Annotated in this window: 47 protein-coding genes and 3 tRNA genes; 38 read left to right on the top strand and 12 right to left on the bottom strand. The window is 75.0% G+C overall.

Annotated elements, in window-relative coordinates; genetic code table 11:
* Positions 1-365: ACT domain-containing protein (locus ACI79A_RS15155; protein WP_457084553.1), on the bottom strand; the 365-nt coding region annotated here is incomplete at its 3' end.
* On the opposite strand from ACI79A_RS15155, the gene gatC reads away from it, so the two are divergent.
* From gatC to ACI79A_RS15180, 5 genes are read left to right on the top strand one after another with little or no spacing between them, the layout of a single operon-like run.
* Positions 355-654 (top strand): Asp-tRNA(Asn)/Glu-tRNA(Gln) amidotransferase subunit GatC, encoded by a 300-nt coding sequence (gene gatC / locus ACI79A_RS15160; protein WP_457075376.1) that lies wholly within the window; start codon positions 355-357, stop codon positions 652-654. The two genes, ACI79A_RS15155 and gatC, sit on opposite strands and share 11 nt — an antisense overlap.
* Positions 651-2,174 (top strand): Asp-tRNA(Asn)/Glu-tRNA(Gln) amidotransferase subunit GatA, encoded by a 1,524-nt coding sequence (gene gatA, locus ACI79A_RS15165; protein WP_457084555.1) that lies wholly within the window; start codon positions 651-653, stop codon positions 2,172-2,174. Before gatC ends, gatA begins: the two co-directional genes overlap by 4 nt.
* Complete coding sequence (locus tag ACI79A_RS15170) at positions 2,171-2,380, top strand: hypothetical protein (protein WP_457084557.1); 210 nt, start codon at positions 2,171-2,173, stop codon at positions 2,378-2,380. Before gatA ends, ACI79A_RS15170 begins: the two co-directional genes overlap by 4 nt.
* Before the next feature lie 2 nt (positions 2,381-2,382).
* Positions 2,383-3,891 (top strand): Asp-tRNA(Asn)/Glu-tRNA(Gln) amidotransferase subunit GatB, encoded by a 1,509-nt coding sequence (gene gatB, locus ACI79A_RS15175; RefSeq protein ID WP_457084631.1) that lies wholly within the window; start codon positions 2,383-2,385, stop codon positions 3,889-3,891.
* 18 nt (positions 3,892-3,909) lie between these two features.
* Positions 3,910-4,455 carry a GNAT family N-acetyltransferase gene (locus tag ACI79A_RS15180; protein WP_457084559.1) on the top strand — a complete coding sequence of 182 codons (546 nt, stop codon included), beginning with the start codon at positions 3,910-3,912 and terminating at the stop codon, positions 4,453-4,455.
* A 7-nt stretch (positions 4,456-4,462) separates the two neighbouring features.
* On the opposite strand, the gene ACI79A_RS15185 is transcribed toward ACI79A_RS15180, so the two are convergent.
* Entirely contained in the window at positions 4,463-5,626 is a 1,164-nt protein-coding gene (locus ACI79A_RS15185; protein ID WP_457084561.1) for a PQQ-dependent sugar dehydrogenase, read from the bottom strand.
* 83 nt (positions 5,627-5,709) lie between these two features.
* On the opposite strand from ACI79A_RS15185, the gene ACI79A_RS15190 reads away from it, so the two are divergent.
* The 5 genes from ACI79A_RS15190 to ACI79A_RS15210 all read left to right on the top strand — a co-directional run bounded on the left by ACI79A_RS15190 (position 5,710) and on the right by ACI79A_RS15210 (position 12,061).
* The gene (locus tag ACI79A_RS15190) at positions 5,710-6,666 is read left to right on the top strand and encodes a 2-hydroxyacid dehydrogenase (RefSeq protein ID WP_457084563.1); all 957 of its coding nucleotides are present in this window, start codon (positions 5,710-5,712) and stop codon (positions 6,664-6,666) included.
* Between the two features lie 301 nt (positions 6,667-6,967).
* The gene (locus ACI79A_RS15195; protein WP_457084565.1) at positions 6,968-8,227 is read left to right on the top strand and encodes an ABC transporter substrate-binding protein; all 1,260 of its coding nucleotides are present in this window, start codon (positions 6,968-6,970) and stop codon (positions 8,225-8,227) included.
* 156 nt (positions 8,228-8,383) lie between these two features.
* On the top strand, positions 8,384-10,015 hold the full coding sequence (locus ACI79A_RS15200; RefSeq protein ID WP_457084567.1) for an ATP-binding cassette domain-containing protein: 1,632 nt from the start codon (positions 8,384-8,386) through the stop codon (positions 10,013-10,015).
* Complete coding sequence (locus ACI79A_RS15205) at positions 10,012-10,902, top strand: branched-chain amino acid ABC transporter permease (protein WP_457084569.1); 891 nt, start codon at positions 10,012-10,014, stop codon at positions 10,900-10,902. Before ACI79A_RS15200 ends, ACI79A_RS15205 begins: the two co-directional genes overlap by 4 nt.
* Positions 10,895-12,061 (top strand): branched-chain amino acid ABC transporter permease, encoded by a 1,167-nt coding sequence (locus ACI79A_RS15210; RefSeq protein ID WP_457084571.1) that lies wholly within the window; start codon positions 10,895-10,897, stop codon positions 12,059-12,061. The genes ACI79A_RS15205 and ACI79A_RS15210 overlap by 8 nt, the downstream gene beginning before the upstream one ends.
* 27 nt (positions 12,062-12,088) lie before the next feature.
* Here ACI79A_RS15210 and ACI79A_RS15215 read toward each other — a convergent pair whose 3' ends face one another.
* Both ACI79A_RS15215 and ACI79A_RS15220 read right to left on the bottom strand, forming a co-directional pair.
* Positions 12,089-12,451, bottom strand: a complete 363-nt coding sequence (locus ACI79A_RS15215) for a PH domain-containing protein (protein WP_457084573.1) — start codon at positions 12,449-12,451, stop codon at positions 12,089-12,091.
* 25 nt (positions 12,452-12,476) lie between these two features.
* On the bottom strand, positions 12,477-13,301 hold the full coding sequence (locus ACI79A_RS15220) for a helix-turn-helix transcriptional regulator (RefSeq protein WP_457084575.1): 825 nt from the start codon (positions 13,299-13,301) through the stop codon (positions 12,477-12,479).
* Between the two features lie 100 nt (positions 13,302-13,401).
* Between ACI79A_RS15220 and ilvD the strand changes: the two genes are divergently transcribed.
* The 6 genes from ilvD to ilvC all read left to right on the top strand — a co-directional run bounded on the left by ilvD (position 13,402) and on the right by ilvC (position 23,720).
* Positions 13,402-15,111 carry a dihydroxy-acid dehydratase gene (gene ilvD, locus ACI79A_RS15225; protein WP_457084577.1) on the top strand — a complete coding sequence of 570 codons (1,710 nt, stop codon included), beginning with the start codon at positions 13,402-13,404 and terminating at the stop codon, positions 15,109-15,111.
* Positions 15,112-15,200: 89 nt separating this feature from the next.
* Positions 15,201-17,132, top strand: a complete 1,932-nt coding sequence (locus tag ACI79A_RS15230; RefSeq protein ID WP_457084579.1) for a putative bifunctional diguanylate cyclase/phosphodiesterase — start codon at positions 15,201-15,203, stop codon at positions 17,130-17,132.
* On the top strand, positions 17,129-19,894 hold the full coding sequence (locus ACI79A_RS15235) for a putative bifunctional diguanylate cyclase/phosphodiesterase (RefSeq protein WP_457084581.1): 2,766 nt from the start codon (positions 17,129-17,131) through the stop codon (positions 19,892-19,894). The genes ACI79A_RS15230 and ACI79A_RS15235 overlap by 4 nt, the downstream gene beginning before the upstream one ends.
* Positions 19,895-20,165: 271 nt before the next feature.
* Positions 20,166-22,100 carry an acetolactate synthase large subunit gene (locus ACI79A_RS15240; RefSeq protein WP_457084583.1) on the top strand — a complete coding sequence of 645 codons (1,935 nt, stop codon included), beginning with the start codon at positions 20,166-20,168 and terminating at the stop codon, positions 22,098-22,100.
* Positions 22,100-22,627: an acetolactate synthase small subunit gene (gene ilvN, locus ACI79A_RS15245; protein ID WP_457084585.1), complete on the top strand. Its 528-nt coding sequence runs from the start codon at positions 22,100-22,102 to the stop codon at positions 22,625-22,627. Before ACI79A_RS15240 ends, ilvN begins: the two co-directional genes overlap by 1 nt.
* 22 nt (positions 22,628-22,649) lie before the next feature.
* A complete protein-coding gene (gene ilvC / locus ACI79A_RS15250) occupies positions 22,650-23,720 on the top strand; it encodes a ketol-acid reductoisomerase (RefSeq protein WP_457084587.1) in 1,071 nt (356 codons plus the stop codon).
* A gap of 178 nt (positions 23,721-23,898) precedes the next feature.
* On the opposite strand, the gene ACI79A_RS15255 is transcribed toward ilvC, so the two are convergent.
* Positions 23,899-24,642 carry a hypothetical protein gene (locus ACI79A_RS15255; RefSeq protein WP_457084589.1) on the bottom strand — a complete coding sequence of 248 codons (744 nt, stop codon included), beginning with the start codon at positions 24,640-24,642 and terminating at the stop codon, positions 23,899-23,901.
* Positions 24,643-24,816: 174 nt separating this feature from the next.
* Between ACI79A_RS15255 and serA the strand changes: the two genes are divergently transcribed.
* From serA to ACI79A_RS15320, 13 genes are all read left to right on the top strand, one after another.
* Positions 24,817-26,430, top strand: coding sequence for a phosphoglycerate dehydrogenase (gene serA / locus ACI79A_RS15260; protein WP_457084591.1), 1,614 nt, complete (start codon positions 24,817-24,819; stop codon positions 26,428-26,430).
* 376 nt (positions 26,431-26,806) lie between these two features.
* Positions 26,807-30,226: a S8 family peptidase gene (locus tag ACI79A_RS15265; RefSeq protein ID WP_457084593.1), complete on the top strand. Its 3,420-nt coding sequence runs from the start codon at positions 26,807-26,809 to the stop codon at positions 30,224-30,226.
* A gap of 162 nt (positions 30,227-30,388) precedes the next feature.
* The gene (locus ACI79A_RS15270; RefSeq protein WP_457084595.1) at positions 30,389-31,411 is read left to right on the top strand and encodes a 3-isopropylmalate dehydrogenase; all 1,023 of its coding nucleotides are present in this window, start codon (positions 30,389-30,391) and stop codon (positions 31,409-31,411) included.
* 300 nt (positions 31,412-31,711) lie between these two features.
* Complete coding sequence (cimA, locus tag ACI79A_RS15275) at positions 31,712-33,391, top strand: citramalate synthase (RefSeq protein WP_457084597.1); 1,680 nt, start codon at positions 31,712-31,714, stop codon at positions 33,389-33,391.
* A complete protein-coding gene (locus ACI79A_RS15280; protein WP_457084599.1) occupies positions 33,388-34,602 on the top strand; it encodes an FAD-dependent monooxygenase in 1,215 nt (404 codons plus the stop codon). The genes cimA and ACI79A_RS15280 overlap by 4 nt, the downstream gene beginning before the upstream one ends.
* Positions 34,603-34,611: 9 nt before the next feature.
* Complete coding sequence (locus ACI79A_RS15285) at positions 34,612-35,424, top strand: fumarylacetoacetate hydrolase family protein (protein WP_457084601.1); 813 nt, start codon at positions 34,612-34,614, stop codon at positions 35,422-35,424.
* Positions 35,421-36,890: a glutamate--tRNA ligase gene (gltX, locus tag ACI79A_RS15290; RefSeq protein ID WP_457084603.1), complete on the top strand. Its 1,470-nt coding sequence runs from the start codon at positions 35,421-35,423 to the stop codon at positions 36,888-36,890. Before ACI79A_RS15285 ends, gltX begins: the two co-directional genes overlap by 4 nt.
* Entirely contained in the window at positions 36,887-38,293 is a 1,407-nt protein-coding gene (locus ACI79A_RS15295; RefSeq protein WP_457084605.1) for a CPBP family glutamic-type intramembrane protease, read from the top strand. The genes gltX and ACI79A_RS15295 overlap by 4 nt, the downstream gene beginning before the upstream one ends.
* A gap of 85 nt (positions 38,294-38,378) precedes the next feature.
* Positions 38,379-38,450, top strand: a tRNA-Gln gene (locus ACI79A_RS15300).
* Between the two features lie 43 nt (positions 38,451-38,493).
* Positions 38,494-38,566, top strand: a tRNA-Glu gene (locus ACI79A_RS15305).
* 107 nt (positions 38,567-38,673) lie between these two features.
* A tRNA-Glu gene (locus ACI79A_RS15310) sits at positions 38,674-38,746 on the top strand.
* 221 nt (positions 38,747-38,967) lie between these two features.
* Positions 38,968-40,644 (top strand): sodium:solute symporter family protein, encoded by a 1,677-nt coding sequence (locus ACI79A_RS15315; protein WP_457084607.1) that lies wholly within the window; start codon positions 38,968-38,970, stop codon positions 40,642-40,644.
* 32 nt (positions 40,645-40,676) lie between these two features.
* A complete protein-coding gene (locus ACI79A_RS15320; protein ID WP_457084609.1) occupies positions 40,677-41,018 on the top strand; it encodes a hypothetical protein in 342 nt (113 codons plus the stop codon).
* Between the two features lie 67 nt (positions 41,019-41,085).
* Here the strand turns inward: ACI79A_RS15320 and ACI79A_RS15325 are convergent, their stop codons facing one another.
* From ACI79A_RS15325 to ACI79A_RS15335, 3 genes are read right to left on the bottom strand one after another with little or no spacing between them, the layout of a single operon-like run.
* The gene (locus tag ACI79A_RS15325) at positions 41,086-41,898 is read right to left on the bottom strand and encodes a M23 family metallopeptidase (RefSeq protein ID WP_457084611.1); all 813 of its coding nucleotides are present in this window, start codon (positions 41,896-41,898) and stop codon (positions 41,086-41,088) included.
* Entirely contained in the window at positions 41,895-42,404 is a 510-nt protein-coding gene (locus ACI79A_RS15330; protein WP_457084613.1) for a hypothetical protein, read from the bottom strand. Before ACI79A_RS15330 ends, ACI79A_RS15325 begins: the two co-directional genes overlap by 4 nt.
* Before the next feature lie 41 nt (positions 42,405-42,445).
* Entirely contained in the window at positions 42,446-43,147 is a 702-nt protein-coding gene (locus tag ACI79A_RS15335) for an IclR family transcriptional regulator (RefSeq protein WP_457084614.1), read from the bottom strand.
* A gap of 67 nt (positions 43,148-43,214) precedes the next feature.
* Between ACI79A_RS15335 and leuC the strand changes: the two genes are divergently transcribed.
* Both leuC and leuD read left to right on the top strand, forming a co-directional pair.
* On the top strand, positions 43,215-44,636 hold the full coding sequence (gene leuC, locus ACI79A_RS15340; protein ID WP_457084615.1) for a 3-isopropylmalate dehydratase large subunit: 1,422 nt from the start codon (positions 43,215-43,217) through the stop codon (positions 44,634-44,636).
* A gap of 6 nt (positions 44,637-44,642) precedes the next feature.
* A complete protein-coding gene (leuD, locus tag ACI79A_RS15345; RefSeq protein ID WP_457084616.1) occupies positions 44,643-45,248 on the top strand; it encodes a 3-isopropylmalate dehydratase small subunit in 606 nt (201 codons plus the stop codon).
* Positions 45,249-45,381: 133 nt separating this feature from the next.
* On the opposite strand, the gene ACI79A_RS15350 is transcribed toward leuD, so the two are convergent.
* The 3 genes from ACI79A_RS15350 to cofC are packed head-to-tail and all read right to left on the bottom strand — an operon-like array spanning position 45,382 to position 49,092.
* Positions 45,382-46,365 (bottom strand): NUDIX hydrolase, encoded by a 984-nt coding sequence (locus ACI79A_RS15350; protein ID WP_457084617.1) that lies wholly within the window; start codon positions 46,363-46,365, stop codon positions 45,382-45,384.
* Positions 46,349-48,424 (bottom strand): RNA degradosome polyphosphate kinase, encoded by a 2,076-nt coding sequence (locus ACI79A_RS15355; RefSeq protein WP_457084618.1) that lies wholly within the window; start codon positions 48,422-48,424, stop codon positions 46,349-46,351. The genes ACI79A_RS15350 and ACI79A_RS15355 overlap by 17 nt, the downstream gene beginning before the upstream one ends.
* A 14-nt stretch (positions 48,425-48,438) precedes the next feature.
* Positions 48,439-49,092, bottom strand: coding sequence for a 2-phospho-L-lactate guanylyltransferase (gene cofC, locus ACI79A_RS15360; protein ID WP_457084619.1), 654 nt, complete (start codon positions 49,090-49,092; stop codon positions 48,439-48,441).
* A 91-nt stretch (positions 49,093-49,183) separates the two neighbouring features.
* Here cofC and ACI79A_RS15365 point away from each other — a divergent pair, with 91 nt between their 5' ends.
* From ACI79A_RS15365 to ACI79A_RS15395, 7 genes are all read left to right on the top strand, one after another.
* Entirely contained in the window at positions 49,184-50,611 is a 1,428-nt protein-coding gene (locus ACI79A_RS15365) for a serine hydrolase domain-containing protein (RefSeq protein WP_457084620.1), read from the top strand.
* Positions 50,608-52,146: an amidohydrolase gene (locus ACI79A_RS15370; RefSeq protein ID WP_457084621.1), complete on the top strand. Its 1,539-nt coding sequence runs from the start codon at positions 50,608-50,610 to the stop codon at positions 52,144-52,146. The genes ACI79A_RS15365 and ACI79A_RS15370 overlap by 4 nt, the downstream gene beginning before the upstream one ends.
* Before the next feature lie 91 nt (positions 52,147-52,237).
* Positions 52,238-53,038 (top strand): lysophospholipid acyltransferase family protein, encoded by an 801-nt coding sequence (locus ACI79A_RS15375; RefSeq protein ID WP_457084622.1) that lies wholly within the window; start codon positions 52,238-52,240, stop codon positions 53,036-53,038.
* Complete coding sequence (locus tag ACI79A_RS15380) at positions 53,035-54,030, top strand: NAD(P)H-dependent glycerol-3-phosphate dehydrogenase (RefSeq protein ID WP_457084623.1); 996 nt, start codon at positions 53,035-53,037, stop codon at positions 54,028-54,030. Before ACI79A_RS15375 ends, ACI79A_RS15380 begins: the two co-directional genes overlap by 4 nt.
* 44 nt (positions 54,031-54,074) lie before the next feature.
* Positions 54,075-55,247: a cystathionine gamma-lyase gene (locus ACI79A_RS15385; RefSeq protein WP_457084624.1), complete on the top strand. Its 1,173-nt coding sequence runs from the start codon at positions 54,075-54,077 to the stop codon at positions 55,245-55,247.
* 23 nt (positions 55,248-55,270) lie between these two features.
* Positions 55,271-56,389, top strand: a complete 1,119-nt coding sequence (locus tag ACI79A_RS15390; RefSeq protein WP_457084625.1) for a D-alanine--D-alanine ligase family protein — start codon at positions 55,271-55,273, stop codon at positions 56,387-56,389.
* Entirely contained in the window at positions 56,386-57,057 is a 672-nt protein-coding gene (locus ACI79A_RS15395; RefSeq protein WP_457084626.1) for a hypothetical protein, read from the top strand. Before ACI79A_RS15390 ends, ACI79A_RS15395 begins: the two co-directional genes overlap by 4 nt.
* 81 nt (positions 57,058-57,138) lie before the next feature.
* On the opposite strand, the gene ACI79A_RS15400 is transcribed toward ACI79A_RS15395, so the two are convergent.
* Positions 57,139-57,654: a DUF3515 family protein gene (locus ACI79A_RS15400; protein WP_457084627.1), complete on the bottom strand. Its 516-nt coding sequence runs from the start codon at positions 57,652-57,654 to the stop codon at positions 57,139-57,141.
* Between the last annotated feature and the right edge of the window lie 17 nt (positions 57,655-57,671).

Here is a 57,671-nt window from a genome sequence, read left to right on the forward strand (position 1 = left end):
TCGGGGGGGACCTCGACCACGATGTCGGCGACGGCCACCCCGTTCCGGCGTTCCAGGACGTCGACCGAGACGATGTCGATGCCGACCGCGCCCAGCGCGGTGGCCACCGCGCCGAGGATGCCGGGCCGGTCGGGCACGACCAGCCGCAAGAGGTAGGACACGTCGATCCTCCGGTGCAGTCCGGGTGCGGGCCGATCTCCGTCGATCGCGGGCAGGTGCAGCCTCCCGCATGGAGGGCCCGGGCTCCAACCCCGGCTCGCACAGGCGCCCGTCGCCTCCCACGTACAGTGGCGGGGTCGTGGACGTGGGCCCCAGCGGGCCCGGCCGGCTGACGGAGTGGGGTCGCAACAGAGCATGAGCAGCATCTCGCGGGACGACGTCGCGCACCTGGCGCGCCTGGCCCGGTTGGCGGTGACCGACGACGAGCTCGACCGGTTCGCCGGGCAGCTCGACCAGGTGCTCGCAGCGGTCGCCCGCGTCGGCGAGGCCGCCGTCGGCGACGTCCCCCCGATGACCCACGCCGTGCCGCTGACCAACGTGCTGCGCGCCGACGAGGTCACCCCGAGCCTGCCCCGCGAGGCCGTGCTGGCCGCCGCGCCCGCCGCCGAGGACGACCGCTTCCGCGTGCCGCGCATCCTGGGGGAGTCCGAGTGAGCGACCTGACCGCCATGGACGTCGCGGAGCTCTCCCGCCGGCTCACCGCCGGTGAGGTCAGCGCCGCCGAGGCCACCCGCGCCCACCTCGACCGGATCGCCGCCGAGGACGGCGCCCTCGGCGCCTACCTGCACGTCGACGGCGAGGCCGCGCTGGCCGCCGCCACCGCCGTCGACGAGTCGCGTGCCGCCGGTGCCGAGCTGGGCCCGCTGGCCGGTGTCCCGGTGGCGCTGAAGGACCTGGTCGTCACCGAGGGCGTGCCCACGACCAGCGCCTCGAAGATCCTCGAGGGCTGGCGGCCGCCCTACAGCGCGACCATCGCCACCCGGCTCGCCGAGGCCGGCACCGTGCTGCTCGGCAAGACCAACATGGACGAGTTCGCCATGGGCTCCTCCACCGAGAACTCCGCCTACGGCGTCAGCCGCAACCCGTGGGACCGCGACCGGGTCCCGGGCGGCTCGTCCGGTGGGTCCAGCGCCGCCGTCGCCGGCCACCTGGCGCCCTGGGCGATCGGCACCGACACGGGTGGCTCGATCCGCCAGCCGGCGGCGCTCACCGGCCTGGTCGGGCACAAGCCCACCTACGGCTCGGTCTCCCGCTACGGCCTGATCGCGTTCTCCTCCAGCCTCGACCAGGCCGGGCCGATGGCCCGCACGGTCCTGGACGCCGCCCTGATGCACGAGGTCATCGGCGGCCACGACCCGCGTGACTCGACCAGCATCGACAGCCCGCTGTCCGGGCTGGTCGACGCCGCCCGCGCCGGTGCCGCCGGTGACCTGAGCGGCGTTCGCGTCGGTGTCGTCCGCGAGCTCGGCGGGGACGGGCACGCCGACGGCTACGACCCCGGCGTGCTGGCCCGCACCCGGGAGGCGGTCGAGCTGCTCGCGAGCCTGGGCGCGGAGGTCACAGAGGTCTCCTGCCCGTCGTTCGACCTCGCGCTCCCGGCCTACTACCTGATCGCCCCCAGCGAGGCCTCCAGCAACCTGGCCCGCTACGAGGGCGTCCGGTTCGGCCTGCGGGTCGGCGACGACGGCAACCGCGACCTCGACGAGGTCATGGCGCTCACCCGGGAGCAGGGCTTCGGCCCGGAGGTCAAGCGGCGGATCATCCTGGGCACCTACGCGCTGTCCAGCGGCTACTACGACGCCTACTACGGCCAGGCGCAGAAGGTCCGCTCGCTGATCTCCCGGGAGTTCACCGCCGCCTTCGCCGGCGTCGACGTGCTGGTCAGCCCGACCAGCCCGACCGTCGCCTGGCCGCTGGGCGCCCGGGTCGAGGACCCGATCGCGATGTACGCCGCCGACCTGTGCACCCTCCCGGCCAGCCTGGCCGGCCTGCCGGCGATCTCGGTGCCCAGCGGCCTGTCCGAGGGGCTGCCCGTCGGCCTGCAGGTCATGGCGCCGGCGCTGGCCGACGACCGCTGCTACCGGGTCGCCGCCGCCCTCGAGGCCGCGCAGGACGCCGCCCGCGGCCACCGCCTGCTCGACGAGCTGCCGACGGCCGCCGGGACCCCGGCGTGAACGGCCCGCTGAAGGCAGCCTGGGGGCTGACCGCGTTCGTGATCGTCGCCGGGATCGTGCTGTGGGCCGTCACCGACCGCGCGATCTTCGCCGTCTTCATCGGCCTCGGCCTGCTCACCGCGGTCGGCGCCTGGTTCACCGGGCGCACCGCACCGACGCAGGCGGGGCCGACCAGCCCCTCGTCCTCTCCCGAGGAGACTCCGTGACCATGACGCACACCGGCGACCGGCTGGTCGAGTTCGACGACGCCGTCGCCCGCTACGAGCCGGTGATCGGCCTGGAGACCCACGTCGAGCTGGGCACCGCCTCCAAGATGTTCTGCGGCTGCTCGACCACCTTCGGCGCCGAGCCGAACACCCAGACCTGCCCGGTCTGCCTCGCGCTGCCCGGGTCACTGCCGGTCGCCAACGCCGCCGCCATCGAGGCGACCATCCGGATCGGCCTGGCGCTGGGCTGCCGCATCGCGAACTGGTCGCGGTTCGCCCGGAAGAACTACTTCTACCCGGACATCCCCAAGGGCTTCCAGACCAGCCAGTACGACGAGCCCCTGTGCACCGCCGGCCACCTCGACGTCGAGGTCGACGGCCAGACGTACCGGGTGGAGATCGAGCGCGTGCACCTGGAGGAGGACACCGGCAAGAACCTGCACGTCGGTGGCGCCACCGGGCGGATCCACGGCGCCGACCACTCGCTGGTCGACTTCAACCGCGCGGGCATCCCGCTCGTCGAGATCGTCACCCGGCCGGTGCCCGGCGCCGGCGCCAAGGCCCCCGAGGTGGCCCGCGCCTACGTCACCGAGCTGCGCGAGATCCTGCTGACCCTCGGCGTCTCGGAGGTGCGCATGGAGCAGGGCAACCTGCGCTGCGACGTGAACACCTCCCTCGCCCCGGTCGGCAGCCTCGAGTGGGGCACCCGCACCGAGACCAAGAACGTCAACTCGCTGCGGTCGGTCGAGCGCGCCGTCCGGTACGAGATCCGCCGTCAGGCCGCCCTGCTGGACGACGGCGGGACGGTGCGCCAGGAGACCCGGCACTTCCACGAGGACACCGGTTCGACCTCACCCGGGCGCAGCAAGGAGGAGGCGACCGACTACCGGTACTTCCCCGAGCCCGACCTGGTGCCGCTGGCGCCGGACGCCGACTGGATCGAGCGGCTGCGCGCCGCCCTGCCGGAGCTGCCCGCGGCCCGCCGAGCCCGCCTGCAGGAGGAGTGGGGCGTCTCGGCCACCGAGATGACCTGGCTGGCCAACGCCGGTGCCCTCGGCCTGGTCGAGCAGACCGTGGCCGCCGGGGCCACCCCGGCCGACGCCCGCAAGTGGTGGCTGGGTGACCTCGCCCGCCGGGCCAACGAGCTCGGGGTCGAGCTCGGCCAGCTGGCGGTCACCCCGGCCCAGGTCGCCGAGCTCACCGGCCTGGTCGCCGCCGGCACGGTGAACGACAAGCTCGCCCGGCAGGTGCTCGACGGGGTGCTCGCCGGCCAGGGCGGTCCGGCGCAGGTCGTGGAGGCGCAGGGGCTGGCGGTGATGGGGGAGTCCGACGAGCTGGTCGCCGCCGTCGACGCCGCCATCGCCGGTGCCCCCGACGTCGTCGAGAAGGTCCGCGCCGGCAAGGTGCAGGCGCTGGGTGCGCTCGTCGGGCAGGTCATGAAGGCCACCCGCGGCAAGGCCGACGCCCCCACGGTCAAGCGCATGCTCGAGGAGCGCGTGCTCGGCTCCTGACCGGCCTACCGTGGCCGCGTGGCGCTGCCGGCCGTGGAGCTGCGCCCGCTGACGCGGGCGGACTTCGGGCTGCTCGGCCGGTGGCTGGCCGAGCCGCTGGTCGCCCGCTGGTGGCACCACGAGTGGGGGCTGGACGCCGTCGAGCGGGACTTCGGTCCTTGCGTCGACGGCACGGAGCCCACGCAGGTGCACCTGGGGGTGCACGCCGACGAACCGTTCGGCCTCGTGCAGCTCTACCCGATCGCCGCCTACCCGGAGTACGTCGTGGAGCTGGCCCCGGTCTGCCCCGTCCCGCCGGGCGCGCTCAGCATCGACTACCTCATCGGCGAACCGGCGGCCCGCGGCCGCGGGCTGGCCGCCGCGATGATCGCCGCCGCGGTCGCCCGCGGGTTCGCCGAGCACCCCGACGCGCAGGACGTCCTGGTGCCGGTGGCGCTGGGCAACACGGCGTCCTGGCGGGCGCTCCAGCGGGCCGGCGCCACGTGGTACGCGGCGGGTGAGCTGGCGCCGGACAACCCGGTCGACCCGCCCGACCACGTCGTCCACCGCTTCACGCGGCGGTAGCCGCCGGCTACAGCGGCGAGCTGGCCCCCGACGACGGCGGGGTCACCCGCAACACCTTGTCGTCGTCCTCGGCGGGCTCGCCGAGGCCGTCCCGGTTCGAGGTGGTGATCCACAGCGCGCCGGCCGGGTCGACGGCGACGCTGCGCAGCCGCCCGTAGCGGCCCTCCAGGAACGACTCCGGCTCCTCGACCGGCTGGCCCGCCTGGTCCAGTTGCACGATGGTCACCCGCTCGCCGTCCAGCGCGCCGAGGAACACGTACGGCCCGCTGACCGCGCAGCCGCCCAGCCCACCCTCGGCCGCGGGCACCTCCAGCACCGGACGGGTGCCCTGCGGACCGACATCGCCGTCGGGGCGGACGGCGTCCAGCGCGTCGGGGCCGGTGGCCGCCTCGTCGGTGGCGTACACCCGCTCGTCGGCGCCGACGCACAGCGCGGTGACGTCCCGGTGGCCGCGGGAGGTGACAGGCCCGGCGCCCACCGGCTGGCCGAAGACGTCGACGGCGAGCACCTTGCCGGCCAGCGAGGCGGGGTCGGCGGCGAGCGCGGGGTTCCCCGTGTCGCCGGTGCCCACGTAGAGCGTGCCGTCCGGGCCGAAGACGAGGCCGCCGCCGTTGCCCGTCTCGCCGCGCGGGATGCCGGTGAGCACCGGGTTGGGCGTGCCGCCGATCGGGAAGCGGACCACCCGGTTGTCGGTGGCCGTCGAGACGTACGCGTAGAGCAGCCCGTCCTCGGGGAAGGTGGGGGACAGCGCCAGCCCGAGCAGCCCGCCGTCGCCGGCGGCGTCGACCGGCAGCACCATCAGCTCGCGGGCCGGCGAGCGATCGGGGAACACCTGCAGCAGCCGGCCGCTGTCCCGTTCGCCGACCACGGCGGTGCCGTCGGGCAGCACCACCAGCCCGGTGGGGACGGCGAGCCCGGTGGCGACGACGTTCGGGTCGCCGTCGGCCTCCTCCTGCTGGGTGCCGGGCGTGGAGGGTTGCCCGGGGATCGGGGCGGGGGCGCTCTCCGGCGGCGGGCCAACCTGCGGCGGCTGCCCCTGAGGGATCTCCCGGAACGGCCCGGACGGGGTGTACCCGCCGCCGCACCCGGTCAGCGCCGCGCCGCCGAGCAGGGTGCCGGCGAGCAGGGCGCCGGCCAGCCGGGTGCGCCCACGCGCCGTCCGCCGTCCCACGCCCGCCACAGTACGGCCCGCCGGTCCGCGGTGCGGTCGCCCGAGCGGGCCGCCGGGGCCGCTGCGCCCTAGGGTCGGGAGCCGTGCCGGAGACGTCCCCGCCCCTGCTGGAGCTCGGCCCCGACGAGACGCTGCACGTGCTGGTGCCCTCGCGCGCGCTCGCCGGTGCGGTCGAGGCGCTGTCGCCGCGGGTGACGGCGCACCGCTTCGACCCGGCCGACGGCCTGCCCACCGGGGCGGCCACCCGGGCCCAGGTGCTCGTGCCCCGCGGTGGGTCCGAGCCGACCCGGGAGCTGCTGGACGCGCTGCCGGACCTGCGCCTGGTGCAGCTGCTCAGCGCGGGCGCGGAGAAGTTCGCCGGTCGGCTGCCCGACCGGGTGGTGCTGTGCAACGCCCGCGGCGCGCACACCCCCGCCACCGCCGAGTGGGCGGTGGCGGCCACGCTCGCCGCCCAGCGCGGGCTCCCGTCCTTCACCCGGGCGCAGGACGCCGGCCGCTGGGCGCCCGCCACGCACCACTCCCTGGTCGGCGCCCGGGTGCTGGTCGTCGGCGCCGGCGACATCGGCCGGACCATCGGCCGCATGCTCGCCGGCTTCGACGTCGAGCTGACCTGGGTCGCGCGCACCGCCCGCGACGGCGTGCACGCGATGGACGAGCTGCCCGGGCTGCTGCCGCACGCCGACGTCGTGGTGCTCATCGTGCCGGTCACCCCGCAGACCACGGGCATGGTCGACGCCCGCTTCCTCGCCGCGATGCGGGACGGTGCCCTGCTGGTCAACGCCGCCCGCGGCGTGGTCGTGGACACCGACGCCCTGCTGGCCGAGCTGCACCGCGGGCGGCTGCGCGCGGCGCTGGACGTCACCGACCCCGAGCCGCTCCCCGACGGGCACCCGCTGTTCGCCGCCCCGGGGCTGCTGCTGACCCCGCACGTGGCCGGTGACGTCCCCCTCACCGAGGCCCGGGCGACCGCAGCGGTCACCGAGCAGCTCGCGCGCGTGCTCGCCGGCCGGCCCCTGGAGAACGTCGTCCACGACTACTGAGAGGACCCCGTCCTCCTGACCGCTCGCAGGCTCGGGGTGAGCCTCGGGACGGGGCCGCCCTGCCCCCCCCACCGCCCGCAAGCTCGCGGCGGGCCCCTGCAGCCGGGCCGCCGTCGCCGACCGGGGGAGCTGCCGCCTGCCTCCGGCACGGACGGGTCCTGATCGCGGTCCGATCACGACACTGGAACTTTTCTTGACGCCCGTCACATCCCCTTCTAGTTTCCCTGTGACCTCAACCACTCCGGCAACGATGCCGGCAGGGGCAGTCCGGCGGGTGGGCCCGCCGCCGAAAGGGGATCCCATGAAGCACCGCACCCGCTCCGTGCTGGCTGTCGCCGGCTGCGTCGCCCTCCTGTCGGCCTGCAGCACGGAAGCGCCCGAAGCCAGCGGCGGCGGTGGTGGTGGCGACGGGGACGACGTGCAGACCGGCAACGGCGTCACCGACGACACGATCAACGTCGGCATCCTCACCGACCTCTCCGGTCCCTTCGCCGTGAGCGCCCCGCTGCACGTGAGCCAGATCCAGGCCTACTGGGACCAGGTCAACGCCGACGGCGGCGTCTGCGGCCGGAACGTCGAGGTGCAGGTCCAGGACCACCAGTACGACCCGCAGCGGGCGGTCGCCCTGTACCGCAGCATGGCGCCGAACGTCGCTGCGCTGCAGCAGGTGCTCGGCTCGCCCGTGGTCGCGGCGCTGCTGCCGCTGGCCGAGGAGGACGACCTCTACGTCGGTGGCATGGGCTGGTCCAGCGTCGTCCTCGACTACCCGAACGCCCAGATCCCCGGCACCACCTACAGCATCGAGAGCGCCAACGGGATCGACTACCTCGTCGACGAGCTCGGGCTCTCCGAGGGCGACAAGGTCGGCGTCGTCTACTTCACCGGCGACCTCGGCGGCGATTCCCTGGCCGGGGCCGAGTACGCGGCCGAGCAGCGCGGCCTGGAGATCGTGGCGCAGCAGATCACCCCCGCCGACACCGACCTGTCCGCCCAGGCGTCCGCGCTGAGGGAGGCCGGGGTCTCCGCGGTGATCCTCGGCGCCGCGCCGGCCCAGCTGGCCTCGCTGGCCGCCGTCCTCTCCTCGCAGGGGCTCGACGTCCCGCTGCTGGGCAACTCCCCGACCTACAACCCGTCCCTGCTGGACGGGCCGGCCGGGCCGGCGCTGCTGGAGAACTTCTACTTCCTGAGCAGCATCGCCCCGTACAGCGCCGACGAGCCCGGCGTGCAGGAAGCCGTCGCGCTGCACCAGGAGGCGGCGCCCGACGTCCCGGCGGGCTGGGAGATCCCGGCGGGCAACGCCGAGGCCATGCTGCTGCACGAGGCCATCGAGAACGCCTGCGAGGCCGGTGACCTCACGCCCGCGGGCATCGTCGCGGGGATCCAGCAGACCACCGACCTGGACACCGGCGGGATCCTCCCGGGCGCGCTCGACTACTCCGAGGAGGGGCAGCCCCCGCTGCGCGAGGTGTACCTCCTCCGCGCCGACGCCGAGGCGCCGGGCGGGCTGCGGATGGAGGACACGATCCTCGGTCCCAGCGCCGAGAGCTACACCTTCGAGTGACCGCCGGCCCCGGCCCGGGCCCAGCGCCCGGGCCGGGACCTGGCGGCTCGATGGCCTTGCCGGCAGTCCTCCCGCCCCGGTGCCCGCGGCCCGGCGGGTGGTGTCTCCCCGTGGCCCCGGCCACCTGCCCGACCCCGTCCCGCTGAGAGGTGCCCCGTGCCCGATCCCCTCCTGACCGTGGAGGACCTCGCCGTGACCTACGGCGGCGCCGTGCAGGCGCTGCGCGGGGTCACCCTGCAGGTCGACGCCGGCTCGGTCGTGGCCGTCCTCGGCAGCAACGGTGCCGGGAAGACGACGCTGCTGCGTGCGGTGTCCCGGTCCCTCGGCGGCGTGGGCGGTGCCGTCACCGGCGGCCGGATCCGGTTCGACGGGCAGGACCTCGCCCGGCACGACTCCTCCTGGGCGGTGCGCGCCGGCCTGGTGCAGGTGCCGGAGGGGCGCCGGATCTTCCGCGACCTCACCGTCGAGGACAACCTGCAGGCCGGCGGCTACACCGTCGGCGACGCCAAGGCGCGCCGGCAGGCGCACGAGCGCGTCCTCGAGCTCTTCCCGGTGCTGGCCCAGCGCCGGGACCAGCGGGGCGGCCTGCTGTCGGGGGGCGAGCAGCAGATGCTGGCGATGGGCCGGGCGCTGATGACCTCGCCGAAGCTCCTGCTGCTCGACGAGCCCTCTCTCGGACTGGCACCCCAGCTGGTCGAGCAGATCGGCGACATCATCAGCCAGATCCACTCCCAGGGGACGTCGGTGCTGCTCATCGAGCAGAACGCCGCCATGGGGCTGCGCGTGGCCGACCGCGCGTACGTGCTGGAGACCGGCGCGGTCACCGCCTCGGGCCCGGCCGCGGAGCTGGCCGCCACCGACGAGATCCGCAGCCGCTACCTCGGCGTGACCGACGCCCCGACCCTCGAGGGCGGCCGGCCCGACACCGGGGCCACCGGGGCCACCGGGGCCACCGGGGCCACCAGGACCGCCGGGGCCACCGCGGCGTCCGGAACGGTCGGCCGGCAACGGCCGGCCAGCCCCCAGCGGCTGACCATCGACCAGCTGACCGTCCGGTTCGGCGGGATCACCGCGCTGTCGGAGGTCTCCTTCACCGTCGAGCCCGGCACGATCCAGGCGCTGATCGGCCCCAACGGTGCCGGGAAGTCGACCTGCATCAACGTCCTCGGCGGCGCCTACCGGGCCACCAGCGGCACCGTCCACTACGGCGACGTCGAGGTGACCGGCAGCCCGCCGCACCGGCTCGCCGAGCTGGGTGTGGCGCGCACCTTCCAGAACATCTCGCTGGCCCTGGAGCAGACCGTCGAGGACAACCTGCTCGTCGGGCGCCACCACCTGATGCGCGCGGGCGCGGTGTCCGACGCGTTGCGGCTGCCGCGGGCCCGGCGGGAGGAACGGGAGCACCGGGCGGCGGTCCGGCGGACGGCCGAGCTGCTCGGGATCGACGGCCTGCTGCAGCGGGAGGTGCACACCCTGTCCTACGGCGACCGGAAGCGCGTCGAGCTGGGCCGGGCGCTGGCCGCCGAGCCCACGCTGCTGCTGCTCGACGAGCCGGTGGCCGGGATGACCCACGGCGAGTCGGTCGAGATGGCGGCGGTCATCCGGGCCGTGCAGTCCGAGCTCGGGCTCTCGGTGCTGCTCGTCGAGCACGACATGCCCTTCGTGATGGGGCTGGCCGCCCACATCACGGTCCTCGACTTCGGACAGCGCATCGCCGAGGGGACCCCCGCGGAGGTCCAGCGGGACCCCGAGGTGCTGCGCGCCTACCTCGGAACGGCGGCGGCATGAGCTACCTGCTGACCCAGCTGGCCAACGGCGTCTCCTACGGCCTGATCCTGGGCCTGATCGCCGTCGGCTTCGTCATCGTCTTCACCGCGACCGGCGTGCTGAACTTCGCGCACGGCTCGATCCTGCTGGCCGGGGCCTACCTGGTCGCCGTGCTGAAGGACCCGATCGGCTTCTGGCCGGCGGTCGTCGTCGGGGTGCTCGGCGCGGCCGTGCTCGCCGTGCTGGTCAACGCGGTCCTGGTGCGCAACCTCGCCGAGTCCGACCCCGGGACGGCGGCCACGCTGACCCTCGCGGTCCAGGTCCTGCTGCTCACCGAGCTGACCCGGCGGATCGGCAACCGGGTGCTCACCAACGGCGCTCCGTGGGGCGCCGACGTCGTCACCCTCGGGCCGGTGACCCTGCCGACCAGCCGCGCCGTCGCGGCGGGGGTGGCGGTCGTCGCCTTCGCCCTGCTGTGGTTCCTGTTCGCCCGGACCCGGGCCGGGGTCGCCATGCGGGCGGCCGCCAGCGACGGCGAGACCGCCTCCCTGATGGGCATCCGGCTCTCCCGCACCGGCGCCACCGGATGGGCCCTCGCCGGCGCGCTGGCCGCGCTGGCCGGCATCTTCCTCACCTCGTTCCCCGCACCCGGGGTGGCGCCGAGCGTCGCCCTCACCGCGCTGGCCGCCATCCCGGCCTGGGTGCTCGGCGGGTTCGACTCCGTGGTGGGGGCGATCGTCGGCGGCCTGGTCATCGGGATCTCGGTCGCGCTGGTGGTCGGCTACGAGTCGCACCTGGAGTTCCTCGGCCGCGGCCTGGGGGAGGTCGTCCCCTACGTGGTGATGATCGCCGTCCTGCTGGTCCGGCCGCAGGGGCTGTTCGGCAAGAAGGAGGCCGTCCGTGTCTGATCTCGCGCGCCGCCTCCCGGTGCTCCTCCCCGCCCTGGTGGCCGGGGTCGTGGCGCTGGCGCTCCCGTTCGTGCTCTCCGACTTCTGGCTGCAGACCGGGCTGTTCTCGATGGCCGCGGTGGTCGCCGCGATCGGGCTGACCCTGCTGGTCGGCACCGCCGGCCAGCTGTCCCTGGGGCACGCGGCGTTCGCCGCGCTGGGCGCCTACGTCTACGCCTGGGCGGCCGGCCCGGTCGACGGACGGGCCGCCGGGCTGGGCCTGCCCCCGGTGCTGGCGCTGGTGCTGGGCGGTCTGGTGGCGGCCCTGGCCGGTGCGCTCTTCAGCCCCATCTCCGGTCGGCTGCGCGGCATCTACCTGGGCCTGGCCACCCTCGGCCTGGTGTTCCTGGCCCGGCACGTCATGCTCAACCTCGAGGACGTCACCGGCGGATTCAACGGCCGCAGCGTCGAGGCGCTGGCCGTCCCGGGGTTCAGCTTCAGCGACAACGAGCCCGACTACCTGGCCGTGGCCGGCGTGGAGTTCGGCGGGCTGCACCGGCTCTGGTACGTCTTCCTGGTCGTCGCCGTGGCCGCAGCCTGGATCGGCCGCAACCTGCTGGCCAGCCGCACCGGCCGGGCCTGGATGAACGTCCGGGACAGCGAGACGGCCGCCGCGGCCATGGGCATCCACGTCGCCCGGGCGAAGGCGACCGCGTTCATCGTCTCCTCTGCCTACGCCGGGATCGGTGGCGCCCTGATGGCGCTGGCCTACGGCCGCATCTCACCCGACGTCTTCACCTTCCAGCTGTCCATCGACTTCCTGATCATGATCGTCCTGGGCGGCGTGGGCACCATCGCCGGCGCGGTCATCGGGGCCGTCTTCGTGGTGACGCTGCCGCTGGTGCTCACCCAGTACAGCTCGGCGCTGCCGTTCCTGGCGCTGCCCGGGTCCGGTGGCGTCGACGCCGGCACCCTGGCCCGGTTCCTCTACGCGATCGCGATCATCCTCGTGCTGCTGTTCCTCCGCGGCGGCCTCATCGGGGGCATCAACCGGGTCCGCCACCGCCGCCGGCCGCCGGACAGCAGCGGCCTGCCCCCGGTGGCCGGGCCGACCGGCCGCCCGGACGACGCCGGGACCGCGGTCCGACCCGGTGTCCCCACCGCGTCGGAGAGCCCCTGAGGCGCCGCTGACGGCTGGGTCCCCGGCTCAGGGCGCGGGGATCCGGCCGTCGGTCAGCGCGGCCAGCCGGGGCAGGTCCCGGGCGCGCAGCACCGGGAGGCGCACCTGGCTGCCGCCGGCCGTCACCAGCCAGAGCGCGCGGTCCTCGGCCACCCGCACGCCGGCCAGCTCGGCCCAGGTGACCAGCCGCCGGCCCACCAGGGAGCGGACGGTCATCCCCTCGGGGCCGACGTCGACGCCGACCCGCAGCACCCACGCGGCGAGCACCAGCGGGACCACCAGCAGGAGCAGCAGCCAGGGCGTGGCAGCGGCCAGCGGCAGCACGCCGACGGCCAGCAGGCCCACCGGCAGCAGCGCCGTCCGGCTCATCCGCATCCGCGCCGTCCCCACGTCCGCCGATGCTCCCAGACCCCGGTCAGCCCGCGGCGAGCCGGGCCAGCCGGTCGGCGGCGTCGGTGCCGGGCGCGGCGGTGTAGACCACCAGGTGGACCCCGGGGGCGTCGGCGGGGGTGAGCTGGTGGTGCTCCAGCACCAGCTCACCGACCTCGGGATGGGCGAAGCGGCGCTCTCCGGAGGTGAACCGGTCGACGTCGTGGCTGGCCCAGCCGGCCCGGAAGTGCTCGCTGGCCGCCTCCAGCCGGGCCACCAGCCGGACCACGGCCGGGTCGTGCAGCCGGCCGCCCACCTCGGCCCGGAACTGGGTGAGGAAGCGGCGGCTGTCGGTGGTCCAGTCGGCGAGCAGCCCGCGCACCCGGGGGTCGGTGAAGACCAGCCACAGCAGGTTCCGGTCGCCGTCCGCGGCGTCGGCGGCGCCGGGGTAGAAGCGTTCGTAGGCACGGTTCCAGCCGACGATCGACCAGTCGGGCGTGATCGCGTAGGCGGGGGAGGGGCCCAGCGCGTCCAGCAGCCGCTGCAGGTGCGGCGGCAGCCCGCCGGCGCTGCCGGCTGGGACGGCGGCGGCGTGCCCGGCCAGGCGCAGCACGTACTCGTGCTCGGCCGCCGACATCTGCAGGGTGCGGGCCACCGCGTCGACCACCTGCCGGGACGGGCGGATGTCGCGGCCCTGCTCCAGCCACGTGTACCAGGTGTGGCTCACCCCGGCGAGCAGCGCCACCTCCTCCCGGCGCAGCCCGGGTGTGCGGCGCGCGCCGGCTCCGGGCAGCCCGACGGCGGCCGGGTCGACCTGCCGGCGGCGCGACCGCAGGAAGGCGGCGAGCTCCTCGCGCGGGGTGCCGGGCACGGGTGTCCTCCTCGGGGCGGGCGAGCACCTGGGTGGTGGTGCCGGTACCAGCATGGACTGCATCTGGGGCAGGCGGACGGACCCGCCTAGCATCGCCGGCGTGACGACCGTCGAAGACCGACCCGAGCAGACCCCCGCCGTCGACATCAAGCCGCGCAGCCGGGCGGTGACCGACGGCGACGCCAAGGCCCCGGCCCGGGCGATGCTGCGCGCGGTGGGCATGGGCGACGACGACTTCGCCAAGCCGCAGATCGGCGTGGCCTCGTCCTGGAACGAGATCACCCCCTGCAACCTCTCCCTGGACCGGCTGGCCAAGAGCGCCAAGGAGGGGGTGCACGCCGCCGGCGGGTTCCCGCTGGAATTCGGCACCATCTCGGTCTCCGACGGCATCTCCATGGGCCACGAGGGGATGCGCGCCTCGCTGGTGTCCCGCGAGGTGATCGCCGACTCGGTGGAGACGGTCATGTTCGCCGAGCGGCTGGACGGCTCCGTCCTGCTGGCCGGCTGCGACAAGTCGCTGCCCGGCATGCTGATGGCCGCCGCCCGGCTGGACCTCGCCAGCGTCTTCCTCTACTCCGGCTCGACCCTGCCGGGGAAGCTGGGTGACAAGGACCTCACGATCATCGACGTGTTCGAGGGCGTCGGCGCCTGCGCGCGGGGGCTGATCACCCGCGAGGAGCTGACCGCGATCGAGAAGGCCGCCTGCCCCGGTCAGGGCTCCTGCGGTGGCATGTACACGGCCAACACCATGGCCAGCGTCGCCGAGGCGCTGGGCATGAGCCTGCCCGGCAGCGCCGCCCCGCCGGCGCCGGACCGCCGCCGCGACGACTACGCGGTGAAGTCCGGCGAGGCCGTGGTCGAACTGCTCCGCAAGGGCATCACCGCGCGGCAGATCATGACCCGTGAGGCGTTCGAGAACGCGATCACCGTCGTCATGGCGCTGGGCGGCTCCACCAACGCCGTCCTGCACCTGATGGCCATCGCGCACGAGGCGCAGGTCGAGCTGACGCTCGAGGACTTCAACCGGATCGGTGACCGCACGCCGCACCTGGCCGACGTGAAGCCCTTCGGCCGGTTCGTGATGACCGACGTCGACCGGGTCGGCGGTGTGCCCGTCGTGCTGCGCGCGCTGCTGGACGCCGGCCTGCTGCACGGTGACACGCTGACCGTCACCGGCAAGACCATGGCCGAGAACCTCGCCGAGCTCTCCCCGCCGGACCCCGACGGCGCGATCATCCACGCGATGGGCGAGCCGATCCACCGCACCGGTGGCCTGACGATCCTGCGCGGGTCGCTGGCCCCCGACGGCGCGGTGGTGAAGTCCGCCGGCTTCGACACCGACGTCTTCGAGGGCACTGCCCGGGTCTTCGACGGCGAGCAGGGCGCGATGGACGCCGTCACCGACGGCACGCTGCAGGCCGGTGACGTCGTGGTCATCCGCTACGAGGGCCCCAAGGGCGGCCCGGGCATGCGGGAGATGCTCGCGGTGACCGGCGCGATCAAGGGCGCGGGGCTGGGCAAGGACGTCCTGCTGCTCACCGACGGCCGGTTCTCCGGGGGCACGACCGGTCTGTGCGTCGGGCACATCGCACCCGAGGCCACCGACGGCGGCCCCATCGCGTTCGTGCGCGACGGCGACCCGATCCGGCTGGACCTGGCCAACCGCACCCTGGAGCTGCTGGTCGACGACGACGAGCTGGCCCGCCGCCGGGAGGGGTGGGCCCCGCCCGCCCCGCGCTACACCACCGGGGTGCTCGGCAAGTACGCCAAGCTGGTCGGCTCGGCCGCGCAGGGGGCCGTCTGCGGCTGACGCCGCCCGGACCGCCTGCCGCCCCCATGGGGTGAGACCCGTCCGGCGAGCCGTTCGGTCGGGCGGGTCCGGGGCCGACAGTTCCCGGTGTGGAGGAGACGCGCCGGCGCGCACCCGGCTGGTGGCCGCCGGCTGCCCTGGGGCTGATCGGGCGGGCCACCGGCCTGCTGCTCGGTGCCGCCGTCGCCGCGGTCGCCCTCGCCCTCCTCGCCGGTCTCCTGCCGTCCCGGGCGGCCGGAGCCGCGCTGCTCGGCTGCCTGGCCCTGGAGCTGTGGCGCCGTCGGCGCGCCGCCCGGGACCGGCCCCGGGCGCTCGCCCGGCTGCTCCGCTCGGAGTCGTTCGCCCGGTCCCTGGTGCACGCCGGCAGCGATGCGGCGCTGGTCCTCGACGGCACGCTGCGGATCGCCTGGACCGCCAGCGGCCTGGCGACGACGACGGCGTGGGGCGCTCCGCTCACCGGCTGCCGCCTGGTCGACGCGGTGCACCCGGACGACGCGGCGGGGGTGGCCTCCTGGCTGACCGGCCCGGCGTCCGGCGGTGGCGGGCCGACCGGGCTGTGCACGTTCCGGCTGCCCGCGCCCGGGGTGGGCTGGCGGGTGCTCGAGGCCGGGGCCACCGACCTGCGCGCCGACGCGGAGGTGCGGGCGCTGGTGCTGCACTGCCGGGATGTGACCGCGCGCCGGGACCGGGAGCGGGAGCTGAACTCGCTGGCGTTCACCGACCCGCTCACCGGGTTGCCCAACCGGGCCGCGCAGCTGCAGGCGCTGGCGGAGCTGCTCGGCCGGCCGGGCCGCGAGGCCCGGGCCGACGAGGTGGCGCTGCTGGTCATCGAGGTGCAGGGGCTGCGGGAGGCCGGTGAGCAGGCCGGCCGGGACGTCGTGGACGTCGCCGTCGCCGAGGTCGCTCGCCGGCTGCGTGCCACGGTGCGCACGGGGGACCAGGTCGCCCGGGTCTCCACCGCGTGCTTCGGCGTGCTCGCGCACGGCACCGGCGACGAGCCCGACCGGCTGGCCGCACGCTGCCTGGCCGTCATCGAGGCGCCGATCGGCACCGACGCGGGGCTGGTCGACCTCACCGCCGCGGTCGGGGTGGTGCCGCTGCCCCCCGGGCTCACCGTCCGCGAGGCCAGTGACCGCGCCGACCTGGCCGTGCTCGACGCCCGCGCCGCCGGGCCGGGTTCGGTGCGCCGTTACCACCCGGGCTTGACCGCCACCCGGGACCGCCGCGACCGGCTGCGCCGTGACCTGGTCGGTGCCCGCGAGCGCGGCGAGCTCACGCTCGTCTGGCAGCCCATCGTGGCGCTGGCCGACCACCGGGTCACCGGGGTGGAGGCGCTGCTGCGCTGGCGGCACCCGTTGCACGGGGAGGTGCAGCCCGAGGAGTTCCTGCCGGTCGCCGAGCGCGCCGGTCTGCTGGTGGAGCTGCAGCGCTGGCTGCTGCACTCGGCCACCGTCGACGTGCAGCAGCTGCCCCAGCACGGCCCCGCGCCGCTCCGGCTCGGGGTCAACGTCTCCGCCGCCCACCTGGCCGCCGGCACGCTGGTCGGAGACGTCACCGCGGCCCTGGCCCAGAGCGGCCTGGCCCCCGAGCGGCTCGTGGTGGAGATGCCGGAAGCGGCCCTGGACGGGTCGCACGTGATCGACGACGTGCGGGCGCTGCGGCTGATGGGGGTGCACCTGGCCCTCGACGACTTCGGCAGCGGCCGGTCCGCCCTGCCGCGGCTGGGCCAGCTCCCGGTCGACGTGCTCAAGCTCGACCGGGCGATGCTGGCCGCCGTCGACCGGGACGCCTACACCCGGGTGGTGTGCGAGTCCGTCGTCGGCCTGGGGGCGTCGCTGGGCATCGACGTGGTCGCCGAGGGGGTGGAGACCACCAGTCAGCTCGCCGTCCTCGAGGGCATCGGCTGCGGCTACGCGCAGGGGTTCCTGCTCTCCCGGCCGGTCTCCCTCGGCGCTCTCGCCGAGCTCCTGGACGCCGGCTCGGGCCTGCTGTGGCCCGGGCTCGTGGGACGGGCGGGGTGACCGTGCTCCCGGCCGCGCGGTGGCGGGCGAGCGCCGCGCTGCCGGCGGCGGGGGAGTGGCCACGCACCGCCGTCCTGCTGCTGCTGGCCGTCGTCGCCGGTGGCGTGGCCCTGCTCGCCTCGCTGGTCCCCGGGCGGTCGGCGCACGCCGGTCCGCTGGTGCTCGGTCTGGCCACCCTGGTGCTGGGCGCGCTGGTGCACCGGCACGGCCGCCGCCCCGACGCCGTCTCCGCCGACGTCTGGCGCACCGTCGCCGTGATCGTCGGGCTGCTCGGGCTGGGGCAGGTGGTCCGCGGGGTCACCGGCGCGGGGATCAACCCGACGGCGCTCGGCCCGGGCGACCTGGCGCTGGCCGCCACGGCGCCGGTGACGCTGCTGCTGTGGTCGCGGCTGGCCCGTGCCACAGGCAGCCGGTTCCGCGCCTCGGTGGCGCTGGACGCCGCGGTCGCGCTGGTCGCGCTCGGCGTGCTGGCCGAGGTGCTGCTGCCGACGGTCGGCGGACTCGACGCCGACGGCGTCGACCGGCTGTTGGTCGCCGGCTACCCGGCGCTCGGCGCGGTGCTGCTGGCCGGTGGGCTGGTCACCTTCGCGGCCGTCGGCCCGGCCCGGCGGGCCGCGGCCGGCTGGCTGCTGCTGGCGTTGGGCTCGCTGGCGGTGGCCGTGGTCAGCGGATCGATCGCCGCCGTGCACCCCGCGCCCGGCTGGGACGTGCTGACCGCCACGACCCTCCTGGGCATGCTCGCGGCCACCACCCTGGCGCTGGAGGCCGACCCCGGCCCGGGCGCCGACGAGGGCGCCGACCCGGTGACCACGCCGCTGCTCGGGGTGCTGGTCAGCTACTGCCTGGCCTTCGGGGTGGTGCTGCTGCTGCTCGTCGGCTGGGCCGGCGGGCGGCCGGTCAGCGCACCGGAGGCGCTGGCCACCGGGCTGCTCCTGGCCGCCACCCTGGTCCGGACGCTGCTCTGGGCCACCGACGCCACCCGGCTCACCCACCAGGTGCTGCGCACCGAGGCCTACTTCCGCACGCTGGTGCACAGCGCGGCGGACATCACCATCGTGCTGGACCAGCGCGGCGACATCACCTGGGCCTCCGGCGCCGGCCAGGGTCCGGGGGCCTGGGCCGCGCGGGACCTGGAGGGCCGGCCGCTGCTGGACTTCGTCCACCCCGACGACCGTGCCGACCTCGTGCGCGTGCTGGCCACCGCCGACCTCGAGGACTCCCGCGGCCGCTCCTTCCGGCTGCGCACCCGGGACGGGGGCTGGCGGCCGTTCGAGTCGGTCCGGGTCATCCCGTCCGCGGCGCTGCACGCCGCCCCCGAGGGCGCCCCGCGCGGCACGTCCCGGAGCGGGAACGGCCTGGTGCTCCACCTGCGCGACGTCGACGGCCGGCGCGCCGGCGAGCTGGAGCTCGAACGGCTGGCCTACACCGACTACCTGACCGGGCTGCCCAACCGGGCCCGGCTGATGGCGGCCCTGGCCGGGGCGCGCAGCCGCGCCGCCGGGGGCGAGGCCGCCTGCCTGCTGCTGCTGGACCTGGACGGGTTCAAGGCGGTCAACGACATCGCCGGGCACGAGGCGGGTGACCTGCTGCTGGTCGAGGTCGCCGACCGGTTGCGCGCCACCGTCCGCGACGGGGACCTGGTGGGCCGGCTCGGCGGCGACGAGTTCGCGGTCGTCGTGCGCGGTGGGCTGTCCGAGGCGACGGCGCTGGCCGAGCGGGTCGTCACCGAGCTGGCGGGGGTGCACCGGTCGGTGCCGACGCCCGGCGCGGACCCGGACCTGGTCTTCGACGTCTCCTGCAGCGTCGGGGTGACCGTGCTGGACCCGGCCGACGAGGTGTCGGCGACCATCCGCTCCGCCGACCTGGCGCTGCGCGCGGCCAAGGCGGCCGGCAAGGGCTGCGTGCGCCGCTCCGGGGAGGCGGCCGACAGCGCGACCGGACGGCGCACCCGGCTGGCCAGGGACCTGCCCGACGCGCTGTCCCGCGGTGAGCTGCGGCTGGAGTACCAGCCGGTCGTGGGCACCGTGGAGCGGCGCGTGCTGGGCCTGGAGGCGCTGGTGCGCTGGGACCACCCCGTGCTCGGCGCGGTCCCGCCGGCGGAGTTCGTCCCGCTCGCGGAGGACGACGGGCTGATCGTCCCGCTGCAGCGCTGGGTGCTGGAGCAGGCCACCGCGGAGCTCGCCGGGCTGCTGCGCCAGGGGCGGGACCTGCAGCTGGGGGTCAACATCAGCGTCCGGCACCTGCAGTCGGGCAGCCTGGTCCCCGACGTCGCGGCGGCGCTGGCCCGGGCCGGGCTGCCGCCGCACCGGCTCATGCTGGAGGTCACCGAGTCGCTGTTCCTCGGTCAGCCCGACCGCGCCGACGGCGACCTGCAGACGCTGCACGACATGGGCTGCGTCATCTCCCTGGACGACTTCGGCCGCGGCTACTCGACGTTCGCCTACCTGACCCGGCTCCCGGTCGACGTGCTGAAGATGGACCGGGAGTTCCTGGCCGGCATCGAGTCCGACGAGCGCAGCGCCGCCCTCGTGCACACGGTCATCGAGCTGGGCCGGCGGCTGTCCATCGACGTGGTCGCAGAGGGGGTGGAGAGCCCCGGGGAGCTGGCCGCGCTGCAGGCGCTGGGCTGCCGGTACCTGCAGGGCCACCTGCTCGGGCGGCCCGTCGCCCCCGCCGAGCTGGCCGCGGCGATCGACGCCTTCGACGCCGGCCTCCTCGACGGTCACCCGGCCGCCGTGACCGGCGGGCCCGCGGCGCCCTGACCGTCGTCCCACGTTCGCCGCGACCACTGTCCACTCAGTGGGACGCCGTTGTTGACGCCCGGGCGGGAGGGGCGCAGAGTGGTCCCGTGCCCCGCACCCGTCTGCTCCGTGCTCCTGGTCTCGTAGCGATCCGCTAGCGCGCCGGTCCCTCCCGACCGACGCGCCACCCCTCCGTGCCACGGCACGAGGGGTTTTTTGTTGGCCGGGCACCGCTCGGCCGGACCATCGAGCGCCGCCGCAGCACCCCACCCGCCCAGGGAGATCGTCGAAGATGAGCACCAGCACCGGCCGCACCGCTGCAGCCCCCGGTCCCACCGCTGCGCCGGGAGCCGGTCCCGCACCGGCCACGCCGGTCGCCCCCACCGAGGCCGCCGCCGCGGCCACGCTCGGCGTCGAGGCCACCGAGCGGTCGATCGCCGAGGCCGCCGCGGAGCCCGCCACCGGGATCACCGGCGCGCAGAGCCTGGTCCGCGCGCTCGAGGCGGTCGGGGTCGAGGTCGTCTTCGGCATCCCGGGCGGGGCGATCCTGCCGGCCTACGACCCGCTGTTCGACTCCGCCGTCCGGCACGTGCTGGTGCGGCACGAGCAGGGCGCCGGGCACGCCGCCACCGGGTACGCCCAGGCCACCGGCCGGGTCGGCGTCTGCATGGCGACCTCCGGGCCGGGGGCGACCAACCTGGTCACCCCGCTGGCCGACGCCTACATGGACTCCGTGCCGGTGGTCGCCATCACCGGCCAGGTGCCCAGCGCGGCGATCGGCACCGACGCCTTCCAGGAGGCGGACATCCGCGGCATCACGATGCCGATCACGAAGCACAACTTCCTGGTGACCGACCCGGCGGACATCCCGCAGGCGATCGCCGAGGCCTTCCACCTGGCCGGCACCGGCCGCCCGGGCCCGGTGCTGGTCGACATCAGCAAGGACGCCCTGCAGGCGACCACCGACTTCAGCTGGCCGCCGCGGATGGACCTGCCCGGCTACAAGCCGACGACGCGCCCGCACGGCAAGCAGGTGCGCGAGGCGGCGGCGCTCATCGCCCGGGCCAACCGGCCGGTGCTCTACGTCGGCGGCGGCGTGCTCAAGGCCGGTGCCAGCCCCGAGCTGGCCGAGCTGGCCGAGCTCACCGGCGCCCCGGTGGTCACCACCCTCATGGCCCGCGGCGCGTTCCCCGACAGCCACCGGCAGAACCTGGGCATGCCGGGCATGCACGGCACCGTCGCCGCGGTCACCGCGCTGCAGAAGTCCGACGTGCTGGTCGCCCTCGGCGCCCGCTTCGACGACCGGGTCACCGGCCAGCTGTCGAGCTTCGCGCCGGAGGCGCAGGTCGTGCACGCCGACATCGACCCGGCGGAGATCGGCAAGAACCGCAAGGCCGACGTCCCGATCGTCGGTGACGCCAAGGAGACGATCGCCGAGCTGGTGACCGCGCTGCGCGCCGAGCAGGCCGCCGGCCGGACCGCCGATCTGAGCGCGTGGTGGGCGCAGCTGGACGACTGGCGGACCCGGTACCCGCTGGGGTACGACTGGCCCGAGGACGGCGCCCTCTCCCCGCAGTACGTGATCGAGCGGCTCGGTGCGATCGCCGGGCCCGACGCGATCTACACGTCCGGGGTGGGGCAGCACCAGATGTGGGCCGCCCAGTTCATCCGCTACGAGAAGCCGGGCACCTGGCTCAACAGCGGTGGGCTGGGCACCATGGGCTACTCGGTCCCGGCCGCGATGGGTGCGAAGTACGGCTGCCCGGGCACCACGGTGTGGGCCATCGACGGCGACGGCTGCTTCCAGATGACCAACCAGGAGCTGGCCACCTGCGCCATCGAGGGCATCCCGATCAAGGTCGCGGTGATCAACAACGGCAACCTCGGCATGGTCCGGCAGTGGCAGACCCTGTTCTACGAGGGGCGCTACTCCAACACCCACCTGAACACCCACGGCGGCAAGCCGGGCTCGGGCCGGCCGGTGCGCATCCCGGACTTCGTCGCCCTGGCCGAGGCGCTGGGCTGCGTCGGGCTCCGCTGCGAGAGCAAGGACGACGTGGACGCGGTGATCGAGAAGGCTATGGCGATCGACGACGCCCCCGTGGTGATCGACTTCGTCGTCGGCTCTGACGCGCAGGTGTGGCCGATGGTCGCCGCCGGGGCGAGCAACGACGAGATCCTGGCCGCGCGCGACGTGCGCCCGGTCTTCGGGGAGGGGCAGGTCTGATGCCACGACACACGCTCTCGGTCCTGGTGGAGAACAAGTCCGGCGTGCTCGCCCGGGTCTCGGCGCTGTTCAGCCGGCGCGGGTTCAACATCGAGTCCCTCGCCGTCGGCCCCACCGAGAACCCGGACCTGTCCCGGATGACGATCGTGGCCGAGGCGGAGAGCCAGCCGCTGGAGCAGATCACCAAGCAGCTGAACAAGCTGATCGAGGTGATCAAGATCGTCGAGCTGGAGTCCGAAGCCGCCGTCCAGCGCGAGCTGCTGCTGGTCAAGGTCCGCGCGCCGATGGCCGACCGCGTCCAGGTGCTGCAGACCGCGGAGCTGTTCCGCGCCCGGGTCATCGACGTCAACACCGAGACGGTCACCCTCGAGGCGACCGGCACGCCGGACAAGCTGCAGGCGCTGCTGGCCGTGCTCGCCCCGCTGGGGATCAAGGAGATGGCCCAGTCCGGCACGGTCGCGCTGGCCCGCGGCCCGCGGTCGATGAGCGGTGCCGGTACCTTGCGCCCCGTCGAGCGCTCCGCGTAACCGATCCGAGCTTCCCGCCAGGATGGCCGTTCTGGCGGTCCCCCAACTGAAGGAGAGCATCACCCGCATGGCCGCCGAGATCTTCTACGACGACGACGCCGACCTCTCGATCATCCAGGGGCGCACCGTCGCCGTCCTGGGCTACGGCAGCCAGGGGCACGCCCACGCGCTCTCGCTGCGCGACTCCGGCGTCGACGTCCGCGTCGGCCTGCCCGAGGGCTCGAAGAGCCGGGCCAAGGCCGAGGCCGAGGGGCTGCGCGTGGTCACCCCCGCCGAGGCCTCCGCCGAGGCCGACCTGATCATGATCCTGGCGCCGGACCACGTGCAGCGGAAGCTGTACGCCGAGTCGGTCGAGCCCAACCTGCAGGCCGGTGACGCGCTGTTCTTCGGCCACGGCTTCAACATCCGGTTCGGCTACATCAAGCCCCCGGCCGACGTCGACGTCGCCATGGTCGCCCCCAAGGGCCCCGGGCACCTGGTGCGCCGGGAGTTCGCCGACGGCAAGGGCGTGCCCTGCCTGATCGCCGTCGAGCAGGACGCCAGCGGCAAGGCCCAGGCGCTCGCGCTCTCCTACGCCAAGGCGATCGGCGGCACCCGGGCCGGCGTCATCAAGACCACCTTCGCCGAGGAGACCGAGACCGACCTCTTCGGTGAGCAGGCGGTGCTCTGCGGTGGCATGTCGGCCCTGGTCACCGCCGGGTTCGAGACGCTCACCGAGGCCGGCTACCAGCCGGAGATCGCCTACTTCGAGTGCCTGCACGAGCTGAAGCTGATCGTCGACCTGATGTACGAGGGCGGCATCGCCAAGCAGCGGTGGTCGGTGTCCGACACGGCCGAGTACGGCGACTACACCTCCGGCCCCAAGGTCGTCGACGCCCGGGTCAAGGAGTCGATGAAGGACGTGCTCACCGCCATCCAGGACGGTTCGTGGGCCGCGGCGTTCATCGCCGACCAGGACGCCGGTGCCCCGGACTTCCAGGCCAAGCGGGCCGCCGCCGAGGCGCACCCGATCGAGGCCACCGGCCGCCAGCTGCGCGGCCTGATGAGCTGGGTGTCGGCCAGCGACGACTACACCGGTACCGCCGCGCGCTGACGAAGGGGGAAGGTGGAAGGACCCCTCTGCCCCCCACGCCTCGCAGGCTCGGCGCGGGACCCTGCAGAGGGGCCATGCCCCCACGCCTCGCAGGCTCGGCGCGGGACCCTGAGGGGTGGCCGCTCCAGCACCGCACGCACGACGGCCCCCGCAGCAAGCGCTGCGGGGGCCGCCGTCGTCACCGGCGGGCGGCGCGCCGGGCGCGGTGCGCGGCGAAGTACTCCGCTGCCGGGCGCAGGCACAGCAGCACCAGGATGGCCAGCGCCCCGAGGAAGAGCACCAGGGAGAAGACCAGCGCGCCGCCGGTCCCCGGCTCCCCGGAACCGGCGGTCGCGACCGTGGAGACCAGGACGAAGCCGGTGGTCACCACCGAGATCGACGAGCCCACCAGCAGCAGCACCCGGCTGCGGCCGCGCAGCGCCAGGACGCCGCCCCACACCATCAGCACCGTCCAGGCCAGCGCGACCACGCCCACCACCACGAGGACCCCGCGCACACCGTCGAGCTCGTTCGAGTCCAGCTCGCCGCCCAGCGTGGGGTCGGTGGCCAGCGCCGCGTCGACCAGGTCGTCGATGAAGGCGCCACCGGCGAAGAAGGCCAGGGCGACCAGCACGCCCAGCGAGGCGTAGACGAAGGCCAGCACGGCCGCGGTGACGACCGCACCGGGCCGGGCAGGCGGCAGGCCCGGGTCGACGCCGCCGGGAGCGCCGCCGTAGGGCCCGTACCGGCCGTAGGCCGGCTGCTGGCCGTACTGCCCCCAGGGCGCCTGCTCGGGTGCCTGCTGGGGTGACTGGCCGTACGGCCCCCAGGGCGACGGCTGCGGTGACTGGCCGTACTGCCCGTAGGGGGACGGCTGGCCGGACTGCGGCTGCTGGCCCCACTCGGGCTCCTGCCGGCCGGGGACGTCCGGGTCGTTGCTCATGATCTCCTCCGCACGGGCCGGTGGCACCGGCGCTGCGGTCAGGATGGCGGCGCCGGACGGCGGGGGGCAAGCAGCCCCACCCGGTCGCCTGACGCGCCCGACCGGCGTCCACCCAGTGGGACCGGCGACACCGGCCCGACCAGCGGGGCGGCCGCGCTCCTAGGCTGTTGCCCCGTGACCGCCACCACGCCCGGGACAGCGCCCGTCGTCCTCATCGCCGAAGAGCTCGCACCCAGCGTCCTGCAGGTGCTCGGGGACGACGTGGAGATCCGCCACGTCGACGGCGCCGACCGCGCCGCGCTGCTGCCGGCGCTGGCCGAGGCCTCCGCCGTGCTCATCCGCTCCGCGACCCAGATCGACGCGGAGGCGCTCGCCGCGGCCCCCCGGCTGAAGGTCGTGGCCCGGGCCGGCATCGGTCTGGACAACGTCGACGTCCCGGCCGCCACCGAGCGCGGTGTGCTGGTGGTCAACGCGCCGACGTCGAACATCGTCAGCGCCGCCGAGCACGCGGTGGCCCTGCTGCTGGCCGCCGCCCGGCACATCCCGGCCGCCGACGCCTCGCTGCGCGCCGGGAAGTGGGCCCGGTCGAAGTTCACCGGCGTCGAGGTCACCGACAAGACCGTGGGCGTGGTCGGGCTCGGCCGCATCGGCGTGCTGGTGGCCCAGCGGCTGGCTGCCTTCGGCGTCACCCTGATCGCCTACGACCCCTACATCCAGCCCGGCCGTGCGGCCCAGCTCGGCGTCCGGCTGGTGAGCCTGGACGAGCTGCTGCGCGAGTCGGACTTCATCACCGTCCACCTGCCGAAGACCCCGGAGACCCTCGGGCTCATCGGTCGCGACCAGCTGGCCGCCACCAAGCCCGGCGTGATCATCGTCAACGCCGCCCGCGGCGGGCTGGTCGACGAGGCGGCGCTGGCCGAGGCGCTGCAGTCGGGCCAGGTCGGCGCGGCGGGCATCGACGTCTACGCCAAGGAGCCGTGCACCGACAGCCCGCTGTTCGGGCTGCCCAACGTCGTCGTCACCCCGCACCTGGGCGCCTCCACCACCGAGGCGCAGGACAAGGCCGGCACCGCGGTGGCCCGCAGCGTGCGCCTGGCGCTGCAGGGCGACTTCGTGCCCGACGCGGTCAACGTGCAGGCCGGTGGCGTCGTGGCCGAGGACGTGCGCCCCGGGCTGCCGCTGGCGGAGAAGCTGGGCCGGGTGTTCACCGCCGTGGCCGGTGGGCTCGCCCAGTCGGTGCACGTCGAGGTGCAGGGGAAGATCGCCGAGTACGACGTCTCGGTCGTCCAGCTCGCCGTCCTGCGCGGGGTCTTCACCGACGTCGTCGAGGAGCCGGTCACCTACGTCAACGCCCCGCTGCTGGCCGACCAGCGCGGCCTGGACGTGGGGCTGTCCAGCAGCACGGAGAGCCCGGACTACCGCAACTTGATCAGCATCCGCGGGGCGATGGCCGACGGCACGGAGGTCGCGGTCTCCGGCACGCTGTACGGGAAGAACCAGGTGCCCAAGCTGACCGAGGTCAGCGGCTTCGACCTGGACCTGACCGCCGACGGGTACCTGCTGTTCTTCGTGTACGCCGACCGGCCCGGGGTGGTCGGCGCCGTCGGTGCCGCGCTGGGGGAGGCGGGGATCAACATCGCCGGCGCCCAGGTCAGCCGGACCACGCAGGGCGGGGACGCGCTCATGGCGGTCACCGTCGACAGCCCGGTCAGCGGCGAGCTGCTCGCCGACATCGCCGGCCGCATCGGCGCCCGCCAGGTACGGGCCGCGGACCTGAACCCCAGCTGATCCCACCGCGACCCCCGAGGCCGCGCCGTCCGACCCGGACGGCGCGGCCTCGCTGCGTCCGGGGTGTGAGGCATCCGGGCCGGGAGGCGTCCAGGTCCGGGGGCGCTGTTCGCGACACCCGGCGGGGTCGTTGAGCGTCACCCCACCGTGTCGACCGCGCCACGAACACTGCGCCGAATGGCCCACGCCACGATCAACGGAACGTGTTCGGAACGGATGGCGAACACCGCGGTCATCGAGCCGCGGCAGATGCCCCGCGCCGGCCGTGCGACTGCGCCGAACGGCCTATTGGCCGTTAGCCACGGCAACGACCACGCTCTGTCTGGCCCGACTGACCGTGCGTGCAGCCGGGCCTGGCGCAAGGACACTGACAGGGGTGCACGTGGGTTCCAGGAGCACACACACGAACCGGGCGGGACGCCGGCGCGTCGCCGTCCGGACGGGGGTCGTCGCCGTCGCGGCGGCCCTCGCGACCACCGGGGGGACGACCGGGGCGCTCGCCGCGCCCGCGGCCCCGATCGCCGACCGGGCGCAGGCGGAGCTGACCGCCGGCCAGCTGGCGCAGGTCCAGGCCGCGGTCGCCGCCCGGGGCGCGGGCGCCGTCCCGGCCGGACTCCCCGAGAGCGGGCCGGCCTCCTTCTTCCTCCAGCTGGACACGCCGGCGACCTCCCAGGTCTACGCCGACACCCTGGCCGCCGGGAGCCCGGGCCAGGCGGCCGACGCCGCCCGCGCCGCCAAGCCCGGGGTCGAGGCCGCAGCCGCGGACGTCGTCGGGGAGCTGCCGGCCACGGTGCCGGACGCCGAGGTGCTGTACACCGCCTCGACCGTCGTCTCCGGGGTGGCGGTCGCCGCCGACGCCGCCGACCAGGCCGCGCTGAGCGCGCTGCCCGGCGTGACCGCGGTCCTCCCGATCACGCCGAAGACGGTCAGCAACACCGGTGCCGCCCGGGTCGTCGACGCGGTCGCCGCGTGGCAGGACCTGGGCAACACCGGCGAGGGCGTCTCGATCGGGATCATCGACACCGGCATCGACTACACCCACGCCGACTTCGGCGGCAGCGGCGACGTCGCCCAGTTCACCGCCCTCCAGGCGGCCGAGGCGGCCCCCGCCCCGGTCGGGGTGTACCCCAACGCCAAGGTCGTCGGTGGCCGCGACTTCGTCGGCGACGACTACAACGCCGACCCGCGCAGCCCCGCCTACCAGCCGGTGGCCATGCCGGACGAGAACCCGCTGGACTGCAACGGCCACGGCACCCACGTCGCCGGCACCGCCGCCGGCTACGGCGTCACCGCCGACGGGCAGACCTACCGCGGCGGCTACGGCGACTCCTTCGACGCCGGCAGCCTCCGGATCGGCCCCGGCATGGCGCCGGGCGCCGAGCTGTACGCGCTGAAGGTCTTCGGCTGCGAGGGCTCCACGGACGTGACCGTCCAGGCGCTCGAGTGGGCGATGGACCCCAACGGCGACGGGTCGATCGAGGACCACCTCGACGTCGTCAACCTCTCCCTCGGGTCGGACTACGGCCTGGCCGACGACGCCGACGCGATGGTCGCCAACGAGGCGATGAAGCACGGCATGCTCGTGGTGATGTCGGCCGGCAACGCCGGGGACAGCTACGACATCGGTGGCTCGCCGGGCAACGCGCCCCGCGGCATCGGCGTGGCCGCCTCCAACGACGGCTACGGCGTCTTCGACGGCTGGCAGGTCGTCGCCGGCGGCGGCCCCGAGGGCGTCCGCCCCGGCTTGCGGTCGATCGCCTACAGCGACCTGGACGAGTCCGGTGCGGTGAAGCCCGACATCACCGCGCCGGTCGTGCTGCCCGAGGCGGGGGACGACCCGACCGGCTGCGCGCCCTGGACCGGGGACTACAGCGGCGAGATCGTGCTCGTCGAGGCCGCCGGCTTCGCCTGCGGCTCGGTGACCAAGGGCGGCAACGCCCGCGACTCCGGCGCCGCCGGGTTCATGATCATCGGTGACGACGACCTGCTGGAGACCGGCATCACCGGCGTTCCGGAGATTCCGGGCATCCTCACCACGGCCACCGACGGCGCGGCGCTGGCCGCGGCGGTCGCGGCCGGCCCGGTCACCGTCACGTTCGGCCCCAGCCTCAAGGACGCCGCCCTCGTGGACGACCCGGCGCAGGTCGACCTGCTGGCGTCGTTCTCCTCCCGCAGCAGCCGCCAGGCCGGTGGGCTCAAGCCCGACGTCTCCGCGCCCGGCGTGACCCTGTACTCCGCCGCGGTCGGCACCGGCGCCCAGGGCGTCAGCGAGTCCGGCACCTCGATGGCCGCGCCGACCACCTCCGGCGTCACCGCGCTCATCCGCGCCGCGCACCCGGACTGGACGACGGAAGAGGTCAAGGCGGACCTGATGAACACCGCCGGCGCCGACGTCTCCACCGCCGACGGCACCGTGTACGGCCCGAACCGGCAGGGCGCCGGCCGCATCGACGCTCGGGCGGCGCTGGCCAACCAGGTCCTCGCCTACGCCGACGCCGGCTCCGGCGTCGTCTCGGCCTCCTTCGGCGTGGTCGAGGCGGTGGACCCCAAGATCGTGCAGAACCGCCAGGTGACCGTCTCGAACAAGAGCGACCGGACGGTCACCTACACGCTCGCCTACCAGGGGCTGGCGCAGCAGCCGGGCGTCACCTACCGGGTGGAGCCCTCCGTCGTCTCGGTCGCCCCGGGCGCCAGGACCGTGGTCAACGTGGTCATGACCGTGACCCGCGACCAGCTGCGCAAGGTCGCCGACCCGACCGTGGTCACCGACGACGGGCGGCAGTTCCTCGGCGAGGCCAGCGGCCGGCTGGTCCTCACTCCGAAGACCGCCGGGGCGCCCGCGCTGCGGGTCCCGGTGCACGCCAACGCGAAGCCCGCGTCGAACCTGGTCGCCCAGGACCGGCAGCCGGGGAAGACCATCGCGCTGGTCGGCCGGGGCGTGGCCAACGGCCCGTTCGGCGAGCCGTCGTCCTACACCTCCCTCGGGAGCGCGTTCGAGCGGCTGGGCGTGAGCCCGCGGCTGCCCAAGTGCACGACCGAGGCCCGGTCGGACTGCTACAAGTCCGAGCTGGAGCGGTCGGTGGACCTGGCCCAGGTCGGGATCGCCTCCGACGTCGCGGCCAGCCCGGACGACCCCTGGCTGTACGTCGGCGTCTCGGCGCACGGCCGGTACACCTCGCCGGAGACGGCGGTGAACTACGGGGTGTACCTCGACGCGACCGGTGACGGGGCGTGGGACTACCAGGTGACCACCACCCGGATCGCCGACTACGACGCCCCGCTGGTCGTGGTCACCGACCGGGAGTACGGCCTGCTCCCGAGCAACGACGCCCCCTGGATCGGCTACCTGAACGTGGCCGACGGCACGGTGGACACCAACGCCTTCGACTCCGACGTCCAGCTGCTCGGCGCGCCGCTGTCGGTGATGCCCCTGATCACCGCCGACGCCAGCCGGATCGCCTTCGGCGTCCAGTCGACCAGCGCCTACGGCACGGTCGACGACCTGGGCACGGTGACCGGGCCGGACGGCGGTGCGGAGCTCGCCGCCGAGCGGATGAGCTTCGACCCGCTGCACCCGGGGCTGTCGTTCACCGCCGCCGGCGGGCCGGCGGTGCTCGTGCCGGTCACCGGGGGCAGCACCATCGAGGTGACGCAGAGCCCGGCCTACGCCCAGGACGCCGCCGTCGGCGGGCCCAAGGGCGCGATGGTCGTGCTGCAGCACAACGGCAGCACCGGCCCGGGCCGGACCCAGTTCGTCCCGGTGGCCGAGCGGCCGGGCGCCCCGGCCGCGCCGTGACGGTGCCGGCCGGCCCGGCGCGACGCCGGGCCGGGCGGCCCTGACCTCCCGCACCACCACCGCTCCACCACCGGGCGCCCCCGGCGAGGACCTCCCTCGCCGGGGGCGTCCGGCGTGTGCGGGTGGTGGTGGGCCGGACCCCGCCCACTAACCTCAGGCCTCATGCGGCTGGCAGTGGTCCCTGGAGACGGCATCGGTCAAGAAGTGGTGGCGGAGGGCCTCAAGGTTCTGGGCGCGGTGGCGCCGGACGTCGAGACCACCCGGTACGACCTGGGCGCGGCCCGCTGGCAGCGCACCGGCGAGCTGCTGCCCGACGCGGTGCTCGACGAGCTCCGCCAGCACGACGCGATCCTGCTCGGCGCCGTCGGTGACCCCAGCGTCCCGGCCGGCATCCTCGAGCGCGGCCTGCTGCTCAAGCTGCGCTTCGAGCTCGACCACCACGTGAACCTGCGCCCGGCCCGGCTCTTCGACGGCGTGACCAGCCCGCTGGCCGACCCGGGCGACATCGACATGCTGTGCGTCCGCGAGGGCACCGAGGGGCCCTACGTGGGCAACGGCGGCGTGCTGCGCCGGGACACCCCGCACGAGGTGGCTACCGAGGTCAGCCTGAACACCGCCTTCGGCGTCGAGCGGGTGGTCCGCTACGCCTTCGAGCGGGCCACCGCCCGCCCGCGCAAGCACCTGACGCTGATCCACAAGACCAACGTGCTCACCCACGCCGGGTCGCTGTGGTCGCGCACCGTGGAGGAGGTGGCCGCGGAGTTCCCCGAGGTCTCCGTCGCCTACCAGCACGTCGACGCCGCGGCGATGTTCTTCATCACCGACCCGGGCCGGTACGACGTGATCGTCACCGACAACCTCTTCGGCGACATCGTCACCGACGTCGCGGCCGCGGTCACCGGCGGCATCGGGCTGGCGGCCAGCGGCAACCTCGACGTGTCGGGCACCAACCCGAGCATGTTCGAGCCGGTGCACGGCTCGGCGCCGGACATCGCCGGGCAGGGCATCGCCGACCCGACCGCCACCGTGCTGTCGGTGGGCCTGATGCTGGAGCACCTCGGTCGCCCGGAGCTGGCGAAGAAGGTCAACGCGGCGGTCGCCTTCGACCTGTCCACCCGCGACCCGAAGGCGCAGGTCCGCACCGCCGAGGTCGGCGACCGGCTCGCGGCACTCGCCGGCGGCTGACGGGCGTCGGCCGGCGGGCCGGAACGACGTGCGCTGAGGGCCAGTTCAGGGGTGCCGCACTGACCCTCAGCGCACGCTGTCGTCTCCCGTGGAGAGGCTGACAGCGGACGGCGTCGTCGTCCCAGGCAGTGGACACGGCGTTCCACCTCGGCGGCCACCGTGGTCTACTCGGCGTGATGGACGCCACCGGCACGATCATCATCGCCTAGCGCGCAGTCCCCTCCCCGACTGCGCGCGACCTCCCGTACCCCGGGAGGTTTTTTCGTGTTCGGGGAGGATCCACCTGACCCGGGAGAGCACGTGCCCACCGAACTGGCCCCCCACGACCTCGACCCCGATGCCGTCCCCGTCTTCGACGCCGAGGCCTTCCACGTCTTCGACACGACGCTGCGCGACGGCGCCCAGCGGGAGGGCGTGACCTACTCCGTCGCCGACAAGCTCGCCGTCGCCCGGCTGCTGGACGAGATCGGCGTCGGGTTCATCGAGGGCGGCTGGCCCGGGGCGCTGCCCAAGGACACCGAGTTCTTCGCCCGCGCGCGCACCGAGCTGCAGCTGCGGCACGCCCAGCTGGTCGCCTTCGGCGCCACCCGCAAGGCCGGCGTCCGCGTCGAGGACGACCCGCAGGTGCAGGCGCTGCTGGACTCCGAGGCACCGGTGGTCTGCGTCGTGGCCAAGTCCGACGTCCGGCACGTCCGCGAGGCGCTGCGCACCTCGCTGGAGGAGAACCTGGCGATGGTCGCCGACACCGTCAGCCACCTGGTGGCCGCCGGACGCCGGGTGTTCGTCGACTGCGAGCACTTCTTCGACGGGTACGCCGTCGACCCCGACTACGGCGTGCGGGTGCTGGCCGCCGCCTTCGCCGCCGGCGCCGAGGTCGGCGTCCTCTGCGACACCAACGGCGGCATGCTGCCGACGGGGGTCGCCCGGGTGGTGGCCGACGTGCGCTCGCGCGTCGTCGGCCGGCTGGGCATCCACTGCCAGGACGACACCGGCTGCGCCGTCGCCAACTCGCTGGCCGCGGTCGAGGCCGGCGTGACGCACGTCCAGGGCACCGCCAACGGGTACGGCGAGCGGGCGGGCAACGCCGACACCTTCGCGCTGATCGGCAACCTGGTCACCAAGATGGGCCTGCCGGTGGTGCCGGCGGAGTGCCTGCCGGAGCTGACCCGGGTCAGCGCGGCGATCGCCGAGCTGGCCAACATCGCCCCCGACGACCACCAGCCCTACGTCGGCGCCTCGGCGTTCGCGCACAAGGCAGGCCTGCACGCCAGCGCGATCAAGGTCGATCCCCAGCTGTACAACCACCTGGATCCCGCCGTCGTCGGCAACGACATGCGGATCCTGGTCACCGAGATGGCCGGCCGCGCCTCGGTCGAGCTCAAGGGCCGCGAGCTCGGCGTCGACCTCGACGGGCAGGGCGACGCCATCGGCCGGGTCGTGGACCAGGTCAAGGTGCTCGAGGCCGACGGCTGGTCCTTCGAGGCCGCCGACGCCTCCTTCGAGCTGCTGCTGCGTGCCCAGCTGCCCGGCGCCCCCGAGCCGCTGTTCGAGCTGGAGAGCTACCGCACCTCGGTCGAGCACTGGGGCAACGGTGTGGTGGTCAGCGAGGCCACGGTGAAGGTGCACGTGCGGACGGCGTCGGGGGAGCGGGAGCGGGTCATCAGCACCGCGGAGGGCAACGGACCGGTCAACGCCCTGGACAACGCGCTGCGCCAGGCCCTCGTCGGCCAGTTCCCGGCGCTCGCCGGGGTGTCGCTGGCCGACTACAAGGTGCGCATCCTCGGCTGGAACGGCGGCACCAGCGCCACCACGCGGGTGCTCATCGACAGCACCGACGGCGCGGGGGAGTGGACCACCGTCGGCGTGCACGACAACATCGTCGAGGCCTCCTGGCACGCCCTGGTCGACGCGCTCACCTACGCGGTGCGGCACCGGCCGGGAGCGCCCGCGGCGGTCCACCCCGCCTCCGGTTCCGCATGACCGGACCGGGCTCGGCGGTCGTGGTCGGCGGCGGGGTCGCGGGGCTGGCCGCGGCGGCCTCCCTGACCCGGGCCGGCTGGCGCGTTCGCGTGCTGGAGCGCGCCACCGCGTTCGGGGAGGTCGGCGCGGGGCTCGCGGTCACCCGGAACGGGATGGCGGCGCTCGACGCCCTCGGGGCCGGCGACCGGGTGCGCGCCGCCGGGCACCGGACCGCGGCGGCCGGCACCTGCGACCAGCACGGCCGGTGGCTGCTGCGGATCCCCGGGACCCCGGATGCCATGAACGTCGCCTGGGGCGTGCACCGGCAGCGGCTGCACGCGGCGCTGCTCGATGCCGCCGCGGCGGCCGACCTCACCCCCGGCGCCCGCGTCGTCGGCGTGCAGCCGGGCGACCCCGACGGCGCGCCCGCGGTGGTCACCTGGCTCGGCGACGCCGGGGAGCACACCACCACCGCCGATCTCGTGGTGGCGGCCGACGGCATCCGCAGCACCGTGCGCGCCGCGCTGTTCCCGGGGCGCCGGGCGGCACTGCGCTACAGCGGGCGGACCAGCTGGCGGGCCGTGGTGGACGACGACAGCACCCGGGACGCCGGGTTCGCCGCCCACTGGGGCCCCGGCGCCGAGTTCGGCGCCGTGCGGATCAGCCCGACGCAGGTGTACTGGTACGGCTACGTCCGGCACCCGGAGCGGACCCCGTTCGCCGACGAGCTGGCGGCGGCGGTCGACCGGTTCTCCGGCTGGTCCGCCGAGGTCCGGGCCACGATCGCCCGCACGAGACCCGGGCAGCTGCTGCGCCACGACGTGCACTCCCTGCCGCGGGGGCTGCCGGCCTACGTGCGCGGGCGCACGGTGCTCATCGGCGACGCGGCCCACGCGATGCTGCCCACCATGGGCCAGGGCGCGAACACCTCGCTCGAGGACGGGGTCTGCGTCGGGCGGCTCATCGGCGGTCCGGTGGGTGCGGGCACACCCCTGCGCGCCGCGCTGGCCGCCTTCGACCGCGCCCGCCGTCCCCGCTGCCGGCAGATCGCTCGCCGCTCGGCGCAGACCGCCCGGTTCGGTGCGCACGTGCCGGGCGGGCTGCCCCAGGCGCTGCGCAACGCGGCCCTGCGGCTGGTCCCGGCGGGGCCGGCCGTGGCGGCGGGCACCGCGGTGCTGCGCTGGGAGCCGCCGCCCGGCGGGGTCGCGTCGGCGCCCGGCGCCCCCGGCTAGCCTGGCGACGTGCGCATCGTCCGTTACGCCCACCCAGCCGGCATGTCCTTCGGGGTCCTCGACGGGGACGGCCAGGTCGCCCAGATCGAGGGCCACCCGTTCGGCCAGATCTCCTTCACCGGGCAGCGGTTCGCCGCGGCCGACGTCCGGCTGCTCTCGCCCATCCTGCCGAGCAAGGTGGTCGGCGTCGGCAAGAACTACGCCGAGCACGTGAAGGAGATGAACACCGGCGACGCCCCGGCGGAGCCGCTGATCTTCCTCAAGCCCTCCACCACGGTGATCGGCCCCGGCGACGCGATCCGCATCCCGCCGGGCAGCAGCAACGTGCACCACGAGGTCGAGCTCGCCGTCGTGATCGGCGCCCGCGGCGCCCGCCAGGTGACCCCGGAGCAGGCCCCGGCCAGCATCTTCGGCTACACGATCGGCAACGACGTCACCGAGCGGGACATGCAGCGCGGCGACGGGCAGTGGACCCGGGCCAAGGGCTTCGACTCCTTCTGCCCGCTGGGCCCCTGGATCGAGACCGACCTCGCCGGGCTCGGCAAGGACCCGGCCGACCTGGAACTCAGCTGCAGCGTCGACGGCGAGCGCCGCCAGTCCGGCCGCACCAGCCAGCTGCTGTTCGACGTCCCGCGGCTGATCTCGCACATCTCCCAGGTCATGACGCTGCTGCCCGGCGACGTCGTGCTCACCGGCACCCCCGCCGGCGTGGGGCCGATCCGCCCCGGCCAGCGCGTCGAGTGCACCATCGAGGGCCTGGGCACGCTGACCAGCTCCGTCGCCGGCGCCGACCCGACGTCCACCGCGGGTGGCGCCCGATGAGCGTCAAGACCCGCTTCTGCCCGTCCCCGACCGGGCTGGTGCACGTCGGGGTGATGCGGGCGGCCCTGTTCAACTGGGCGCACGCCCGGCACACCGGCGGCCGGTTCCTGTTCCGGATCGAGGACACCGACGCCGCCCGGGACTCCGAGGAGTCCTACCGGCACCTGCTGGACTGCCTGCGCTGGCTCGGGCTGGACTGGGACGAGGGCCCCGAGGTCGGCGGCCCGAACGGCCCGTACCGCCAGTCGGAGCGCGCGGAGGTGTACCGGGAGGTCGCGGCGAAGCTGCTGGCCGCCGGGCACGCCTACGAGTCCTTCTCCACCAACGATGAGGTGGACGCGCGACGGCGGGCCGCGGGCCAGGACCCCAAGCTCGGCTACGACAACGCCGACCGCCACCTCACCGACGAGCAGAAGGCCGCCTTCCGCGCCGAGGGCCGCCAGCCGGTGCTGCGGCTGCGGATGCCCGACGAGGACATCAGCTGGACCGACCTGGTGCGCGGCGAGGTGCGCTTCGCCGCCGGCTCCGTCCCGGACTTCGTGCTCGTCCGCGGCAACGGCGCCCCGCTGTACCCCTTCGTCAACCCCGTCGACGACGCGCTGATGGGCGTCACCGACGTGCTGCGCGGTGAGGACCTGCTGCCCTCCACCCCGCGGCAGCTCGCGCTCTACCGCGCGCTCACCGACATCGGTGTCGCCGCCGGGACGCCGCGCTTCGGGCACCTGCCGCTGGTCAACGGCGAGGGCAACAAGAAGCTGTCCAAGCGCGACCCGCAGTCGAACTTCGACGTCTACCGGGAGCGTGGCTTCCTGCCCGAGGGGCTGGTCAACTACCTGGCGCTGCTGGGCTGGTCGATCGCCGAGGACCGCGACGTCTTCTCCGTGCAGGAGATGGTCGAGGCCTTCGACGTCACCCGGGTCAGCGCGAACCCCGCGCGCTTCGACCTCAAGAAGGCCGAGGCGATCAACGCCGCCCACCTGCGCGCCCTGCCGGTGCCGGAGTTCCTCGTCCGGGTCACGCCCTTCCTCGCCGCGGCCGGGCTGGTCGCCGACCCGCCGACGGCCGAGCAGCAGCGGGTGCTGGAGGCGATCGCGCCGCTGGCCCAGGAGCGCATGATCGTGCTCTCCGACGCCGTCGGGCTGCTCGGCTTCCTCTTCACCGAGGACGTCGAGATCGACCAGTCGGCCGCGGACAAGCAGCTGGGCGCGGGCGCCGGCGAGGTGCTCGACGCGGCCTCGGCCGCCCTGGGCGACCTCGCCGACTGGAGCACCCCGGCGATCGAGGCGGCGTTGAAGGAGGCCCTCGTCGACGGGCTGGGCCGCAAGCCCCGCCAGGCGTTCGGCCCGGTGCGGGTGGCGGTCAGCGGCCGCACCGTCTCCCCGCCGCTGTACGAGTCGATCGAGCTGCTCGGCCGCGAGCGCACCCTCGCGCGGCTGGCCGCCGCCCGCGGGATCGCGACGGGATGACCGGCTGGGGTGGTGTGCCGGCCGGGCAGCCGGACCGGCCCTACACGGGCCCGCCACCCACGGGCCCGCACGGCGCGCCGCCGGTCGTGCCCCGGGTCGCTGCCTGGTACCCGCCCCCGGGCCAGCCGGTGCCCGCCGCGCCGGTGTCGTCCGGTCGGCGCTCCCGGCCGGTCACCCCGCCGGGAGCCCCGCCGCACGACACCCCGCAGCCCTACGCCCTGCTCATGCGGGCCCGCGACTGGGCGTGGTGGCGGCCGGTGCTGGGGCTGTTGCTGCTCTGCGTCCTCTACCTGGTCGCCGGGGTGGTGATCGCCGGGGTCGCGCTGGTCACCGGGCTCACCGTCGACCTGTACATGGACCTCACCGACGCCGGTGTGCTGCTGCTGACCAACATCTCGCTGATCGTCGCGATCCCGATCATCTGGCTGTGCTGGGCGGTGGCGCACGGCATGCGGATCGGCTGGTCCTCGTCGGTGCTGGGCCGGCTGCGCTGGCGGCTGTTCGTACCGCTGGGCTGGCGTGGCCTGGCCAGCCTGGGCGTCGCGGTGGCCGTGCTGGTGGTCATCGACACCGTGACCGCGCCCGGCGGGGTCACCGGGCCGTCGGCCTCCTACGGCTGGCTGGTGCTCGTCGTCGTGCTGACCACCCCGCTGCAGGCCGCGGCCGAGGAGTACGGCTTCCGCGGCTACCTCAGCCAGGCGATCGCCGGCTGGATCGGTCGGCCGCGGGCCGGTGCGCTGGTCGCCGCCGTGGTGACCGCGACGCTGTTCTCCGCGGCTCACCTCCCGCCGGACGCCGAGTCCTTCCTCTACCGGTTCGCCATGGGCCTGTCGTTCTCCGCCCTCGTCTGGTGGACCGGCGGCCTGGAGGCGGCGATCGTCGCCCACGCGGTGAACAACATGGTGATCTTCCTGCTGGGGGGTGCGCTGGGCGGAGCGGTCCAGGCCGACGCCTCCGACGACCTGCTCGGCTGGTGGGCGGCGCTGCTGGGGACCGCCGGCATGGTCGCCTACGTGCTGTGGGTGCGCGCCCTGAGCCGCCGGCTGCGCCCGGAGCTGCTGAGCCCGGCCCTGGACCTGCGGGGTGCGGCCCAGGACCCGAGCGGCCCGAGCTGGCCGCCCGCCGGCCCGCCCCCGTACGCGGCGCCCCCTGCCCTGCCGGCGTCTGGCTATGGCGCGTCTGGCTCTGGCGCGCCTGGCTCTGGCCCGCCTGGCTATGGCCCGCCTGGCTACGGCCCACCCGCCTACGGCCCACCGGGGTACGCGCCACCGGCCTACGGACCGGCCTACGGACCGGCGTACGGACCGGCCTACGGGCCGCCGTCGGGGTACGGGCCGCCGGCGGCACCTGCCGGGTCACCGCCCCCGCCGGACGACCGCTGGGCGCGGCCACCGGGGGGCTGACGCGCCGGGGAGGGGGGTGCCTCCGCACGCTCGCCGCGCATCGGGTATCGTTTCTTCCCGTCGCCGCAAGGCGGTGCACGGCCAATGGGGTATGGGGTAATTGGCAGCCCGACGGTTTCTGGTTCCGTTAGTCTAGGTTCGAGTCCTGGTACCCCAGCGAGGAAGCACCATCTCCTCCAGCACCACCCAGCACCACGCACGGCCCCGTCGTCTAGCGGCCCAGGACGCCGCCCTCTCACGGCGGTAGCGAGGGTTCGAATCCCTTCGGGGCTACAGCGCAGAGCCCCCGACCCACCCGGGTCGGGGGCTCTCGTCGTTCCCGGGCCGGCGACCCCGGGTGCGCCGCCGCGGACGCGGTGTGGCAAGATCTCTGCGCGCACGGCCCCGTCGTCTAGCGGCCCAGGACGCCGCCCTCTCACGGCGGTAGCGAGGGTTCGAATCCCTTCGGGGCTACGGCGGAGAGCCCCCGACCCACCCGGGTCGGGGGCTCTCGTGTTCTCGGTCACCGGGGTCACCCGTCCCGGTGACCACCGAAATGTTTGGCCCGCGCAACGGTGTTAGCGTCCCCGTTGCTGTTCACCGCGCCGCACCACCGTGCCCGCCCTGACGGCAGGACATGGCCACCCGCCGCACCCGTGCCGGTGGCCGTCACCCCAACCAGGAGGGACCCCTCGGTGGTGCTCGCTGCTGACGAGACCTTGCGGCTCGACGCCAACGTCGTCGACTACCTGCTCGTCGTCGCCTACTTCGCTGTCGTGCTGCTCATCGGCTTCGCCGCCCGGCGCCGGGTGTCCGACAGCCTCGACTTCTTCCTCTCCGGCCGGTCGCTGCCGGCCTGGGTGACCGGGCTGGCGTTCATCTCGGCCAACCTCGGCGCCGTCGAGATCATCGGCATGTCGGCCAACGGCGCCCAGTTCGGCATGGCCACGTTCCACTACTTCTGGATCGGCGCCGTCCCGGCCATGCTCTTCCTGGGCGTCGTGATGATGCCCTTCTACTACGGCTCGAAGGTCCGCTCCGTGCCGGAGTTCATGCGCCGGCGCTTCGGCACCGGGGCCCACCTGGTGAACGCGCTGAGCTTCGCGCTGGCCCAGGTGCTCATCGCCGGCATCAACCTGTACCTGCTGGCCACCATCGTGAACGCGCTGCTGGGCTGGCCGCAGTGGATCTCGCTGATCGTCGCCGCGCTCGTCGTGCTCAGCTACATCACCCTCGGCGGGCTCTCCGCGGCCATCTACAACGAGGTGCTGCAGTTCTTCGTGATCGTCGCCGCGCTGCTCCCGCTGACCCTGATCGGTCTGCACCGGGTGGGCGGCGTCGGCGGGCTGATCGACGCGGTCCGCGACAGCGGCAACGAGAACGACCTCAGCTCCTGGCCGGGCTCGGACCTGACCAGCATCGACAACCCGGTGCTGTCGGTCATCGGGATCGTCTTCGGCCTGGGCTTCGTGCTCTCCTTCGGCTACTGGACGACGAACTTCGTCGAGGTCCAGCGGGCTATGGCGACCAAGTCCATGTCGGCCGCGCGGAGCACTCCGATCATCGGGTCGTTCCCGAAGATGTTCATCCCGTTCATCGTGATCGTCCCCGGCATGATCGCCGCGGTGCTGGTCAACGAGACCGCGGACCTGAAGGCGGGCGGCGACCCGGGCGTCACCTACAACGACTCGATCCTGCTGCTGATCCGCGACGTGCTGCCCAACGGCCTGCTGGGCGTGGCGATCGCCGGTCTGCTGGCCTCCTTCATGGCCGGCATGGCGGCCAACATCTCCGCCTTCAACACCGTCTTCAGCTACGACCTGTGGCAGCAGTACGTGAAGAAGGACCGCCCCGACGAGTACTACCTGCGGGTCGGTCGGCTGGCCACCGTCGGCGCCACCGTGGTCGCGATCTTCACCGCGCTGATCGCGGCGAACTTCGACAACCTGATGGACTACCTGCAGACGCTGTTCGGGTTCTTCAACGCCCCGCTGTTCGCCACCTTCATCCTGGGCATGTTCTGGAAGCGGATGACGCCCGCGGCCGGGTGGACCGGCCTGGTGTCCGGCACGCTCGCCGCGGTCCTGGTCTGGTCGCTGAGTGAGACCGGGGTGATCGGCCTGGAGGGGCAGGGCGCCAGCTTCGTCGCCGCCGGTGCCGCGTTCGTCGTCGACATCGCCGTGAGCGTCGGGGTCAGCATGGTCACCCGGCCCAAGCCGGTCTCCGAGCTGGCCGGGCTGGTCTACTCCGAGACGCCCAAGGAGGTGCGCACCGATCCGGACGCGCACCTGCTGCCCTGGTACCAGTCGCCGACCAAGCTGGCCGGCGTCGCCCTGGTGCTGGTCATCATCCTGAACCTGATCTTCCGCTGACCGTCGCCAGCGTTCCCCCAGAGGAGCAACCCATGAGCACTGCAGACAACGGGCAGGACGCGGGCCAGGCGTCGGCCGGCACGAAGCGGCGCACCGCCGGCGCGTACGACGTCCGGACGGTCATCGCCGGACTGATCGGCTTCTACGGCGTCGTCCTGGTGGTCCTCGGCATCGTCGACTACGGCGACGCCGAGGCGGCCAAGACCGGCGACTGGAACGCCAACCTCTGGGTCGGCATCGGCATGCTGGTCTTCGCCCTGGCGTTCGCCGCCTGGACCCGGCTGCGGCCGGTCGTCGTCGAGGACGACCGGGCGGGTGGAAGCAGCGAGACGGTCGAGGACCCGACCGGGGGAGCGGACACCGCCGGCCGCTAGCCCCGGTGCGACCCTGACGACGGCCCGCAGCGGGAATCCCGCTGCGGGCCGTCCGCGCGTTGGCGGGTCAGCCGGTGGCGGGCTCGAGCAGCTCGCCGTTGGCCGGCAGGCCGTCGGCACCGCCGGCGCCCCCGGCCCGGAAGGCCATCGGGATCCCGGCCGCCCCGGCCACCCCGGCCGAGTCGCACAGCTGCACGTGCAGGTGTGGCTCGCTGCTGTTGCCGGAGTTCCCGCACTCGGCCAGCTGCTGGCCGGCGACCACGCGCTCGCCGGGGCGCACCAGCGCAGAGCCGCGTCGGAGGTGGGCGAGCACGGCGTGCACCCCGTCGTCGGCCCGGACGACGACGTGGTTGCCGGCCAGCGCGCGGGCCCCGCCGAACGTCCGGACGAGGCCCTCGACCACCAGCAGGTGCAGGATCGACAGCCAGCCGCTGCGGGCCCGGTGGTCGCGCTGCCGCTGGTGCACGCGCACGACGACGCCGTCGACCGGGCTGAGCAGCGGCTGGCCGAACGCCGGGTACTCCTCCGGCCGGCGCCACTGCCCGCCGGAGCCGAACTCGGGGCGGCTGCCGTCGGGCGGGTCGAGCACCAGGTCGACGGCGTAGGTCTGGCCCAGGCCGTTCGTCCCGTGCGAGGGGATCTTGGTGGCGGGGGAGTTCAGTGCCCGCCAGGGCCCCCGCACCGGGGAGTCGACCACCCGTACCGGGGCGGCGGGCGGCCCCACCCGGTCCAGGAGGCCGAGGCCGACCAGGACGGCGATCCCGGCCAGGGCGGCGCCCGGGAGCAGGCGGGTCCCCTCGGCCAGGATCAGCAGGACGAACAGCGCGGGCAGCGGCGCCCGGGACCTGGCGACCAGCCGGCGCAGCGCCGGGCCGGTCACGACGCCACCGCCGCGAGGACCACGTGCAGCGGGACGACCCGCTCGGCCGGCACCCCGTAGGTGCCGCGCCCGGTCGTGCGCAGCCAGCCGGCCGCGGTGAGCTGGCGCAGGTGGTGGTGCAGCTGGCCGGTGGTGCCCAGGCCGGGCAGGGCCGCCAGCGACGCGGTCGTGGCGTGCCCGTTCAGCACCTCCCGCAGCAACCGCAGCCGCACCGGATGGGCCAGCGCCGACAGGGTGGCGGCGAGGGCGTCGTCGTCCGCCGGCTCGGCGGTGCGCAGCTCCTCGGCGGCGTGGGTCCGCTGCCAGGCGTACTCCTCACCACCGGGCAGGCGCACCTGCCCGCCGTAGGCGACTGCGCCACCGGGCAGCTCCGCCGCGTCACCGGCCAGCCCGGCCAGCAGCCAGAACCGCTCCTCGTCGGGGAGGTCCGGACCGGGTGGAGCCGATCGGCGGCGCTCCAGGGCGGTGAGCCGTTCCTCGATGCGGGTCAGTCGCTCGTCGTCCACCCAGGTAAAGGTACGGAACTACGTAGGAACGAACAAGCGTGTTAACGCGCGGCGCGGGAGATCGCCAGCGCGGCGTCGAGCACCGCGGCGACCACCTCCGGGCTCGGCCGGCGGCCCAGCCGCTCGATCGGGCCGGAGATCGACACGGCGCCGAGCACGCCGCCGGTGCCGTCGCGCACCGGTGCGGACAGTGACGCGACGCCCGGCTCCCGCTCGGCGATGCTGTGCGCCCAGCCGCGGCGGCGGACGTCGAGCAGGGTGCGGGCGGTGAAGCTCGCCGAGGGCAGCAGGGCGTTCACCTCGTCGGCGGGGGTGAACGCCAGCAGGGCGTGGGCGGCCGAGCCCGCGGTCAGCGGCAGGCGGGCGCCCACGGGGACGGTGTCGCGCAGGCCGCTGAGCCGCTCGGCCGCGGCGATGCACACCCGGCTGCTCCCGTCGCGCACGTAGAACTGGGCGCTCTCCCCGGTGGCGTCGCGCAGCCCGGGCAGGTGGCGGCCGGCCAGGTCTGCCAGGTCGGCGCCGCCCCGACCCAGCTCGGCGAGGGCCGGGCCGGGCGCCCACGCCCCGCCGGCGGTCCGCCGCAGCAGGCGGTGTCCCTCCAGGGCGGTGGCCAGCCGGTGCGCGGTCGCCCGGGGCAGGCCGGTGCGGTTCACGAGCTCGGCGAGGGTGGCGGGCTCCTCGGTCACCGACCGGAGGATGGCCACTGCTTTGTCCAGCACGGCAACGGGGTTAGGCTGTCCCACGCAGCAATACTCGCATCCCAGTGGGTGAGACGGTCAACCGCCGTCGCCCGATCGAGGAGGACGCACCGTGGGCAGGACCCTGGCGCAGAAGGTGTACGAGCAGCACGTTGTCCGGCGGACGGTGGGCGAGCCCGACCTGCTCTACATCGACCTGCACCTCGTGCACGAGGTGACCAGCCCCCAGGCCTTCGACGGGCTCCGCGCAGCGGGCCGCACCGTCCGCCGTCCCGACCTGACCATGGCGACCGAGGACCACAACGTCCCGACGCTGGACATCCTCAAGCCGATCGCCGACCCGGTGTCCCGCGCCCAGGTCGAGGCGCTGCGGCGCAACGCCGCGGAGTTCGGCATCCGGCTGGCCCCGATGGGCGACCGCGACCAGGGCATCGTGCACGTCATCGGCCCGCAGCTGGGGCTCACCCAGCCGGGGATGACGATCGTCTGCGGCGACAGCCACACCTCCACCCACGGGGCTTTCGGGGCGCTGGCCTTCGGCATCGGCACCAGCGAGGTCGAGCACGTGCTGGCGACCCAGACCCTGCCGCAGCTGCCGGCCAAGCAGATGGCGGTGACCGTCGACGGCGAGCTCCCGCCCGGCGTCTCGGCGAAGGACATCATCCTCGCGGTCATCGCCGAGATCGGCACCGGCGGCGGCCAGGGCCACGTCATCGAGTACCGGGGCAGCGCGATCGAGGCGCTGTCCATGGAGGCCCGGATGACCATCTGCAACATGTCGATCGAGGCCGGTGCCCGCGCCGGGCTGATCGCCCCCGACCAGACCACCTTCGACTTCCTGGCCGGCCGCCCGCACGCCCCGCAGGGTGCCGACTGGGACGCCGCGGTCGCGGAGTGGCGCACGCTGCGCACCGACGACGACGCCGTGTTCGACCGCGAGGTGCGCATCGACGCCGCGTCGTTGACCCCCTACGTCACCTGGGGCACCAACCCCGGCCAGGGGCTGCCGATCGGCGCCAGCGTCCCCGACCCGGCGCAGATCGCCGACGAGAGCGAGCGCCGGGCCGCCGAGTCCGCGCTGGCCTACATGGGCCTCGCCGCCGGCACGCCGCTGCGCGAGATCGAGGTGGACACCGTGTTCCTCGGCTCGTGCACCAACGGCCGGATCGAGGACCTCCGGGTCGCCGCCGCGCTGCTCAAGGGCAAGCGCGTCGAGGAGCACACCCGGATGCTCGTCGTGCCCGGCTCGGTGCAGGTCAAGCAGCAGGCCGAGGCCGAGGGCCTGGACCGGGTCTTCCTCGAGGCCGGCGCCGAGTGGCGCGGCGCGGGCTGCTCCATGTGCCTGGGCATGAACCCCGACCAGCTCAAGCCCGGCGAGCGGTCGGCGTCGACCAGCAACCGCAACTTCCAGGGCCGGCAGGGTAAGGGTGGGCGCACCCACCTGGTCTCCCCGGCGGTGGCCGCGGCCACCGCGCTCACCGGCAGGCTGACCGCCCCCGCCGACCTCCCCGACGTCACCCCGGCTGGAGTCTGATCACCGATGGACGCCTTCACCACGCACACCGGCACCGCCGCCCCGCTGCGGCGCAGCAACGTCGACACCGACCAGATCATCCCGGCCGAGTACCTCAAGCGGATCACCCGCACCGGGTTCGAGGACGGGCTGTTCGTCGCCTGGCGCACCAACGAGCCGGACTTCGTGCTCAACCAGCCGCAGTACGCGAACGCCTCGATCCTGGTCGCCGGCCCCGACTTCGGCACCGGCTCCTCGCGGGAGCACGCGGTGTGGGCGCTGCTCGACGGCGGGTTCCGGGTGGTCATCAGCTCCCGGTTCGCCGACATCTTCAAGAACAACTCGACCAAGTCCGGGCTGCTCACCGTGCTGATGCCACAGCCGGACGTCGAGGCGCTCTGGGCCGCGATCGAGGCCGACCCGGCCACCGCGGTGACCGTCGACCTGCGGGCCAAGCAGATCACCTACGCCGACGTCACCGTGCCGTTCGACATCGACGACTACACCCGCTGGCGGCTGCTGGAGGGGCTCGACGACGTCGGGCTCACCGAGCGCCACCTGGACGACGTCGCGGCGTTCGAGGCCCGCCGTCCGTCCTGGAAGCCGAAGGCGCTCCCCGCCCTCCCCGCCTGAGGCCCGGGACAGGCAGTGATCAGGTTCCCTGATCACTGCCTGTCCTACCGCGGCAGCATTGGTGCGGGAGGACGGTCATTGGTGCGGGAGGGCGACGTCGCAGCCCCCCGGACAGGACGGCCGCGGTCCGGCCTCAGCTGCTGGCGGCGGCGACCCGGCCGGCGGCGCCGGTCGCCCGGCCCGCGGGAGCCGCCGGGTCGGCGCTGAAGTCGCGGTAGTAGTCGGCGGCGAGCCTGCCGGGGCGGCCGCTGAGCGCCCACACGCTGCCCTTGGCCGCCGGCGGCCACAGCGCCCCGGCCGTGCCGTGCCAGCGCACCCCCAGCGACAGCAGCACCGAGGGGATCGCCCCGCCCTGGCTGCAGACGACGGTCACGCCGTCGTCCGGCGCGTCGGTGGTGAGCAGCCGTTCGACGAGGGCCAGCCCCGCCTGCGGGTCGGCGTGGAACCCGTCCTCGCCGAGCTCGGGCGCCTCGCCCACCGGCAGGCCCAGCTCCTCGGCCAGCGGCGCCACGGTCTCCCGGCAGCGCAGCGGCGGGGCGCTGAGCACCCGGACGGGGTTGAACGCCGGCAGCACCGCGGCCAGCGCGGCCGCCTGCCCGCGGCCCCGGCGGTCCAGCGGCCGCTCGTCGTCCGGGCCGCCCCAGTCGTCGCGCTCGCCGGCCGACGCGTGCCGGACCAGCAGCAGCTGCGGCATCCGCGGGAGGTCGGTGCGGGCCAGGTCGTGGAGCACCGCGCGGTCGTGGTCGTGGGTGACCAGCCGGCCGGCGTCGGGCAGCGGGAGCCAGCGCAGCTCGTCGACCTCCCCGTTGGGCGTGAAGTCCCCGCCGGCGGCGCGCATCACCCAGTAGTCGACCCGCTTGGGGCCGTGCCGGTGCTCGTAGCGGGTCTGCACGCTGCGCCGGCCGACGACGGTGCGCAGGCCGGTCTCCTCCTCCACCTCGCGGACGGCGGCCAGCAGCGGGTGCTCACCGGCGTCCAGCTTGCCCTTGGGCAGCGACCAGTCGTCGTACTTCGGCCGGTGCACCAGGGCGGTCTCGAGCACGCCGCCGGGGCCGGAGCGCCACACGGCACCGCCGGCGGCCGGGATCAGCGGGGCGGCCTCAGGCAGCGTGCTCACCCCGCCCGGTGAGCAGCTCCAGCTGGTGGTCCCGCTCCCCGGTCCGGGTCCAGGCGCCGTCGGCGGACAGCTCCCAGCAGCGCACGTCCGGCGCGAGTGCCCGGTCGAAGACCTCCTGCAGCTGACGCTGCGCGGCCGGGTCGTTGACCCGCAGCAGCACCTCCACCCGGCGGTCGAGGTTGCGGTGCATCAGGTCGGCGCTGCCGATCCACCACTCCGGCGACCCGTCGTTGACGAAGCTGATCGCCCGCGAGTGCTCCAGGAACCGGCCGACGATCGAGCGCACCCGGATGTTCTCGCTCAGGCCCGGGACGCCCGGCCGCAGCGCGCAGATGCCGCGGATGAGCAGCTCGACCGGCACGCCGGCCAGCGAGGCCTCGTAGAGCGCGTCGATGATCTGCTCGTCGACCAGCGAGTTCACCTTGATCCGGATGCCCGAGGGGCGTCCCTCGGCGGCGTGCCGGGCCTCGCGGCGGATCCGCTCCACCAGCCCGGTCCGGACGCCGCGGGGCGCCACCAGCAGCGACCGGTAGGTGGTCTGCCGCGAGTAGCCGGTGAGGGTGTTGAACAGGTCGGTCAGGTCGGCGCCCACCCGCGGGTCGGCGGTGAGGATGCCCATGTCCTCGTAGATCCGCGCGGTCTTGGGGTTGTAGTTGCCGGTGCCGATGTGGCAGTAGCGGCGGATCACGCCGTTCTCCATCCGGACCACCAGCGCCGTCTTGCAGTGCGTCTTCAGGCCCACCAGCCCGTAGACGACGTGGCAGCCGGCGCGCTCCAGCGAGCGGGCCCAGCTGATGTTGGCCTCCTCGTCGAACCGCGCCTTGATCTCGACCAGGACGACGACCTGCTTGCCCGCCTGGGCCGCCTCGATCAGCGCCGAGACGATCGGGGAGTCGCCGGAGGTGCGGTAGAGGGTCTGCTTGATCGCCAGCACGTGCGGGTCGGCGGCCGCCTGCTCGATGAACCGCTGCACGCTGGTGGCGAAGGAGTCGTAGGGGTGGTGCACCAGCACGTCGCCCTCGCGCAGCGTGGCGAAGACGCTCTTGGGCGTCTCGCCCTCGCTCAACCGCGGGTGGGTGGCCGGCACGAACGGCTCGTCCTTGAGCTCGGGCCGGTCCAGGTCGTAGAGCTCCATCAGCGAGGCCAGGTCCAGCAGGCCGGGCACCGAGACGACGTCGGTGGGGCTGATCTCCAGCTCGGAGACGAGCACGTCGAGGATCTGCGGGTCCATCGCCGCGGTGACCTCCAGGCGCACCGCCGGCCCGAACCGGCGCCGGGCGAGCTCCCGCTCCAGGGCCTGCAGCAGGTCCTCGTCCCGGTCCTCCTCGACCTCCAGGTCGGCGTTGCGGGTCACCCGGAACAGGTGGTGGTCGAGCACGTCCAGGCCGGGGAACAGCTGACCCAGGTGGGCGGCGATCAGATCCTCCAGCGGGAGGAAGACCGCCGTGCTGTCGTCCTTGTGCCCGCCACCCGGCCCGACGGGGATGAAGCGGGGCACGTTGTTGGGCACCTTCACCCGGGCGAACCGGGGCGCGCCGGTGTCCGGGTCGCGGACGGAGACCGCCAGGTTGAGCGAGAGCCCGCTGATGTACGGGAAGGGGTGCGCCGGGTCGACCGCCAGCGGGGTGAGCACCGGGAACACCTGGTCGCGGAAGTACTCGCGCAGCCGCATCGCGTCGGCGTCGGCGAGGTCGCTCCAGTGCAGGATCCGGATGCCCTGCTCCTCCAGCAGCGGGGTGACGTCCTTGGTGAAGACCCCGGCGTGCCGGTGCATGAGGTCCTGGGTGCGCTCGGTGACCCGGGCCAGCTGCTCGCGGATGGTCAGCCCGTCGGGGGACCGGACGGTGAGCCCGGTGCTCTGCCGGCGCTTGAGGCCGGCGATCCGGACCATGAAGAACTCGTCGAGGTTGCTGGCGAAGATGGAGAGGAACTTCACCCGTTCCAGCAGCGGCAGGCTGTCGTCCTCGGCCAGTTCGAGCACCCGGGCGTTGAAGTCCAGCCAGGAGAGCTCGCGGTTGAGGAACCGGTCGGCGGGCAGCGTCGGGTCGGCGGCAGGCACGGGTCGATCCTGCCTCACCGAGGTGACCAGGAGGTGTCCGGCAGGAGTGCCGTGCTCCGCGGCCCCAGCCCGAGCCGCGCGGCGGCCCGCAGGTCGGCAGGCGTGTCGACGTCGCGGCGCAGCCCCGGCCGGCTCCCGCTGAGCGGGACGGCGCCGCTGTCCGCGTGCGCGGCGGCCGAGCCCGGCCCGAAGCGCGGGTCGAGCCCGGAGCCGGCGCCCGCGCACAGCAGCGTCGTCCCGGTGCCCGCGGCGTCGGCGACGAACGCCCGCGGGTGCGCCGCCGCATCCTGCAGGGCGGCGGTCAGCTCTGCCGGTCGCAGCGCCGGCAGGTCGGAGGAGAGCGCCGCGACGGCGGTCGCGCCGGTGCGCCGCGCGTGCGCCGCGCCGTGCGCCAGCGCGGCGTTGAGCCCGCGGTCGGGTTCGTCGCCGACGGTGGCCGCCCCCAGGGCGGTGACGACGGCGGCGGCCCGCGGCTCGTCGGTGACCACCAGCACCCCGGCGACGGCCTCCGCGGCCAGCGCGGCGGCGACGGTGTCGGCCAGCAGCGCCAGCACCAGCTCCTCGTGCCGGGCCGTGGCGTCCGCGCCGAGACCGGTGGTGAGCGGGGTCAGCCGCGTCTTGGCCGACGCCAGCCGCTTGGCCGGCACGACCACGGACCACTGCTGCACCGGGCCATGTCAGCACACCGCCCGCGCGACCGCCGACCGGCCCGTGTGGTGGGCTGCTGCCGCACCGTCCCCTCCCGAGGAGCGCCCGAGGATGAGCAGCACCCCCGACCGCACCGCCGGCCACACCGCTGACGTGGTCGCGGCCGCCGCGCCGTACCTGGAGTCGTGGCTGGAGCACCAGCGCCGGCGGGGCCGGGTGCCCGGTGTGCAGGCGGCGATCCGGGTGGGTGGCCGGCTTGTCCTCGACGTCGCGCTCGGGGTCGCCGACGAGACCACCGGTGCACCGCTCACGCCGCGGCACCTGTTCCGGGTCGCCTCGCACTCCAAGACGTTGACCGCCACCGCGGTGCTGCAGCTCGTCGAGGCCGGCCGGCTGCGGCTGGACGACCCGGTCGGCTCCTGGGTGCCCGGCCTGCCCGCCGGCGTCGCGGCGGTCACGGTCCGGGAGCTGCTGGGGCACCAGTCCGGCCTGCTGCGCGACGGCCGGGACAACGACTTCTGGCAGCTGCTGCACGCCTTCCCGGACGCGCCGCGGCTGCGCGAGCTGGTCGACGGCCCGGACGCCCTGGTCTTCGGGCGCAACGAGCACTTCAAGTACTCCAACGTCGGCTACTCGCTGCTCGGCCTGGTGATCGAGGCGGTGACCGGCACGGGCTACGCCGAGCACGTGCAGCGGGCGGTGGTGGAGCCGCTCGGGCTGGCCGACACCGGCCCGGAGTGGGACCCGGAGCGAGCGGCGGAGTACGCGGCCGGGCACACCGCCCTGCTCGAGGGCGAGCCGGCCCGGCTGCGCATCCCGCACGTCGACACCCGGGCGATGGCCGCGGCCACCGGCTTCTGGTCGACCGCCCGCGACCTGTCGGCGTTCTTCGCCGCGCACGCCACCGGCGACGAGCGGCTGCTGCCGGAGCCGGCCAAGCGGCTGATGCGCCGGCCGGAGTCGGAGATCCGCGCCCACGGGCAGGAGGCCCGCTGGTACGGGCTGGGCATGGACCTGCGCACCGTGGGCGAGCGCCGGGTGGTCGGTCACAGCGGCGGCTACCCCGGTCACATCACCCGCACCTGGCTCGACCCGGAGGCGCAGCTGGTGGTCAGCGTGCTGACCAACTGCCTGGAGGGCCCGGCCGACGTGCTGGCCCGGGGCCTGCTCGGGCTGGTCGACCTGGCCCTGGCCGCACCGGAGGGCGCCACCGGGGAGGGCGCCGACCTGGCCCGGTTCACCGGCCGCTTCGCCAACCTGTGGGGGGTGACCGACGTGGCCCTGCTCGGTGGCCGCCTGGTGCTGCTGCACCCCGGCTCGCCCGCGCCGGCCGACGAGCACCTGGAGCTCACCGTCGTCGACGGGGCGACGCTGCGCCAGGAGTCGGTGGCCGGCTTCGGCTCGGCAGGGGAGCGGGTCGAGTACGAGTGGGCCGACGACGGCACGGCCGCCGCCGTCCGGATCGGCGGCATCACCTCGTGGCCGGTGGAGGTGTTCCGCGCCCGCCGCGCCGCGCAGCTGGCCGGGGAGCCGGGGTGAGCAGCCTGCTGCTGCGCCGCGCCCGGCAGGGGCGGGCCGTCCGGGACGTGCTCGTCGCCGGCGGCCGGGTGGTGGCGATCGCCGACGAGCTCACCGCTGCGACCCCCGGACTGGACGGGTGGCCGGGTGACGGCGCACCGCCGGAGGTCGTCGACCTCGACGGGGCGGTGCTGCTGCCCGGGCTGCAGGACGCGCACGTGCACCTGGAGCAGTGGGCCGCGGCCCGCCGGCGGATCGACGTCTCGACCGCCGGGTCACCGGAGCAGGTCGCGGCCCAGATCGCCGCGGTGCTGGCCGCCGCGCCGCCCGCGGAAGGCGCCGTCGTGGTCGCCCAGGGCTTCCGGGACGCGCTGTGGCGCACGCCGCCCGACGCCGCCGTGCTGGACGCCGTCCTGCCCGGTCTGCCGGTGGTGGTGGTCAGCGGGGACCTGCACACCGCGTGGTGCAGCAGCGCGGCCGTGCGGCGGCTGGGGCTGCGCACCGCCGACGGCGTGGTCCGGGAGCACGAGGCGATGGAGGTCTACGCCGCCGCGGAGTCCGCCGGCCCGGAGGTCCGCGACGAGTGGGTGCTGGCGGCCACCGACGCGGCGGCCGCCCGTGGGGTGACCGCGGTGGTCGACCTGGAGTACGACGACCTGCTCACCGCGTGGGCGCGGCGCGCGGCCCGGCGCCCGGGTGGGCCCGCGGTGCGGGTGGCCGCCGGAATCTACGTCGACCGGCTGGCCGGGGTGCTGGCCGCGGGCCTGCGCAGCGGCGACCCGCTGCCCGGGGTGGCCGACCCGGTGGCCGCCGACCGGCTGCGGCTGGGCCCGCTGAAGGTCTTCGTCGACGGCTCGCTCGGCACCCGGACGGCGTACTGCTCGCACGCCTACCCCGGGGTCACCGGACCCGGGGCGCACGGGGTGCTGCGCACCGAGCCGGCCGAGCTGGAGCGGCTGATGCGCCGGGCCGGCGCGGCCGGGCTGGACCTGGCGGTGCACGCCATCGGCGACCGCGCCACCGCTGTCGCGCTGGACGGGTTCGCCGCCGCGGGCGTGCGCGGGCGGATCGAGCACGCCCAGCAGGTGGCCGAGGGCGACCTGCCGCGCTTCGCCGAGCTCGGCGTGGTGGCCAGCGTGCAGCCGCGGCACGCGCTGGACGACCGGGACGCCGCCGACCTGCACTGGGCCGGTGCGACCGGCTCGGCCTTTCCCTACGGCGCGCTGGCCGCCGCCGGTGCGCAGCTGGTGCTGGGCTCCGACGCCCCGGTGGCGCCCCTGGACCCCTGGGACGGGATCGCCGCCGCGGTGCACCGCTCGCTGGACGAGCGGGCCGCCTGGCACCCCGAGCAGCACCTGGACCTGGCGGTCGCGCTGCGCGCCGCCAGCGGCGGCCGCGGCGCGGTGCGGGTGGGCGACGTCGCCGACCTGGTGGTCGTCGCCGAGCCCCCGGCCACCGTGCTGGCCCGCGACGGCGCCGCCGGCCTGCGCCGCACCGAGGTGCTCGCCACCCTGGTCGGCGGCCGGTTCACCCACCGCGGGGGTGGGCCGGCCTAGGGGCGCTTGCGCACCGCCGGGGGGCGGGGGGCACGATCATGAGCTGGGTCACCAGCGCGGTGTGCGCCGGCCCCGGGACAGGAGGGTGCACGTGTCGCAGGACGAGGGGGCCCCGGACCGCTGGGCGGGCGGCACCCGACCGCCGCGGCGGACGACCCGCGGGCCGGTGCCGTTCGCGCTCTGGCTCTGCGTGCTCGTCGTGTACCCGACGGCGTCGCTGGTGTTCCGGCTGCGGTACCGGCACGCCGAGCGGATCCCACCGACCGGCGGCGTGCTGCTGGTGGCCAACCACGTCTCGGTGCTCGACCCGCTCGGCTGCGCCCGGCTGGTCTGGGACGCCGGGCGGGTGCCGCACTTCCTCGCCAAGGACGCGCTGTTCTCCGGCCTGGCCGGCACCATCCTGCGCGCCGCCGGGCAGATCCCGGTCTCCCGCGGGACGGGCACGGCCAGCTCCTCGGTCCAGGCGGCCAAGGACGCGCTCGACGCCGGTGCGGTGGTGGTGATCTACCCGGAGGGCTCGGTCACCCGCGACCCGGACTGGTGGCCGATGCAGGCGCGCACCGGGGTCGCCCGGCTGGCGCTGTCCACCGACGCCGTCGTGCTGCCGGTGGCCCAGTGGGGGCCGCAGCGGGTGCACGACTACCACGCCAAGAAGCTGCACCTGCGGCTGCGGACCCCGGTGGAGTACCGGGTGGGGGAGCCGGTCGACCTCGCCGGGCAGCGGGACGAGGTCCGCGCCGGGCGGGCGCTGAGCCCGGAGCTGCTGCGCGAGGTGACCGACCTGGTGATGTCCCGGGTCCGCGACGAGCTCGGCGAGCTGCGCGGCCAGACCCCGCCGACCGCCTTCGCCCCCCGCCCGGCCGGGCGCGCGCTGCCCGGGAACGCGGCGTGACCCGGGCCGCGGTGCTCGGCGCCGGCTCCTGGGGCACGACCTTCGCCAAGGTGCTGGCCGACGCCGGCAGCGCGGTGACGCTGCACGCCCGGCGGCCGGAGCTGGCCGAGGCGATCGCCGGCACCCGGGAGAACGCCGAGTACCTGCCGGGGGTGCGCCTGCCCGACGCGGTGCGGCCCACCAGTGACCCCGCCGAGGCGCTCGCGGACGCCGACGTTGTCGTGCTGGCCGTGCCGAGCCAGACGCTGCGGCAGAACCTGACCGACTGGGCCGCCCTGCTCCCGGCCGACGCCACGCTGCTGTCGCTGATGAAGGGCGTGGAGCTGGGCACCACCAAGCGGATGAGCGAGGTGATCTGCGAGGTCACCGGGGCCGGAGCCGACCGGGTGGCCGCGCTGTCGGGGCCCAACCTGGCCCGGGAGATCGCCGAGGAGCAGCCCTCGGCCACGGTGATCGCCTGCGCGGACACCGCCCGCGCCGCGGCGCTGCAGGCCGCCTGCCACACCCGGTACTTCCGCCCGTACACCAACGCCGACCTGGTGGGCTGCGAGCTCGGCGGCGCGGTGAAGAACGTCATCGCGCTGGCCTGCGGCATCGCCGAGGGGCTGGGCTACGGCGACAACACCCGGGCCTCGCTGATCACCCGCGGGCTGGCCGAGACCACCCGCCTGGGTCTGGCGCTCGGCGCCGACGCCGCCACCTTCGCCGGGCTGGCCGGGCTCGGTGACCTGGTCGCCACCTGCTCCTCCCCGCTGTCCCGCAACCGCACCTTCGGCGAGCACCTGGGCCAGGGGATGTCGGTCGCGGAGGTCGAGCGGATCACCCGGCAGACCGCCGAGGGGGTCAAGAGCTGCCGGTCGGTGCTCGACCTGGCCCGCGCGCACGGGGTCGACGTGCCGATCACCGAGGCCGTCGTCCGGGTGTGCCACGAGGGCGAGTCGGCGGGCCGGATGGTCCGGGAGATGATGTCCCGCGAGGCGAAACCCGAGTAGACCCCGCCGGGTCGCCGCCGCCCGCCACCCGGAGAGGACTCCCCGTGACCACCCCTGACCTGCCCGCCGGGCTCGGCGACGGCACCCGGCTGGTGCACGCCGGTGACGAGCCCCCCACGCCGGGGACGCCGCTCCGTCCGTCCCCGGTGTTCGCCGCGCCCTACCACCTGGGCGAGGAGGCCCCCGGCTGGCAGGGGGCCGACGGCTACGCCCGCCCGGACAACCCGACGTTGCGGGTGTTCGAGCGCGCGGTCGGCGAGCTGGACGGCGGTGACTGCCTGTCCTTCGCCACGGGGATGGCGGCGATCAGCTCCGCCGTCCTCGCGCTGGTCGCCCCCGGTGACCGGGTCGTGCTGCCCTCGGACGGCTACTACGCCACCCGGGTGCTCGCCCGGGACGAGCTGGCCCGGTTCGGTGTGCAGGTGGAGCTCGTGCCCACCCTGGAGATCGCCGACGTCGCCGCCCGCGGGGACCTCGACGGCGCCCGGCTGGTGCTGCTGGAGACGCCCAGCAACCCGCAGCTGGACGTCTGCGACATCGCCGCCGTCGCGGCGGCCACCCAGGCGTCGGGGGCGGTGCTGGTGGTCGACAACACCACGGCCAGCCCGATCGGGCAGCGCCCGCTCGCCCTGGGCGCCGACGTCACCGTCGGCTCGGACACCAAGGCGCTGACCGGGCACAGCGACGTGCTGCTCGGCCACGTGAGCACGGCCCGCACCGAGCGGGGCCGCGAGCTGCACACCCGGATCGCCGCCTGGCGCAAGACCACCGGCAACACCCCCGGGGCGTTCGAGGCCTGGCTGGCGCACCGCTCGATGGGCACCCTGGACCTGCGGCTGGCCCGGCAGGCGGCCAACGCCGCCGCGCTGTCGGAGCTGCTGGCCGGGCACCCGGCGGTCCGTGGGGTCCGGTGGCCGTGGCGCCCGCAGGACCCCTCCTACGCGCTGGCGACCCGGCAGATGCTGCGCCCCAACGGCGTGGTCTCCGCCGAGCTCGCCGACGAGGCAGCGGTGGCGCACCTCGTCCGCAGCAGCCGGCTGATCGCGGCCGCCACCAGCTTCGGTGGCATCCACACCACCGTCGACCGGCGGGCGCAGTGGGGCGGGGACGCCGTACCGGCGGGCTTCGTGCGCTTCTCCTGCGGGATCGAGGACACCGCCGACCTGGTCGCCGACCTCGAGGCCGGCCTCTCCGCGCTGCCCGCCGTGGCCGGCTGAGCGCTCGGCTAGGGTCGGCGGCGATGACGGGGAAGCCGGGCAAGACGAGGGTCGCGGTCGTGTTCGGCGGGCGGAGCGCGGAGCACGCGATCTCCTGCGTCTCGGCCGGCAGCGTGCTGGCCGCGCTCGACCCGGAGCGGTACGACGTGGTGCCGGTCGGCATCACCCGCGACGGCGGGTGGGTGCTGCACGACGGCAAGGCGCTGGCCATCGAGGACGGCCGGCTGCCCGAGGTCACCGGCGGCACCGCGGTCTCCCTGGTGGGCGACCCGGCCGGGCGGGGCCTGGCGGTGCTCGACGCCGGGCAGGCGCTGGGCCGGCTGACCGAGGTCGACGTCGTCTTCCCGGTGCTGCACGGCGCCTACGGCGAGGACGGCACCATCCAGGGACTGCTGGAGATGTCCGGGCTGCCCTACGTGGGCTCCGGGGTGTTCGCCAGCGCGGCGTCGATGGACAAGGAGTTCACCAAGAAGCTCCTCTCCGCCGCCGGCATCCCGCAGGGCGACCACGTGGTGCTGCGCGACGCCTCCGGGGCGCTCCGCGCCGACCCGGAGCTGCTCGACGCCGTGGCGCGGGACCGGCTGGGGCTGCCGGTCTTCGTCAAGCCCTCGCGGGCCGGCTCCAGCATCGGCATCACCAGGGTCACCGACTGGGCGCAGTTCCCCGAGGCGGTGGCGACGGCGGCCGCGGTCGACCCGAAGGTGATCGTGGAGGCCGCCGTGCCCGGCCGGGAGATCGAGTGCGGCGTGCTCGCCCGGCCCGGTTCGCCGGTGCCCGACACCAGCCTGCCGGCGGAGATCCGGCTGCGGCCGGGCACCGACTGGTACGACTTCGACGCCAAGTACCTCGACGACGCCGTGGAGTTCGAGGTCCCCGCCGACCTCACCCCGGCGCAGACCGCCGCGGTGCAGGAGATGTCCCGGCGGGCCTACCTGGCGATGGACTGCCGGGGGCTGGCCCGGGTCGACTTCTTCGTCGCCACCGACCCGGACACCGGTGCCGACCGGCTGGTGGTGAACGAGGTCAACACGATGCCCGGGTTCACCCCGATCTCGATGTTCCCGCGGATGTGGGCGGCCACCGGCGTCAGCTACCCGGAGCTGGTCGACCGGCTGGTGCGCAGCGCCCTGGACGCCGGATGACCTCCCGGCTGCTGCCACGCTCCGCGCTGGCGGCGGTCCTGCTGGCGGTCGCCCCGGCGTGCGCCGGCTGCGCCGACCCCGCGGCACCTCCGGAGGCGGCGACGGGGCCGGCCGTGAGCAGCACGGTGGCGGCGCTGCCGACCGACGCCCGGGGGCTGGAGCGGCTGCTGGTGGACGAGGTGCCCTCCGGCCTGCCCCGGGTGCCCGACGGCGATCTGGACCCGCCGGCGGGGGAGAAGACCGTCGACGACGTCGCCGGGTACGGGGAGGACGCCGAGCGGCAGCAGCAGGTGCTCAGCGACTACGGGTACCTGCGCGGCTGGGAGCGGTTCTGGCGGGACGGGCCGCGGATCACCAGCGTCTTCCTCGACCAGTTCGACGGCCCGGACGGCGCGGCGGCCTACGCCGAGGACCTGGCCCGCAACGACGCCGAGCACTACGGCGGCACCCTGGACCGCTCGCCGGACGGCCTGCCGGAGAACTGCGTGCTGATGGCGGTGCCCGAGGCGCTGCCCGAGCACGGGCTGGAAGGCCCCCCGGCGTTCGCCTGGTGCACCCGCGGGCCCTTCACCGTCGCCGTGGCCTCCGTGCAGAAGACGGCGGAGGAGGCGCGGCTCGAGCTGTCCGCCGTCGTCGCCGACCAGCTCGACCGCCTGCCCGCCGGCTGACCGACTGGGCCTGAGCCGGTGGCCGCCGTGCAGGGGCCCGCCGCGAGCTAGCGAGTGGCGGGGGGCACGGGGGGTCCTTTCTCAGTCGGCGGGGGCCGGGTCGGTGTAGGGCAGCGTGGTCGCGATGATCGGGCTCAGCGCCTGCGGCAGCGAGCTGTCGGCGCTCGCCGGTACCCGCACCTGCACCGGCACCAGCCGGTCGGTCGTCGTCCAGACGTTGGCCTCGGGGTCGGAGGTGTCGACCAGCCACTGGACGCCGCTGAGCTGGAACGCCGTGGTGTCCTCCTGCCCGGGGGTGACCGGGTCGACCCCGCAGACCAGCACCTGCGCGGGGTCGCCCCAGGCATAGGCGAACAGCGAGTCGGAGTCGACCATCCGCGCGGTCTCCCCGGCCAGCTCCAGCGGCAGCTGGTCCATCAGCACCGGGCAGGCGAGCTCGGCCTCCGGCGTGACCTCCGGGGTGTCGACCTCCACCGGCGGCAGATCGCCGCGCGGCGCGGACGTGGTGCCGGTGACCTCGGCCACCGCGTCGTCGTCGGGGTCGTCGTCATCGCCGAGCACGTTGACCAGCACCAGCAGCGCGACCAGCAGCGGCACCGCGACGGCCAGCGCGA

This window comes from Modestobacter sp. SYSU DS0657 (assembly GCF_054050925.1).

What these genes read in the sequence shown, in the direction of transcription:
- ACI79A_RS15365 (WP_457084620.1), top strand. Translation starts at nt 49,184, where the DNA reads ATGAGCAGCACCCCCGACCGCACCGCCGGCCACACCGCTGACGTGGTC.
- ACI79A_RS15395 (WP_457084626.1), top strand. Translation starts at nt 56,386, where the DNA reads ATGACCTCCCGGCTGCTGCCACGCTCCGCGCTGGCGGCGGTCCTGCTG.
- ACI79A_RS15320 (WP_457084609.1), top strand. Translation starts at nt 40,677, where the DNA reads ATGAGCACTGCAGACAACGGGCAGGACGCGGGCCAGGCGTCGGCCGGC.
- ACI79A_RS15390 (WP_457084625.1), top strand. Translation starts at nt 55,271, where the DNA reads ATGACGGGGAAGCCGGGCAAGACGAGGGTCGCGGTCGTGTTCGGCGGG.
- ACI79A_RS15255 (WP_457084589.1), bottom strand. Translation starts at nt 24,642, where the DNA reads ATGAGCAACGACCCGGACGTCCCCGGCCGGCAGGAGCCCGAGTGGGGC.
- gatC (WP_457075376.1), top strand. Translation starts at nt 355, where the DNA reads ATGAGCAGCATCTCGCGGGACGACGTCGCGCACCTGGCGCGCCTGGCC.
- gatB (WP_457084631.1), top strand. Translation starts at nt 2,383, where the DNA reads ATGACGCACACCGGCGACCGGCTGGTCGAGTTCGACGACGCCGTCGCC.
- ACI79A_RS15240 (WP_457084583.1), top strand. Translation starts at nt 20,166, where the DNA reads ATGAGCACCAGCACCGGCCGCACCGCTGCAGCCCCCGGTCCCACCGCT.
- gltX (WP_457084603.1), top strand. Translation starts at nt 35,421, where the DNA reads ATGAGCGTCAAGACCCGCTTCTGCCCGTCCCCGACCGGGCTGGTGCAC.
- ilvC (WP_457084587.1), top strand. Translation starts at nt 22,650, where the DNA reads ATGGCCGTTCTGGCGGTCCCCCAACTGAAGGAGAGCATCACCCGCATG.
- ilvN (WP_457084585.1), top strand. Translation starts at nt 22,100, where the DNA reads ATGCCACGACACACGCTCTCGGTCCTGGTGGAGAACAAGTCCGGCGTG.
- ACI79A_RS15270 (WP_457084595.1), top strand. Translation starts at nt 30,389, where the DNA reads ATGCGGCTGGCAGTGGTCCCTGGAGACGGCATCGGTCAAGAAGTGGTG.
- leuD (WP_457084616.1), top strand. Translation starts at nt 44,643, where the DNA reads ATGGACGCCTTCACCACGCACACCGGCACCGCCGCCCCGCTGCGGCGC.
- ACI79A_RS15195 (WP_457084565.1), top strand. Translation starts at nt 6,968, where the DNA reads ATGAAGCACCGCACCCGCTCCGTGCTGGCTGTCGCCGGCTGCGTCGCC.
- ACI79A_RS15280 (WP_457084599.1), top strand. Translation starts at nt 33,388, where the DNA reads ATGACCGGACCGGGCTCGGCGGTCGTGGTCGGCGGCGGGGTCGCGGGG.
- ACI79A_RS15295 (WP_457084605.1), top strand. Translation starts at nt 36,887, where the DNA reads ATGACCGGCTGGGGTGGTGTGCCGGCCGGGCAGCCGGACCGGCCCTAC.
- ACI79A_RS15205 (WP_457084569.1), top strand. Translation starts at nt 10,012, where the DNA reads ATGAGCTACCTGCTGACCCAGCTGGCCAACGGCGTCTCCTACGGCCTG.